This is a genomic window from Malikia granosa, from assembly GCF_002980595.1.
GTDB classification, from domain to species: Bacteria; Pseudomonadota; Gammaproteobacteria; order Burkholderiales; family Burkholderiaceae_C; genus Malikia; species Malikia granosa.
The window spans coordinates 112,386-168,911 of the sequence record NZ_PVLQ01000027.1 but is presented as its reverse complement, the minus strand read 5'-3'; the positions used below and the strand labels follow the sequence as shown (position 1 = coordinate 168,911).

The window sequence follows — 56,526 nt, the reverse complement described above, 5'->3', positions numbered from 1 at the left end:
AGCAGTGCGGCGTCCAGGATGTCGGGACGGTTGGTCGCGGCGATCACGATCACGCCGAGGTTGGTCTCGAAGCCGTCCATCTCGACCAGCATCTGGTTCAAGGTCTGCTCGCGCTCGTCGTTGCCGCCGCCGACACCGGCACCACGCTGGCGACCGACCGCGTCGATCTCGTCGATGAAGATGATGCAGGGCGCGTTCTTCTTGGCGTTCTCGAACATGTCGCGCACGCGGGCCGCGCCGACGCCGACGAACATCTCGACGAAGTCGGAGCCCGAGATGCTGAAGAACGGCACCTTGGCCTCGCCGGCGATCGACTTGGCCAGCAGGGTCTTGCCGGTGCCGGGCGGGCCGACCAGCAGCAGGCCGCGCGGGATGCGACCGCCGAGCTTCTGGAACTTGGACGGATCCTTCAGGAAGTCGACCACTTCCTTGACCTCTTCCTTGGCCTCGTCGCAGCCGGCGACATCGGCGAAGGTCACGGTGTTGGTGTTCTCGTCGAGCATGCGCGCCTTGCTCTTGCCGAAGCTGAAGGCGCCGCCCTTGCCGCCACCCTGCATCTGGCGCATGAAGTAGACCCAGACCCCGATCAGCAGCAGCATCGGACCCCAGCTCACCAGCAGCGTCATCAGCAGCGAACCCTCTTCGCGCGGGCGCACGTCGAAGTCGATGTTGTTGGCGCGCAGGTCGCCGACCAGGCCGCGGTCGAGGTAGGTCGCCGTGGTGCGCACGCGCTTGCCGTCACTCGTCTCGGCGACGATCTCGGTGCCATTGGGCCCCTCCTGGATGGTCGCCTTCTTGATGCGCTGGGCCTGGACCTCGTCGAGGAACTCGGAGTAGCCCATGTAGCCGGCGCCGGCGCTGGTCCTGCCATCGAACTGCTTGAAGACGGTAAACAGCACCATGGCCACGACCAGCCAGACACCAACTTTGGAAAACCAGGGGTTGTTCAAAACGGACTCCCGAACGAAAACGCAATGTACTGATAGATTGGCGCCATTCTAGGTCTTTCAAGCGCCGGACTGACCGCCAGGGTCTGCAAGCCTGCAGATGCCCGGGATAGAAAAAATCGATCGGCCTTCACTTGAGACCGATTCCGACCAAAAAGGTTTCAGAAGATTTGTCGCGCGAGGACTTGGGCTTGATCGGCTTGACCAGCTTGAAGCTGTCCTTGAACAGCTTGACCAGGTCCTGGTAGGCGCCGCCATGGAACAGCTTGACCACCAGCGCGCCTTCGGGCTTGAGGTGGGCCTTGGAGAAATCGACCGCCAGCTCGGCCAGGTGCGCGATGCGCGCGGCATCGACCGAATCCACCCCCGACAGGTTGGGCGCCATGTCCGACACCACCACATCGACCGGGCGATGGCTGCCATCGGGCAGCAGCAGCTTGTCCTCGAGCTGGGCCAGCACCGCTTCCTCGCGGAAGTCGCCCTGGATGTACTGCACGCCCTCGATCGGCTCCATCGGCAGCAGGTCGAGGCCGACGATCATGCCGTTGAGCTCGCCCACCGCGGCACCGGTCGGCGACAGGCGCCGGCGCAGGTACTGGCTCCAGGCCCCCGGCGCGCAGCCCAGGTCGACCACGCAATGGCCGGGACGGATCAGGTGGAAGGTCTCGTCGATCTCCTTGAGCTTGTAGGCCGCGCGCGCGCGATAGCCCTCGCGCTGGGCCAGCTTGACCCAGGGATCGTTGACATGTTGATTCAGCCAGGCCTTGTTGACCTTCTTGCTCTGCGTTTTTACTTTCATGCAAGCTCGATTGTCACATGTTGGCCATCCCCTTGCCGGCAAATGGCGCCAGCGGCAAGATGGCACCGCCCCGCGACAGCGGACGATCCGGGATAATCGCACCATGCCTCAAATCATTCTGACCCCTGCCCAGCGCAAACCCTTCCGCTCGGACGCCCATCACCTCGACCCGGTCGTGCTGATCGGTGGCGATGGCCTGACCGAAGCCGTCAAGAAGGAAGTCGACGCCGCGCTCAAGGCCCATGGCCTGATCAAGGTGCGCGTGTTCTCCGACGACCGCGACCAGCGCGCGGCCTACCTCGAGCAGCTCGCCGAGGAACTCGACGCCGCCGCCATCCAGCATATCGGCAAGCTGCTGGTGCTGTGGCGCCCGATCCCCGAGAAGGAACGCACCATCGACGAGGACCGCATGCCGGGCCCGCGCGATGTCAAGATCCTCAAGTACAGCTCCAAGGGCGGCCAGCGCCCCGAGGTCAAGCAGGTGCGCGTGCTCGGCAACGAGCGCCTGACCTTCGGCGGGCTGGTCAAGCGCGCCAAGAAGCCGACCCAGAAGAGCAGCAAGAAGTCGCACCAGAAATGATGCAGGCGTCCCTGGCGGACGCGACTGGCCGCCGGCAAGCAAGCGGCCCCCTTCAGGCCAACCGCAAGGTTGGCTTTTTTGTTTCCGCGCCGGGCAGCGGCAGCGCCTCATAATCTGCTGTCCAGCCACCTTGCAATCCCCGGCCACCGGCCTCAACTGCCCGAAATGAACGCTACCGCCGCCCCCGAATCCGCCGCCCTGAACCAAGCCGCCAACCCGCTGCTCGACTTCACCGACCTGCCGCTGTTCGACGCCATCCGGCCCGAGCAGGTCGAGCCGGCCGTCGACAGCCTGCTGCAGGCCGCCGCTACGGCGCTCGAGCAGGTGACGGCGGACGACTTCGCGCCCGACTGGCAGGCGATGGCGCAGGTGCTCGATGTCGCGACCGAGCGCCTGGGTCGCGCCTGGGGCGCGGTCAGCCACCTCAACAGCGTGGCCGACACGCCCGAGCTGCGTGCGACCTACAACGCCGCGCTGCCCAAGGTCACCGAGTTCTGGACCCGGCTCGGCGCCGACGAGCGACTCTATGCCAAGTACAAGGCGATGGACCCGGCCCGGCTCGATGCCGAGCAGACCCAGGCGCGCCGCAATGCGCTGCGCGGCTTCGTGCTCGGCGGCGCCGAGCTGCAGGGCGAGGCCAAGGAGCGCTTTGCCGCAATCCAGGAGCGCCAGGCCGAGCTGGGCCAGAAGTTCAGCGAAAACGCGCTCGACGCGACCGATGCCTGGACCTACTACGCCAGCGCCGAGGAGCTCGACGGCGTGCCGGCCGACACGCTGGCGGCCACCCGCGCCGCCGCCGAGGCCGAGGGCAAGGCAGGCCACAAGCTCACGCTCAAGCTGCCCTGCTACCTGCCGCTGATGCAGTTCGGCCGCAACCGGAGCTTGCGCGAGAAGCTCTACCGCGCCTACGGCACGCGCGCCAGCGAACAGGCCGAGGGCGATGCGGTCAAGTTCGACAACAGCGCCATCATCGATGAGCTGCTCGCGCTGCGCCAGGAAGAGGCCGAGCTGCTGGGCTATCCGCATTTCGCCGCCGTCTCGCTGGTGCCCAAGATGGCCGAGTCGGCCGAGCAGGTGGTGACCTTCCTGCGCGAGCTGGCACAGAAGGCGCGCCCCTACGCCGAGCGCGACCTGGCCGACATGCGCGCCTTCGCGGCCGAGTCGCTCGGGCTGGCCGACCCGCAGGCCTGGGACTGGCCCTACATCGGCGAACAGCTGCGCCAGGCGCGCTATGCCTACAGCGAGCAGGACGTCAAGCCCTACTTCACCGCGCCCAAGGTGCTCGAAGGCCTGTTCAAGATCGTCGAGACCCTGTTCGAGGTGCAGATCCGCCCCGACCAGGCGCCGGTCTGGCATCCCAGCGTCAAGTGCTTCCGCCTCGAGCGCGCCGGCCAGCTGATCGGCCAGTTCTACCTCGACCCGGGCGCGCGCGCGGGCAAGCGCGGCGGTGCCTGGATGGACGACGTGCGCGCGCGCTGGCTGCGCCCCGACGACGCCCGCCTTCAGACCCCGGTCGCGCAGCTGGTCTGCAACTTCTCGGAACCCGTTGGCGACAAGCCGGCGCTGCTGACGCACGACGATGTCATCACCCTGTTCCACGAATTCGGCCATGGCCTGCATCACCTGCTGACCCAGGTCCAGGAGCATGACGTGTCGGGCATCAGCGGCGTCGAATGGGATGCGGTCGAGCTGCCGAGCCAGTTCATGGAGAACTTCTGCTGGGAATGGGACGTGCTGTCTGGCATGACCGCCCATGTCGAGACCGGCGAGCCGCTGCCGCGCGAACTGTTCGACAAGATGCTGGCGGCGAAGAACTTCCAGAGCGGGCTGCAGACACTGCGCCAGATCGAGTTCTCGCTGTTCGACATGCTGCTGCACAGCGGCGGCGCGGCTGATGGCGACTTCATGGCGCTGCTGCAACGGGTGCGCGACGAAGTCGCGCTGATCCAGCCGCCGGCCTACAGCCGCACCGCACACACCTTCAGCCACATCTTCGCCGGCGGCTACGCGGCGGGCTACTACAGCTACAAGTGGGCCGAGGTGCTGAGCGCCGATGTCTATGCCGCCTTCGAGGAGGCCGCCCAGGCCAATGGCGGCAGCACGCTCGATGTCGAGACCGGCCGGCGCTTCCGGCGCGAGCTGCTCGAGGTCGGCGGCAGCCGGCCGGCGATGGACTCGTTCAAGGCCTTCCGCGGCCGCGAGCCCGAGCTCGACGCCCTGTTGCGCCACCAGGGCATGGCGGACTAAGATTCCAGGCGGGGCTGGCGTGGCCCCGGCAACTAGGGGCACCGATGCAAGCCATTGCCAACACCGGGCGGATCGCCTCTTGCCTGCTGGCGCTGGCGCTCCAGGCGGGCGCGCTGATGCCGGCCGGCCTGCAGGCCGCCGAAGCGGCCAGCCAGGGCGCGAGCGGCTCCCTGCCGCAGGCGCCCGCCACCGCTGTCTACCGGCGGCTGCTGGTCAAGCTCAAGCCGACCGCGACCGACGCTCCGCTGGCGACACGGACGGCGCAACTCGCCATCAGCGACCTGTCGCAGCGGCTGCAATCCGGCGTGCCTGGGCAGGCACCGGTGCAGCTGCTGCTGCACAAGTCGATCAGCGCGCAGCTGCATGTGGTGCTGACCGATCGCGGACTCAGCCGCAGCGAGATGCTGCAACTGATCGGGCAACTGCAGCGCGACCCCAGGGTCGAATACGCCGAGATCGACCAGCGCCTCCAGCCCCAGTTCCTGCCCGACGACCCGCTCTACGGCTCGCGCCAGTGGAACCTGCAGCCGCCCAGCCGGGGCAACGAGGGCGGCGCCAACCTGCCTGGCGCCTGGGATGTCGCGCGCGGCGAGGTCGCGCCCGGCCAAGGCGTGGTGGTGGCGGTGATCGATACCGGGCTGCGGCCCCATGCCGACCTGGCGGCCCGGCTGCTGCCGGGCTATGACTTCGTCAGCGATGCCGACATCGCCAACGACCTCGATGGCCAATGGGACAGCGACCCGAGCGATCCGGGCGACTGGATCAGCATACGCGACAGCGAAAGCGCCACCTTCTCTGGCTGCGCGCTCAGCACCAGCAGCTGGCATGGCACGATGATGGCCGGCACCATCGCTGCCGTGATGGGCAACAACCTGGGCCTGGCGGGGATAGCACCGGGCGCGCGGCTGCTGCCGGTGCGCGTGTTCGGCAAGTGCGGCGGCTATCTGTCCGACGTCATCACCGGGGTCTACTGGGCGGTCGGGCTGGAGCTGCCCAGCCTGCCAGACCTGATGCGCGCGCCGCCGGTCAACCCCTACCCTGCGCGCGTGATCAACCTGAGCATGGCGGCCGAGGGCAGTTGCAGCTCGGCCTTCCAGGAGGCGGTCGACCGGGCCCGCGGCAAGGGTGCGGTCGTGATCGCGGCCACCGGCAACCACAACGGCCAGGCCACGGACCAGGGCCTGAGCCAGCCCGCCAATTGCCAGGGCGTGATCGCGGTCACGGCCCATACCCGGCGCGGCGACCTGGCCTCCTACGCCAATGCCAGCCCCAGCACCACGCTCAGCGCACCGGGAGGCGGGCCGGGCCTGCAGCTGCTGGCCAACGACGGCGACTCGATCACCAGCCTGGGCAACAGCGGGCTGACCTCGCCGCTGGCCGACAGCTATGAGCAAGTGCGCGGCACCAGCATCGCGACCGCCCATGTCTCGGGCGTGGCGGCGCTGCTGCTCGGCCTGCAGCCTACCCTGAGCCCGGACCAGGTCCGCACCGTGCTGACCCGCTCGGCGCGCGCCTATCCGGCCAACAGCTATTGCACCATGCAGGCGATCTGCGGCGCCGGCATGCTCGATGCCGAGGCGGCCGTGCGCTGGCTGCAAGCCAACCCGGCACCGGTCGCCGCGCCCGACAGCGGCAAGGGCGGCAACAGCGAATCCGGCGGTGGTGGCGGCGCGGCCGGCTGGCCGGAATGGCTGCTGCTGCTCTCAGCCGCCCTGCTGTCGGGTGCCGGGCGCTGGCGGGGTCAGCCGGGCACCGGCCCGCATCAGGCCGGCCGCCAGCAGCCCGCCCGCCAGTCCAGCCGCATGTGACGGCCAGTAGACCGTGAAGCTCCAGGCCGACGGCAGCCAGCCGGCCGACTCGAGCCCGACCTTGAGCCCGAACAGGGCCAGCAGCATCCAGGGCCAGGCGGGTGGCGGGGCGGTTGGAACGGCCTGGTCCGACATGGCAACAAGCGGCCGCCGGGCGGCCGGACCAGGACTGGAAGGCCGGCCGGCGAGCAGCGCTGCCGCCCCGCCCAGCCAGCCATGCAGCACGCCCGAGAAGCCGGCGTAATAGCCGCAGCCAGGGTCGAGCGCGATCACGGCAGCCACTGCGACGGCCGCACCGGCCAGCAGCGCCGACTGGGCCGCCGTCGACAGCCAGGGACGCAGCAACACGGCGATCAGCAGCAGCGCGGCGGCATTGAGCAGCGCGTGGGAGAGGCTCAGGTGGACCACCTGGGCCGACAGCAGCTCCCACCAGGCGCCCTGCTCGAAGCGGATGCGCTCGAAGCGCCAGGCGGCTGGCAGGCCCGGCCAGAGCTGCAGCGCAAGCAGCAGTGGCGCCAGCAGCGCCAGCGGCGGCAGGCCGAAGCGGCGGCCGGGCTCTGGACCGGTCCGGGACAGGCTCAGTACTCCAGCGTCTTGACGCCGTCGCGGGTGCCGAGCAGGCAGACGCCGGCCTTCTGGAAGGCAAACACCCCGACCGTCACGACGCCGGGCCAGTTGTTGACTTGGGCCTCGAAGGCCAGCGGATCGGCGATGCGCAATCCGGTCACGTCGAGGATATGCTGGCCGTTGTCGGTCACCAGCGGCGCGCCATCCTTCAGGCGCAGCGTCGCGCTGCCGCCCATTGCGGCGAACTGGCGCGCGATGCGCTGCGCTGCCATCGGGATCACCTCGACCGGCAGCGGGAAGCGGCCGAGCTGCTCGACCAGCTTGGACTCGTCGGCGATGCAGACGAACAGCCTGGACTGGGCCGCGACGATCTTCTCGCGCGTCAGTGCCGCGCCGCCGCCCTTGACCATGTGGCCCTGGCCGTCGATCTCGTCGGCGCCGTCGATGTAGACCGCCAGCTGCTCGACCTCGTTGCTGTCGAAGACCGGGATGCCGAGCGCCTGCAGGCGCGCGGTCGAGGCCTCGGAGCTGGAGACCGCGCCCTTGATCTGGTCCTTGATCGTCGCCAGCGCATCGATGAACTTGTTGACCGTCGAGCCGGTGCCGACGCCGACGATCTCGCCGGGCACGACATAGCGCAGTGCGGCCTGGCCAACCAGGGTCTTGAGTTCGTCTTGGGTCAGGGAAGGATGGGTCATGGGGTGCAATCTGGGAGAATCGGAGGATTGGGCCGAGTCAGGCCCGCCTAGATCCGAGATTATCCAATGTCCCTGCTGCCCTACTCGCTTGCCCGCCCCTTGCTGTTCAAGATGGACCCGGAGGCCGCGCACGAGCTCACGCTCGACAAGCTCGAAAAGCTCCAGCATTCGCCGCTGATGTGCCTGACCTCGCAGCCCAAGGTCAGCGATCCGGTCCGCCTGGCCGGACTGGATTTCCCGAACCGGGTCGGCCTGGCGGCCGGGCTGGACAAGAACGCGCGCTGCATCGATGCCTGGGGCGCACTCGGCTTCGGCTTCGTCGAGGTCGGCACCGTGACGCCCAAGGGCCAGCCCGGCAACCCCAAGCCGCGCATGTTCCGCCTTCCCGAGAAGAACGCGCTGATCAACCGGCTGGGCTTCAACAACGACGGCCTCGACGCCTTCATCGCCAACGTCAAGCGCTCGCAGCTGCGCCAGCAGCCGAAGAAGGGCGGCATGCTGCTGGGCCTGAACATCGGCAAGAACGCCGCCACGCCGATCGAGCGCGCCACCGATGACTATCTGGTCTGCCTGGAAGGCGTGTACCCGCACGCCGACTACGTGACAGTCAACATCTCGAGCCCCAACACCAAGAACCTGCGCGAGCTGCAGAGCGACGAGGCACTGGACCAGCTGCTCGGCGCGCTGGCGGCCAAGCGGGCCGAGCTGGCGGCCAAGCTGGGCGCCTACAAGCCGGTGTTCGTCAAGATCGCGCCCGACCTCGACCAGGCCCAGATCGCGGTGATCGCCGACACGCTCAAGCGCCACGGCATGGACGGCGTGGTGGCAACCAACACCACGCTGAGCCGCGAGGCGGTCAAGGGCCTGCCGCATGCCGAGGAGGCCGGCGGCCTGTCGGGCGCGCCGGTGCTGGAAGCCAGCAATGCCGTGATCCGCCAGCTGCGCGCGCGACTCGGCAAGGACTATCCGATCATCGGCGTCGGCGGCATCCTGAGCGGCGCCGACGCGCTGAGCAAGATCGAGGCCGGCGCCGACGTGGTGCAGATCTACAGCGGCCTGATCTACCAGGGTCCGGGCCTGGTGACCGAGGTCGCGCGCGCGCTCCAGAACGGCCGGGCCTGAAGCCATGACGGCCGAGGCACAACTGGGCTTTTTCGGGATCGCGCTGCTGCTGGGCCTGAGCCCGGGGCCGGACAACCTGTTCGTGCTGATGCAGTCGGCGACCCAGGGCCGGCGCGCCGGGCTGCTGGTGACACTGGGACTGTGCACCGGCCTGCTCGGCCACACGGCGGCGGTCGCGCTCGGGCTCGCGGCGCTGCTGGCGGCCTCGCCCACCGCCTTCGGCGCGCTCAAGCTCGCCGGGGCTGCCTACCTGCTGTACCTGGCCTGGGGCACCTGGCGGGCACCGGCCGCGCTGTCGGCGCAGCAGGGCCAACCGGCGCTGCAGCCCTGGCGCCTGTACGGCCGCGGCGTGCTGATGAACCTGAGCAATCCCAAGGTGGCGATCTTCTTCCTGGCGCTGCTGCCGCAGTTCGTGCAGGCAGGCGCCGGGCCGGTGCCCTGGCAGATCGCCCGCCTGGGCGCGCTGTTCATGCTGGCGACGCTGATCGTGTTCGGCAGCTTCGCCTGGCTCGCGGGCGGACTGGGCCAATGGCTGCAGCGCTCGACGCGCGCGCAGCGGACGCTCAACCGCTGCGCTGCGCTGGTCTTCGTCGGGCTCGGCATCCGACTGATCAGCTCGGAAATGTGACAACAGGATGAAGAGGTGACACAATTTGTCGGATCACCTTTGATACCTGTTACATGAGCCAGACCCTGAACCCCAACGCCCCCGAAGACATCGACAGCAAGCCGGTTCCGAGCCCTGAGAAAACCGTTCGTGCCGGCAAGACCGGCGACAAGGCCAGCGGCAAGTCGCGCGCCGCCAAGCGCGGCGACATCGCGCCCAGGCTAGACGGCGCGGCGCTGGCGCGCCATATCCCCCAGGAGGCGACCGCGGCTGCGCAAGGCAAGCAGCTCGCGGCGGTGCTGGACCTGCTGGGCAATCAGGAACTGGCAGCCGCACAGCGCGCCGCCGCGCTGCGCGCCACGCTGGAGGGCGCCTCGGCCGACGACCTGGCCGTGCTGCGCCAGGCCCTGCTCGACGAGCCGGTGCCGGTCAAGGGCCATCCCGACGACGAGCTCGCCCCCGACTGGCGCGACGGCGGCTATCCCTACAAGCACCTGATGCGCCGCTCGAGCTACGAGGCGCAGAAATACCAGCTGCAGGTCGAGCTGCTCAAGCTGCAGGCCTGGGTCAAGGAGACCGGCCAGCGCGTCGTGATCCTGTTCGAGGGCCGCGACGCCGCCGGCAAGGGCGGCACCATCAAGCGCTTCATGGAGCACCTGAACCCGCGCGGCGCCCATGTGGTCGCGCTCGAGAAACCGAGCGAGGTCGAGCGCGGCCAGTGGTATTTCCAGCGCTATGTCCAGCATCTGCCGACCGCGGGCGAGATCGTGCTGTTCGACCGCAGCTGGTACAACCGCGCCGGCGTCGAGCGCGTGATGGGCTTCTGCTCGGACGCCGAATACCAGGAATTCATGCGCCAGGCGCCCGACTTCGAGCGCCACCTGGTGCGCAGCGGGGTGCAGCTGATCAAGTTCTGGTTCTCGGTCAGCCAGGCCGAGCAGCGCCGCCGCTTCAAGGAGCGCGAGGTCCATCCGCTCAAGCAGTGGAAGCTCAGCCCGGTCGACCTCGCGAGCCTGGACAAGTGGGACGACTACACCCGGGCCAAGGAAGCGATGTTCTTCGAGACCGACACCGCGGACGCCCCCTGGACCGTAATCAAGAGCGACTGCAAGAAGCGCGCGCGCCTGAACGCGATGCGCTACGTGCTGCACAAGCTCAACTACGGCAACAAGGACCTGAACGCCATCGGCAAGCTCGACCCGCTGATCGTGGGCCGCGCGCATGTGGTCTACGAGCGCGGCGAGAAGAGCGGCGCGCTGCTCTGAAGGCGCTTCAGCGCCGACGCAGCAGCAATGCGGCGCCGAGCGCTGCCACCAGCAGGAAGTTCAGGAAGGACCAGTTGGCGATCGTCAGCCCGAGGAAGGTCCAGTCGACCGCGCTGCAGTCGCCGCTGCCGCGGAACAGCATCGGGATCACGCGCTTGAGCGGGAAGGCCTCGATCATGCCGAACAGGTCGCGGCCGCAGGTCGAGACCTCGGGCGGAAACCATTGCAGCCAGCTCTGGCGCGCGGCGACGCCAGCGCCCGTGAGCGAGAGCAGCGCCATCAGGCCGCCGCTCCAGCGCGCGGCAGCTGCCGGCAGCGCCGCACCGATGCCCGCGACCAGCGCGACCAGGATGAACAGGTAGCGCTGCACGATGCACATCGGGCAGGGCTCGAGCCCGACCACATGCTGCAGATAGAGGCCGAAGCCCAGCAAGGCGATGCAGGCGACGGCGATCAGCGCCAGCAGGCGGCGCGGTTGGGCGAAGAGTGAAGATAAGGCTGGCAAGACTGGACCCATCGGTTGCACCTAGGCGAAAACCCTAGTATCCAACAAAAAAGGACGACCATCAGGCCGTCCTTTTTTTCATGCTTGCGCCGGCAGGCTCACTGCTCGACGAAGGCGCGCTCGACGACGAAGTCGCCCGGCGTGCTGGTGTTGCCTTCCTTGAAGCCGCGCTTCTCGCACAGTTCCTTCAGGCTCTTGAGCATCTCGGGGCTGCCGCAGATCATGACGCGGTCGGTCTCGGGATTGAGGTCGGGCAGGCCGAGTTCGCGCGCGACCTGGCCGCTCTCGATCAGGTCGCCGATGCGGCCCTGGCGCTCGAAGGGCTCGCGCGTGACCATCGGGTAGTAGACCAGCTTGCCGGCGACGATCTCGCCGAGGAACTCGTGTGCGGGAAGCTCCTGGGTGATGTAGTCGCGGTAGGCCAGTTCCTTGACCTCGCGCACGCCGTGCATGACGATGACCTTCTCGAAGCGCTCGTAGGTCTCGGGGTCGCGGATGATGCTCATCCAGGGCGCCAGGCCGGTGCCGGTGCCCATCAGGTACAGGTTCTTGCCCGGCAGCAGGTAGTCGATCAGCAGGGTGCCGGTCGGCTTGCGGCCGACGATGATCTTGTCGCCCACCTTGATGTGCTGCAGGCGACTGGTCAGCGGGCCGTCGGGCACCTTGATGCTCAGGAACTCGAGGTGCTCCTCGTAGTTGGCGCTGGCGATGCTGTAGGCGCGCAGCAGCGGCTTGCCGTCTTCCTTGCGCAGGCCGATCATCGTGAAATGGCCGTTCGAGAACCGCAGCGCCTGGTCGCGGGTGGTGGTGAAGCTGAACAGACGGTCGGTCCAGTGGTGAACGGTCAGAACGGTCTCTTCGAGGAATGCGCTCATGGTCTTAGCTCTATGCCAGGCAGGGCCGGGTCGGCGCTGCCTGTGCCCGGACAGTCGGTGACCGTCTGCAGGGCCGGATGGAAATGGGTCAGTCGCTGCCAGGCAGCAAAGGCCCGTAGTGTAGCGCCTGGGGATGATCCCACCCCTGCTTGCGCCAGATCAAGCCCGCGCCGGATCGGACATGCAAAGCTTGCTACAGTCTCACGCTTGGTCAGCGGGGCGGATTGTGCCCGCGCTTGCCAGACAGAAGAAACAATAAAATTTCATACTTTCATAACCTGAATTTCTAAAGAAGGATAGCAAGATGGCGCGCACCGTTCAATGCATCAAGCTCGGCGTCGAGGCCGAAGGCCTGGATTTCCCGCCCTACCCCGGCGAAATGGGCAAGCGCATCTGGCAAAGCGTGAGCAAGCAGGCCTGGGCCGACTGGCTCAAGCACCAGACCATGCTGGTCAACGAGAACCGCCTGAACCTGGCCGACGCCCGCGCCCGCCAGTACCTGGCCCGCCAGATGGAGAAGCATTTCTTCGGCGAAGGCGCCGACCAGGCCGCCGGCTACGTGCCGCCGACCGAATCCTGATCGCGGCATGGTCAGCCCGGTCAGCTGGCTGGAGGATGGCACGCCGCACAGCCTGCGCTTCGACGATGTCTACCGCAGCACCGGCGTCGACGGTCGCGGCGGACTGGAGCAGGCACGTCATGTCTTCCTGGCCGGGTGCGGCCTGCTGCGCGGCGACGACGGCAGCCCCGCGCAATGGTCAGGCCGCGAGAGCTGGCAGCTGCTCGAGACCGGCTTCGGGCTCGGGCTGAACTTCCTGGCGACCTGGCAGGCCTGGCGCGACGACCCGCAGCGGCCGCAGCGACTGTTCTTCACTTCGGTCGAATCGACGCCGGTCAGTGCCGACGACATCCGGCGCAGCGCCCGCCCCTTCCCGGAACGGCAGGCCCTGGCGGAACAGCTCGCCGGGCAGTGGCAGGCCATGCTGCCGGGCATCCATCGCCTGGTGTTCGAGGGCGGCCAGGTCCAGCTGACGCTGGCGATAGGACTGGCGCAGGACCTGCTGCCGACCCTGGATTCGGCCGTCGACAGCATCTTCCTCGATGGCTTCAGCCCAGAGGTCAACCCCGAGCTGTGGGAGCTGCCGCTGCTCAGGGCGGTGGCGCGGCTGAGCCGGCCCGGCACGCGGCTGGCCACCTGGACCATTGCGCGCGCCTTGCGCGACGGGCTGGTCACGGCGGGCTTCGCGGTCGAGAAAGCCGCCGGCCTGCCGCCCAAGCGTGACTGCCTGCGCGCCTGCTTCGCGCCGCGCTGGCAACCCAAGGCCATGTTGCGCCTGGGCCAGGCACCGGCCAAGCGGCGCGCGGTCATCGTCGGCGCCGGGCTGTCGGGCTCGGCCTGCGCCTGGAGCCTGGCCCAGCGCGGCTGGCAGGTGCTGCTGCTCGACGCTGCCGACGCTCCCGCGGCCGGCGCCTCGGGGCTGCCGGCCGGACTGGTCGCGCCGCATGTGTCGCCCGACGACGCGGCGCTGTCACGCCTGACGCGCGCTGGCGTGCGCCTGACGCTGCAGCGTGCCGCCGACCTGCTGCGCGAGGGCGAGGACTGGGCGCCCAGCGGGGTGCTCGAGCACCAGATCGAGGGCAAGCACAGCCTGCCGCGTACTGAAATCTGGCAGCAGGCCGGCTTGCCGTCGAGCCGCACGGCCAGCCCGGACGAACTGGCAGCCGCCGGACTGGCCCCCGACAGCCAGGCGCTCTGGCACGGACTGGCCGGCTGGCTGCGTCCGGCCCGCCTGGTCGGCGCACAGCTGCGGCATCCGCGGATCGAATGGCGCGGCGGCTGCCGGGTCGCGGCGCTGGAGCCGCTGGCCGAGGGCGGCTGGCGCCTGCTCGACGGCGCTGGCAGCGAACTGGCCCGCGCCGAGCAGGTCGTGCTCGCCAGCGCCTATGCCACGCGCGATTTGCTGGAGCGCGCCGGCCTGGCCTCGCCGCCGCTCAATCCGCTGCGCGGCCAGATCAGCTGGGGCGCGCTGGAGGAGTTGCCGCCCGAAGTCCGGGCCCTGCTGCCCGCCATGCCGGTCAACGGCCATGGCTGCTTCGTCAGCGGCACGCCCGGTCCGGACGGCCGCCCGGCCTGGATCGCGGGCTCGACCTTCGAGCGCGCGGTCACCGAGGCCTTGCTCAAGCCCGAGGACCAGGTCGCCAACCGCGACAAGCTGATGCGCCTGCTGCCGGCGCTGGGGCAGGCGCTGGCACCGGCCTTCGAGCAGGCCGGCGCCTGGGCCGGCCTGCGCTGCACCCTGCCGGACCGGGTGCCGGCGGTCGGCCCGCTGGATGCACAGGCCTGGCCGGGCCTGCAGGTCTGCGCCGGCATGGGCGCGCGCGGCCTGACGCTGTCGGTGCTGTGCGGCGAACTGCTGGCGGCGCTGATGCACGGCGAGCCCTGGCCGGTCGAGCGCAAGCTGGCGCAGTCGCTGCTGGCGTCGCGCTTTGGCCAGAAGGCAGCGAACCGATCCGCCTGAGCCCAGCCTGCTGGACAGCTTATTACTTTTTCTGCATGTAGAAACAAGAAAAAAATCGTTTGGGATTATTAGGCTCCACTCTACAGTGGCGACCCATGCACGATATTGGCTTTGTCATCGCGGGTTTTGCAGTGGGTCTGATCGTCGGCTTGACCGGCGTCGGCGGTGGCTCGCTGATGACCCCGATCCTGATCTTCTTCTTCGGCGTCAAGCCCTACATGGCGGTCGGCACCGACCTGCTGTTCGCGGCCTTCACCAAGGCCGGCGGCACCATCAGCCTGATGCGGCAGCGGCTGGTGCCCTGGCGCGTGGTCGGCCAGCTCTGCGCCGGCAGCCTGCCGGCCTCGTTCGCGACCCTCTATGCGCTGCACGAACTCGGCGCGGCCAGCGCCGCGGTGCAAAAGCTTATGACCACCACCCTGGGCTGCGCGCTGCTGCTGACCGCCGGCGCCACCCTGTTCAAGGCGATCCGCATGCGCAAGCCGCCGCAGCGCGTGATGGACAGCCAGGGCCAGCGGGTCGCGACGGGCGGCGGCGGCGAGCCGACCGATGCGATGCGCGCGCGCCACTGGAGCCTGCCGGTGCTGTTCGGCGCCCTGATCGGCTGCCTGGTCACGCTGACCTCGGTCGGTGCCGGCGCCATCGGCGTGACGGTGTTGCTGGTGCTGTTTCCGCTGCTGCCGCTGCCGCGTATCATTGCGGCCGATATCGCCTATGCCGTGCCGCTGACCCTGGTCGCCGGGCTGGGGCACGCCTCGCTGGGCTCGGTCGACTGGGAGCTGCTGCTCAAGCTGCTGGCGGGCTCGCTGCCCGGCATCTGGATCGGCGCCCAGCTGATCCACAAGACCCCGGAGCGCCTGGTGCGCTCGCTGCTGGCGCTGCTGCTGGCCTATGCCGGCACCAAGCTGATCGCCGTCTGAACCGTTTATTGAACCTGAACCCGTATGTACCAATACACCGAATTTGACCGCCAGTTCGTGCGCCAGCGCGCCGAGCAGTTCCGCGACCAGCTCGATCGCTTCCATGCCGGCACACTGGGCGGCGACGAGTTCAAGCCGCTGCGGCTGCAGAATGGCTGGTACATCCAGCGCCACGCGCCCATGCTGCGCGTTGCCGTGCCCTACGGCGAACTGAGCACCAAGCAGCTGCGCGTGCTGGGCCGGATCGCGCGCGAGTACGACCAGCCCAGCCACGAGGTGTTCCAGGGCGCGGTGGCGGCACAGAACAAGCTCGGCGACATCCAGCTGCGCGACGGCAAGGCCATCGGCAGCCGCCTGCTGACCGGCTACGCCCATTTCACGACGCGCCAGAACGTCCAGTTCAACTGGATTCCGCTGACCCAGGCTGCCGACGTGATGGACCTGCTGGCCACGGTCGGCCTGCATGGCATCCAGACCAGCGGCAACTGCATCCGCAACACCACCAGCGACGCGCTGGCCGGGGTGGCGGTCGACGAGATCGCCGATCCGCGCCCCTTCGGCGAGATCCTGCGCCAGTGGAGCACGCTGCACCCCGAGTTCGGCTTCCTGCCGCGCAAGTTCAAGTGCGCCATCGTCGGCGCGACCGAGGACCGCGCCGCGACCGCCTGGCATGACATCGGCCTCAAGCTCAAGAGGAACGAGGCCGGCGAGCTCGGCTTCGAGGTGCTGGTGGGCGGCGGCATGGGCCGCACCCCGGTGATCGCGACCACCATCCGCGACTTCCTGCCCTGGAACCAGCTGCTCAACTACCTGGAAGCCGTGATCCGGGTCTACAACCTCTGGGGCCGGCGCGACAACCTGTACAAGGCGCGCATCAAGATCCTGGTCAAGGCCGAGGGCCAGCGCTACTTCGACGAGGTCGAGACCGAGTTCCGCCGCATCCTCGAGCAGGACGGCGGCCCGCACACCATCACCGAAGCCGAGCTGGCGCGCGTGCAGGCCTGCTTCGTAGAGCCGACAATCGATTTCAGCGCCCCGGCAGCCGAGCCGGTCAGCGCCGAGGAAGCCGCCGAATTCCAGCGCTGGCTGGCGCGCAATGTGCAGCCGCACCGCAACCCGGCGCTGCGCGCGGTCACGCTGTCGTTCAAGCGCGTGGGCCAGTCGCCGGGCGACGCGACCGCCGACCAGCTCGACGCGGTGGCCGAGCTGGCCGATGCCTTCAGCGCCGGCGAGCTGCGCGTGACCCATGACCAGAACCTGGTGCTGCCCTGGGTGCGTGCCGACTTGCTGCCCGCGGTCTGGCGCGAAGCCAAGCGCCTGGGCCTGGCCAAGGCCAATGTGCGCCTGCTGACCGACATGATCGCCTGCCCGGGCGGTGACTTCTGCGACCTGGCCAATGCGCGCTCGCTGCCGCTGGCCGACGCCATCACCGAGCGCTACCAGGACCTCGACGAGCTGGAGGACCTGGGCGAGATCGACCTGCACATCAGCGGCTGCATCAATAGCTGCGGTCACCACCACAGCGGCCATATCGGCATCCTGGGCGTCGACAAGGACGGCAAGGAGTGGTACCAGGTCACGCTGGGCGGCTCGGACGGCTCGGACCTGAGCGGCAAGCCGACTCCCGGCAAGGTGATCGGCCCGTCGTTTGCCCACGGCGAGGTACCCGACGTGATCGAGGCCCTGCTCGAGACCCATGTCGCGCAGCGCCAGCCCGGCGAAACCTTCCTGGCCACCTACCAGCGCGTCGGCGCCGAGCCCTACAAGGCCGCCGCCAATGCCGTGCGCGTGGCCACCGCGCGCACCGAGGCCTGAACGACTGCCGAACCGACGAGAACCAGACCATGAAACTGCTGAACGCCCAAGACCTCGCCACCGAAGCCGCACCGGCCGCTGGCGCCTTGCTGACCGTGGCCAATGACGTCGATGTGCAGACGCTGGACCTGACCGGGGTGCAGCGCATCGACCTGGCCTTCCCCAAGTTCGCCGATGGCCGCGCCTTCAGCCAGGCCTTCGAGCTGCGCCGTCGGCTCGGCTTTGCCGGCGTGATCCGCGCCACCGGCGACGTGCTGGTCGACCAGCTGCTGCAGATGCGGCGCTGCGGCTTCTCGGAAGCCGTGCTGCGCGCCGACCAGGACCCGGCCGTGGGCGAGAAGCTGCTGCAGCATTACAGCGGCTTCTACCAGGGCGATGCGACCGACCTGCAACCGCGCTTCGCCAAGACGGCCTGAAGGGACACCCGATGAGCGAAACCTCCAGCCTGGACGGCTCGTACGCCTCTTCCGCCTTCAAGCCGCAGCGCCTGTCGGCGACCGAGCTGCACGCCAAGCCCTCGGCCGACTATGCCACCAAGCTCGCGACCACGCAGGCGCTGCTGCAGCGTGCCGCCGCCGAGTTCCAGCCGCTCAAGCAGGCCTCGAGCCTGGGCGCCGAGGACGTGGTGATCACGCACCTGATCAACGCGCTGGCACTCGACATCCCGGTGTTCGTGCTCGAGACCGGCCGGCTGCATGCCGAGACGCTGGAGCTGCTCGAGCGCACCGAGGCGCATTCGCGCGCGCCGATCCAGGTCTACCGCCCGCAGCATGAGGCCGTGATCGCCTTCGTGCGCGACAAGGGCCAGAACTCGATCTACGACAGCATCGCGCTGCGCAAGGAATGCTGCGGCATCCGCAAGATGGAACCGCTGGCGCGTGCGCTCGCGGGCCAGAAGGCCTGGATCACCGGCCTGCGCCGCGAGCAGTCGAACGCCCGCGCCGAGGTGCCGCTGATCGACGAGTCCGAGGTCGCGACCAAGGGCCTGACCAAGTTCAACCCGCTGGCCGACTGGACCTGGGGCGATGTCTGGCATTACATCGCACAAAACCAGGTCGACTACAACCCGCTGCACGACCAGTTCTTCCCGAGCATCGGCTGCGTGCCCTGCACCCGCGCGATCAGCCTGGGCGAGGAATTCCGCGCCGGCCGCTGGTGGTGGGAAGACGAAGCCGCCAAGGAATGCGGCCTGCACGTCAAGGCAGGCGGCTAATGACCTTGGGGACAGATCTTCAGCTCTGTCCCCAACCGATCAGAGGGAGCGGGCCTTCAGCTCTGTCCCCAACCGACTAGACCGACCCAATGAACTCGGGGACAGGCCTTCAGCGCTGTCCCCGGCTGACCAAGAAACCGATATGAGCCACCAACTCAACAACTCGCACCTCGACGCGCTGGAAGAAGAAACCATCTTCATCCTGCGCGAGGTCGCCGCCACCTTCGAGCGTCCCGCCATGCTGTTCTCGGGCGGCAAGGACTCGCTCGTGATGCTCAAGTGCGCCGAGAAGGCGTTCGGCATCGGTCGCATCCCGTATCCGCTGCTGATGATCGACACCGGCCACAACTTCAAGGAAGTGACCGATTTCCGCGATTTCCGCGCCCAGGAGCTCGGCGCCGAGCTGATCGTGCGCAGCGTCGAGGACTCGATGGCGCGCGGCACGGTGCGCCTGTCGCATCCGGGCGAGAGCCGCAACGCGCACCAGTCGGTCACGCTGCTGGAAGCGATCGAGGAATTCCGCTTCGACGCGCTGATGGGCGGCGCCCGCCGCGACGAGGAGAAGGCGCGCGCCAAGGAACGCATCTTCAGCCACCGCGACGCCTTCGGCCAGTGGCAGCCCAAGGCCCAACGGCCCGAACTCTGGACGCTGTTCAACACCCGCCTGCAACCGGGCGAGCATTTCCGCGTCTTCCCGATCAGCAACTGGACCGAGATGGATGTCTGGCAGTACATCGAGCGCGAGAACATCGGCCTGCCCAGCCTCTACTACACCCACCAGCGCGAGATCGTCGAGCGCAAGGGCCTGCTGGTGCCGGTCACGCCGCTGACCCCGCCCAAGGAGGGCGAGCAGGTCGTGCTGCGCGACGTGCGTTTCCGCACCGTGGGCGACATCACCTGCACCTGCCCGGTCGCGAGCACCGCCGCCACCCCGGCCGAGATCGTGATCGAGACCCTGGCCGCCGACCTGAGCGAGCGCGGCGCGACCCGCATGGACGACAAGACCAGCGACGCCTCGATGGAAAAGCGCAAGCGCGAAGGCTATTTCTAAGCCCCCGTCAGACCCGCAAAGAGACTAGACACATGGACGCACTCAAATTCATCACCTGCGGCTCGGTCGACGACGGCAAGAGCACGCTGATCGGTCGCCTGCTGGTCGACAGCAAGGCCGTGCTGCAGGATCACCTGGCCGGCGTGCAACGCGGCGGCGAGACCGACCTGGCGCTGCTGACCGACGGCCTCTCCGCCGAGCGCGAGCAGGGCATCACGATCGACGTCGCCTACCGCTACTTCAGCACCGAGGAGCGCAAGTTCATCATCGGCGACGCGCCGGGCCACGAGCAGTACACGCGCAACATGGTGACGGCCGCCTCGAGCGCCGACGCCGCCGTGGTGCTGGTCGATGCGATCAAGCTCGACTGGGCCGATGCCGGCCTCAAGCTGCTGCCGCAGACCCGTCGCCACTCGCTGCTGTGCAAACTGCTGCGCGTGCCGAGCATCGTGTTCGCGGTCAACAAGCTCGACGCGGTCGCCGACGCCGCGCTGGCCTTCAAGAACATCAGCGGCGCACTGAACGCCTTCGCGGCCGAGGCCGGCATTCCGGTGACCGCCATCGTGCCGGTGTCGGCGCTCAAGGGCTGGAACGTGGTTGACTTCACGAACCCCGGCTGGTGCGGCTACGAGGGCCCGACCCTGCTGCAGATCCTCGAGCAACTGCCCAACACCCCGACCGAGGTGCAGGCGCCGGTCGCGCTGCCGGTGCAATGGGTCGAGAAGCAGCACGACAGCCATGTGACCAGCCAGGGCCGGCGCGTGTTCTGGGGCCGGGTCGCTGCCGGCAGCTTCGCGCCCGGCACCGAGGTGCAGGTGTTCCCGAGCGGCCAAAAGGCGGTCGTGGCCCAGGTGCTCGACCATGCGCGCCGCCCCGGCGCCGTGGCGGCCGGCCGCAGCGCCGGTGTCACGCTCGACCGCGAGGTCGATGTCTCGCGCGGCGACTGGATCCTGGCGGCTCCGGTGGCGGCAGCGGTCGCCGACGACGACTTCGACAGCCCGGCGGCGGTCAGCCCCTATCCGGGCCAGAAGGAACTGTCGGCCACCGTCGCCTGGATGGACGACGAGCCGCTGGTCGCCGGCCGCGTCTACTGGGCGCTGCACGGCCACCGCTGGGTCAAGGCCAAGGTCAAGCGCGTGGTGCACAAGCTCGAGATCAACACCCTGGCCGAGGAAGCCGCGAGCCAGCTCGATCCGAACGCGATCGGCCATGTCGAGTTGCTGCTGCAGGAAGCCGTGCCGGCGCTGTCGTTTGCCGACTCGCGCGTGCTCGGCGCGCTGATCCTGGTCGACACCGCCAGCCACAAGACCTCGGGTGCCGTGCTGGTCAACTGACCGGCTTCTTGCCCTGGATCAAGCGACGGGGCCCGCGAGGATTTAAAATCGCGGGTCCGAGCAGCGCCGGCCTGCCCTTTGCGGGGCTGCGCCGGCTTTCTCCATAGATTCACCCTCAGCGCTGCCGCGGCAGCCCACCCCAAATGACTCACGTTGTTACCGAAGCCTGCATCGCCTGCAAATACACCGATTGCGTGGACGTCTGCCCCGTCGACTGCTTCCGCGAAGGCCCGAACTTCCTGACCATCGATCCGGACGAGTGCATCGACTGCGCGGTCTGCATCCCCGAGTGCCCGGTCGGGGCCATCTACGCCGAGGAAGACGTGCCGAAGGACCAGCAGCACATGATCAAGATCAATGCCGAGCTGGCCGTGCTGCCGAACTGGAAGAGCATCACCAAGCGCAAGGCGCCGCTGCCCGACCACGAGCAGTTCAAGGACAAGACCGGCAAGCTCGACCTGCTGCAGCGCTGATCGGCGCCTGGCCTGGAGTCGACCGGATCGAGCATGAGCGCTGCCCCTGACCGCCAGACCACGCTGCAGATCGACTGCGTCATCATCGGCGCCGGTCCGGTGGGGCTGTTCCAGGCCTTCCAGCTCGGCCTGCAGGAAATCCCCTGCCAAATCGTCGATGCGCTGCCCCATGCCGGCGGCCAATGCGTCGAGCTCTACGCCGACAAGCCGATCTACGACGTGCCGGGCATCCCGGTCTGCTCGGGCCGCGAACTGGCCGAGCGGCTGCAGCAGCAGCTCGCGCCGTTCAAGACCCCGCTGCACCTAGGGCAACAGGTCGAAGGCCTGGTCCGGCAGGACGACGGCCGCTGGCGGCTGCAGACCAGTGCCGGCTTGGTCCTGCTGGCGCGCGCGGTCGTCATCGCGGCTGGCGTCGGCGCCTTCGTGCCGCGCCGGGTCGCCATCGACGGGCTGTCAAGCTTCGAGGGCCGCCAGGTCCACTATCACGCGGTAGAGCCGGACCGGCTCAAGGACCAGCGCGTGGTGGTGCAAGGCGGCGACGAGGCCGCGCTCGAGACCGCGCTGCAGCTCGCAGCCAGCGGGCAATGCGCCAGCGTCACGCTGCTGCACCGCAACAGCAAGTTCAAGGCCGATCCGGCGCTCGAGGCGGCGCTGCAACAGGCACTGGCCGATGGCCGGATCGCGCTGGCGCTCGGCCAGCCGGTCGGCCTGCAGCCAAGCGCCGACGGCCAGCGTCTGGCAGCGCTGGAGATCGCCATCGACGACGAGCACACCGAAACGCTGGCCGCCGACGCGCTGCTGCCGCGGCTGGGGCTTTCTCCCAAGCTGGGCCCGATCGCCGACTGGGGCCTGGCGATGGAGCGCAAGCTGCTGAGCGTGGACCCCGCCACCCTGGCCACCAGCCTGGACGGTATCCATGCGGTGGGCGACATCTGCCACTATCCCGGCAAGCGCAAGCTGCTGCTGTGCGGCTTCCACGAGGCGACCCTGGCGGCCTTCGCGATTGCCGCCTGGCTGCGCCCCGAGCAGCGCCAGCTGCTGCAGTACACGACCACCAGCCCGCGCCTGCACGAACTGCTCGGCGTGGCAGGGAAATCGGACCGGGCGTAGAATATTTGGCGTCCTGATCTTTCAGGACCCAAAGCTGGGGGTGTTGGCATCCGACTCGACTGGGCGCCGACTGAGAAAGTCCCTTTGAACCTGATTGAGGTAATCCTCGCGCAGGGAAGCTGGTCCCGGATCTGCTGTTGCCCCCATGGCGCTGCAGCAGGGCCTGGCAGCCCTGCCCTCGAAAGCTGCCATGGCCTCTTCAACTCCGGACCTGGTCCAGGACCTGCTGGACTTCATCGCCCTGCCCGACGCGGACGACGCGGCCTTCAACGCGCTGGCGCTGCGCCTGTTCGCGCACCAGGTGCGCCACAATCCGGCCTATGCCCGCTTCTGCCAGTCGCGCGGCCGCACCCCGGCGACGGTGCGCCGCTGGCAGGACATCCCGGCGGTGCCGGTCAACGGCTTCAAGCAGCTCACGCTGAGCTGCACCCCGGTCGAGGCCTGCGCGCGCGTCTTCACCACCAGCGGCACGACCGGCGGCGAGGACCAGAAAGGCCGCCATTACCACCCCGAGCTGCGGGTCTATGACGCGTCGATGCGGCGCCATTTCGCCGACTGCGCCAACTGTGCCGGCCCGCTGCCGATCCGCATGGCCATCCTGTTCCCGGACGAGGCGGCGCTGCCGAACTCGTCGCTCGCGCATTACCTCCAGCTGTGCCGGGACGATTTCGGCTTGAGCGGCAGCCGCCATTGCTGGGACCTGGAGGGCATGGATGAGGCCGGCCTGCTGGAATTCCTGCGCGGCGCACGAGCCGAGCAGCAGCCGGTCGCGCTGCTCGGCGCGAGCTACAGCTTCGTGCACCTGATGGACGCGCTGGCCGGTCTGGGCGAGGACTTCCGCCTGCCGGCGGGCAGCTGGCTGCTCGATACCGGCGGCTTCAAGGGCCGCTCGCGCGAGATCCCGATGGAGCAGTTCTACGCCCAGCTGTCCGAGGTGTTCGGCGTGGCGCGCGAGCATTGCATCAACATGTACGGCATGACCGAGCTCAGCACCCAGTTCTACGACCGCGGCAACGCGGTCGTGCCCTCGGTCAAGCGCGGCCCGCACTGGATGCGCACCCGTGCCATCGACCCGCTGACCGGCCAGTCGGTGCCAGACGGCGAGCGCGGCATCCTGGTGCACACCGACCTGGCCAACTACAACTCGGTGCTTAGCATTCTGACCGAGGATGTCGGCATCGTCGGCGCCGACGGCTTCCAGCTGCTCGGACGCGCCGAGGGCGCCCAGGCCAAGGGCTGCTCGCTGGCGGTCGAGTCCTTCGTGTCGGCCGCGCGGACATGAAGCCTGAGGTATTCCGGGTTGGCCATCTGCCGGGGCTGGACGCCGGGCAGCTGGCCTGGCGCGAGCTGCCGGCGCCGCAGCTGCCCGCCGGCCATGGCTTCGAGGTAGCGGCGCTGACGCCGGACCAGCTGCGGACGCTGTGCGAGCAGATCCGCGGCCCGGGCCGCCAGGGCCTGCGCGCGCTGCCGGTGCGCGACATCGTGCAGGCGATCGACCGCGTGATCCAGCAGCTGCTCGACCCCGCAGCTCCTGAGCACCAGCTGCTGCTGCGCTGGCTGCCGCTGAGCACCGGCTTTTCGGCCGAAATGATCCGGGTCAACCTGGGCCCCACGCTGCGGACCTTCCGCGCGCTGCAGCTGCAGCGCTTCCTGGTCGAGGATCTGGGCAACCCGGCGCTGCTCGACGGCTTCGAGCCGCGCGTGACCGGCGGCTGGACCCATGCCGAGGGGCCGGATCTGCTGGCCCATGTCTGGGCCGGCAACGTGCCGGGACTGCCGCTGTGGAGCCTGGTCTGCGGCCTGCTGGCCAAGGCCGGCAATATCGGCAAGGTCTCGGCCGGCGAACCGGTGTTCGCCACCGTGTTCGCCCAGACCCTGGCCAGGCTGGAAACGCGCCTGGGTGCTGCCGTCGCGGTGCTGTGGTGGGAGCGGCAGGACCTCGACACGGCCAGCGCCATCTGGAGCGAGGCCGACACCTTGCTGGCCTATGGCGGCGACGCCGCGCTGCGCGAGCTGCAGGCGCAACTGCCGCCCGGGGTGCGCTTCCTGCCGCATGGCCACAAGCTGAGCTTCGGCGTGGTCGGCCGTGCCGCCTTGAGCGCTGGCCGCGCGCCGGCCATCGCGCGGCTGGCGGCGGACGACCTGGTGCGGCACGAGCAGCAGGGCTGCTACTCGCCGCAGGCCTTCTATGTCGAGCGCGGCGGCCAGGTGTCGCCACTGGAATTCGCCCAGCGACTGGCCGCCGGCCTGCAGCAGCTCTCCGCAAAATTCCCGCGGCCGCAGCCCGGACTGGCGGAGGCGGCCCAGATCGCGCAATGGCGCAGCAGCCTGGAATGGGCCGGATTCGACGATGCCAGCGTGCAGGTCCTGGGCCACCCGGATCACGGCTGGAGCCTGGTCTACCGCGACCGGCCGACGGTAATTGCGCCCGGCCCGCTGCACCGCTGCGTGCAGGTGGTGGCGCTCGACAGCCTAGACGAGTTGCCAGCCTGGCTGGCGCCGCAGCGGCGCCATCTGCAAAGCGCGGGCCTGGCGGTGGCGCCGGAACAGCTGCAGGCGCTGGCCAGCCAGCTGGCGGCAGTGGGCGTGACCCGCCTGAGCGCCATCGGCCACATGACCCTGCCGGCGCCGGGCTGGCACACCGACGGCCGCCCGAGCCTGCTCGACCTGGTGACCCTGGTCGACCTGGAAGCCTCAGCCGAGGCGCTGGCCGAAGGCCTGACCGACTATGAAGTCTGAAATGACGCCGCTGTTGACCCTCGAGCAGATCGGCTTTGCCTATGCCGATGGCCGTCCGGTGCTGCAAGGCATAGCCCTGCAGATCAAGGCCGGCGAATTCCATTGCCTGCTGGGGCGCAGCGGCTGCGGCAAGACCAGCCTGCTCAAGCTCGCCGCCGGCCTGCTGCTGCCCGGCAGCGGCCGGGTGCTGTGGCGCGGCGAAGCGGTGCGCGGCCCGCTGCGCGAGGTCGCCTTCGTGTTCCAGCGCCCGACCCTGCTCGACTGGCTGAGCGTGCTCGACAACGTGCTGCTGCCGATTTCACTCGAGCGGCGCGTGACCGCCGCTGACCGGGAACAGGCCAGGCATTGGCTGCAGCGGCTCGGCATCGCGGAGCAGGCGCAGCGCCGGCCCGCGCAGCTCTCGGGCGGCCAGCAGAGCCGGGTCGCCGTGGCCAGGGCCTGGATGCAGCAGCCGGCGCTGCTGTGCATGGACGAGCCCTTTGCCGCGCTCGACGCCTTGACGCGCGAGGAGCTGCAGCAGGACCTGCTGGCGGTCTGCGCCGAACAGGGCAGCGCCGTGCTATTCGTGACCCATGACCTGGCCGAGGCCGCCTTCCTGGGCGATCAGGTCAGCCTGCTCGACCGCGGCCGGCTGCAGGCGCGCTTGTCGATCAGTGCCGAGCGCCCGCGCAGCGCCCGCTGGCGCGACCAGGCCGGCTTCCACGCTCAGTGCGCCACATTGCGCCAGCAACTGGAGGCCACGCGATGAAGCGCCTGTTCGATGCCGGCATCTCGCTGCTACTTGGCCTGGGCCTGCTGCTGGCCTGGGAACTCTCGACCCGCTGGTGGCAGCTGTCGGCGCTGGTGCTGCCGGCGCCGTCCCAGGTCGGGCGCGCGCTCTGGCAGGGCTTTGCGACCGGCTACTGGTGGCCGCACCTGGGGCAGACCCTGGCATCGGTCGGCCTCGGGCTGGTCCTGGGCGCCGCGCTGGGCTTTGGCTCCGGCCTGCTGCTTGGGCAGAGCCGGCGCCTGCGCCGCTGGCTGACCCCTTACCTGGTGCTGAGCCAGGTGACGCCCAAGCTGGCGCTGGCGCCCTTGTTCATCGTCTGGTTCGGCTTTGGCCTGCTGCCCACGGTGGTGATGACGGCGCTGATCTGCTTCTTCCCGCTGCTCGAGAACACCCTGGGCGCGCTCGACCAGACCGACGCGCGCCAGCTCGAGCTGTTCCGCGCCCTGGGCGCCAGCCGCTGGCAGACCCTGTGGCGGCTGCAGATCCCGGCCGGGCGGCACACCCTGGCGGCGGGCCTGCGCGTGGCGCTGGTGCTGGCCTGGGTCGGCGCCGTGGTGAGCGAGTTCATCAGCGCCAGCCAGGGCCTGGGCGCGGTGATCATCGGCGCCCAGGGCTCGATGGACACCGCGCTGATGTTCGCCGCGCTGGCGCTGATCGCGGCGCTCGGCATCTCGTCCTATGCCCTGCTCGGCGCGCTGCAGCGGCGCTGGCAGTGACTGAAACCGTCGTTTTTGATCCAAGGAATATCTGATGCACAAGCTTTCACGACGCGACCTGGCCCGCTATCTGGCCGTGGGCGGACTGGCCGGCGGCCTCGCACCGCTGGGCGGACTGGTCAACCTGGCGCAGGCCCAGCCACTCGACAAGGTGGTGCTGGCCGGCTGGAGCAAGCCGATCTCGGAAATCACGAACCTGCTGGTCGAGGCCGACAAGGGCTTCTTCCGCGCCCAGGGCATCGAGTTTTCCTACCTGCCGGGCGCTGGCGGCGGCGACGCGCTGCGCAACCTGCTCAGCGGCCAGGCCGACATCGCCTTCACCGACCCGGGCTCGCTGTTCGCCGCGCTCGACAAGGGCGAGAAGCTGCGCGCCATCTACGACGTCTACCCGCAGAACGTCTTCAACGTCGTGTCGCTCAAATCGCGCGGCATCAGCAAGCCGGCCGACCTGAAGGGCAAGCGGGTCGGCGTCTACAGCCTGTCCAGCGGCACGCGGCAGAATCTGCAGGTGCTGCTGCACTCGGCCGGCCTGAGCGAAGCCGACATCACCCTGGTGCCGACCGGGCTGCTCAACTTCGCGCCGCTGATGCAGGGCCAGGTCGATGCCACCGCCGCCACCGACACCGGCTTGCTGGTCGGGCGCCAGCGCGGCCTGGGCGAAGTCAACGTGATGGAAGTGCGCCAGCAGCTCAACCTCAGCAGCGACCTGCTGGTGGTGCGCGAGGAGACCTACCAACGACAAAAAGCGCTGCTGCGCCGCTTCCTGACAGGTTTTCGCGACAGCGCGCAGTGGATGATGCAGGCTCCCGAGGAAGCGGCCCGCCTGGCGACCCGGGTCGCCATCGACGGCCAGAACGAGGCCATCAACCTGGAAGTCATCAAGCTGCGCAATGCCTCGAGCATCTCGAGCCTGACGCAGAAGAAGGGCCTGGGCAGCCTGGATACCGCCACGCTGCAGCGCGGGCTGCAGGTCTACCGCGACATCGGCGTGCTGTCGCGCGAGATCGCGGTCAACAGCATCGTCGGCACCGACCTGCTGCCGGCCAAGCCATGAGGCGTCGCTTCGACCAGCAGCTGGTGCTGGTGACCGGCGCCAGCCGGGGCATCGGTGCCGCGATCGCCGAGGCCTTCGCGCGCGAGGGCGCGATGGTGGTGGTCAACTACCGCGAGCGCGCCGATGCCGCGCGCGAGGTGGTGGCGCGCTGCGAGGCGCACGGCGTGCCGGCCTGGGCGATTGCCGCCGACGTGCGCGACCCGGCGGCCGTGCGCGCCATGGTCGACGAGGTGCTGGCGCTGACCGGGCGCATCGACGTGCTGGTCAACAACGCCTTCGCGCCGTACCGCTTCGACCCCGAGAACCGCGCGCGCTTCTGGGAAACGCCCTGGGACGCCTACCAGAGCCAGTTCGACGGCGCGGTGCAGGCCAGCTACCAGCTGTGCCAGGCCGTGCTGCCCGCGATGCGCCAGCGGCTGCAGGGCAGCATCGTCAACCTGGTGACCGACCTGGTGCAGCAGCCCAGCCTGCCCTACCACGACTACGCGACGGCCAAGGCGGCGCTGATCGGCTTCAGCCGCCAGCTGGCGAGCGAGCTCGGCAGCCTGGGGATCAGGGTCAACTGCGTCGCGCCCGGGCTGGTCAGCCCGACCGAGTCCAGCCGCGCCACCCGCGAGGCGGTCAAGGACCAGATCATCGCGCGCACCCCGCTGGGCCGCATCGCCACGCCCGAAGACGTGACCGGCCCGGTGCTGTTCCTGGCCTCGGACTGGAGCCGCTTCATGACCGGCCAGACCCTGGTCGTCGATGGCGGCCTGGTGATGACATGAAGCGACAGCGCGACTCAGCCCTGCAGCCGCCGCATGGCCTGCGGGGCGTAACCGTGGTTCAGCGGTCCGTGGCCCTGGCCGGTCTGCACATCGGCGCCGGCCGCGATCGCGCCGCGGATATAGGCATGCGCTGCCTGGACCGCCTCGGCCAGCTCCAGGCCCAGCGCCAGGTGGGCGGCAATCGCCGACGACAGGGTGCAACCGGTGCCATGCGAGTTGCGCGTCGCGATACGCGGCCCGCTCAGGCGCAGCCATCGGTCGGCGGGTTGAGCAGGCAGCGCCAGCAGGTCGGTCAGCTGCTCGCCACCCAGATGGCCGCCCTTGAGCAGCACGGCCTTGGCACCCAGTCCCAGCAGGTCGGCGCAGGCAGCGTCGAGGTCGGCCACCTCGCGCACCGGACGGCCCAGCAGCAGCGCGGCCTCGTCCAGGTTCGGCGTGATCAGGCTGGCACGCGGGAACAATTCGGACACCAGCGAGGCGATCGTTTCCTGCCGGATCAACGCGTCGCCGCTGGTCGCGACCATCACCGGGTCCAGCACCACCTGCTGCAGCTGGTAATGGTCGATCGCCCAGGCCACCACCTCGACGATCTCGGGCGCGTGCAGCATGCCGATCTTGACCGCGTCGACGCCGATGTCCTCGATCACGGCAGCAATCTGCTCCTGCAGGAAGTCCGCCGGCACGCCGTGGATGGCGCGCACGCCGACCGTGTTCTGCGCCGTCAGCGCGGTGATCGCGCTCATGCCGTAGCAGCCCAGCGCGGCGAAGGTCTTGAGGTCGGCCTGGATGCCCGCGCCGCCGCAGGAATCGCTGCCGGCGATGGTCAGGACGCGTGGGTAATGAAAGGTGGAATCTTGGCTCATCGCAAAATTATCCCGCAGCGCCCGCGCGCTGCCCGCTCCTTGCCTCAAGAGGATCGTCACCATGTCTGAATCCCTGCAGCCACAAGAACCAGTGCTGGTGCTCGGCGCCGGCCTGATGGGCCGCCTGCTCGCGCTGTCGCTGGCACAAGCCGGCCACCCGGTCCGCCTCGTCGATGCCGGCCCGCCCGACGGCAGCGGTGCGGCGGCCCGAGTCGCCGCCGCGATGTTGGCACCGCTGGCCGAATCCGCCATCACCGAGCCCAGCGTGGTCGCGCTGGGCCAGTATGCGCTCGCGCGCTGGCCGCAGCTGATCAAGGGCCTGACGCGCCCGGTCTACTTCCAGCAAAACGGCACGCTGATCGTCTGGCACCGCCAGGACGCGCCGGAGGCGCAGCGCTTCTCGGGCCTGCTGGCCCAGACCGGCCGTGCCCTACCCGATCTGCCCAGGCCACGCGGACTCGACAGCCAGGGCCTGGCCGAGCTCGAGCCGGCGCTGGCGCAGCGCTTCCACCAGGGCCTGTACCTGCCCGAGGAAGGCCAGCTCGACAACCGCCAGCTGCTGGCGGCGCTGACCGACTCGCTGGCCGCGCGCGGCATCACCATCGAATGGAATACCCGCCTGACGCTGGAACAGGCGCAGGACATCCAGGCCGACCGGGGCGGCTGGCTGCTGGATTGCCGGGGCTTGGGCGCGCGCGCCGACTGGCAGGCCCCGGGCCAGAGCCTGCGCGGCGTGCGCGGCGAGGTCGCGCGCATCCATGCGCCCGACGTCACGCTGCAGCGCCCGACCCGGCTGCTGCACCCGCGCTACCCGATCTACATCGCGCCGAAGGAAGACCACATCTTCGTGATCGGCGCCACCGAGATCGAGAGCGACGACATGAGCCCGGCCAGCGTGCGCTCGACGCTCGAACTGCTGAGCGCCGCCTACGCGGTCCACCCCGGCTTCGGCGAGGGACGCATCCTCGAGCTGTGCAGCCACTGCCGCCCGACCCTGCCCGACAACCTGCCGGCCATCCACGAGGTCGCGCCGCGCGTGCTGCAGGTCAACGGCCTGTACCGGCACGGCTTCATGATCTCGCCGGCCTTGCTCGACGCCGTGCTCGAATGGATGCAGCAAGGCCGCAAGACGCTGGCCGACCAGCTGCAACTGCGCTTTTCCACCCTGGCCGCCCGCGCGGCCTGATCCCACCATGCAAGTCCTCATCAACAACCAGGCCCACCAGCTGCCCGACCACGCCACCCTGGCCGATGCGGTGCAGGCGCTAGGCGCCAGCGGCCCGTTCGCCGCCGCGCTCAACCTGCGCTTCGTGCCGCGCGGCCAGTACGCCCAGACGCCGCTGGCCGAAGGCGACAAGGTCGAGATCATCGCCCCCGTGACCGGCGGCTGAGCCTCCTTGCCGCCGCTCCCTGCCCACCACCTTCCGATTCACACCATGACCACAGCCGCCCCCAACCAAGACCCGCTGGTCCTCTATGGCGAGATCTTCGCCAGCCGACTGCTACTGGGCACCTCGCGCTACCCCTCGCCCGCCGTGCTCGAGGCCGCGGTCGCGCGCAGCCAGCCCTGCATGCTGACCGCCTCGCTGCGGCGCCAGGGCGCCAGCGGCCTCGACGCCAGCCAGGGCTTCTGGCCGCTGCTGCAGAAGATGGGCGTGCCGGTGCTGCCCAATACCGCCGGCTGCCACAGCCTGCAGGAAGCCATCACCACCGCCGAGATGGCGCGCGAGGTGTTCGAGACCGACTGGATCAAGCTCGAGCTGATCGGCGACGACTACACGCTGCAGCCCGACACGCTGAACCTGGTCGAGGCCGCCGAGCGCCTGATCAAGTCCGGCTTCAAGGTGCTGCCCTACAGCACCGACGACCTGGTGCTGTGCCAGCGCCTGGTCGACGTCGGCTGCCAGGCCGTCATGCCCTGGGCGGCACCGATCGGCACCGGCCGCGGCCCGATCAACCCCTGGGCGCTGCGCACGCTGCGCGAGCGCCTCGACGTGCCGCTGATCGTCGATGCCGGCCTGGGCCTGCCCTCGCACGCCTGCCAGGTGATGGAATGGGGCTATGACGCGGTGCTGCTCAACACCGCGGTCGCGCTGGCGCAGGAACCCGTCACCATGGCCGGCGCCTTCGCCGACGCGGTGAAGGCCGGCCGCAGCGCCTTCCTGGCCGGTGCCATGACCGCGCAGGACACCGCACAGCCCAGCACCCCGGTGCTCGGCACCCCGTTCTGGCACCAGGACTGATCCATGCCGACTGCCACCGAACTGATGCAGAGCATCGTCGAGCGCCATGCCGCGCTCGGCCTGGACAGCAATACCGATCCGGCCGCGCTGCCGGCCGACGCCAGCCCCCATGCGATCGGCTACGCCGCCGCGCGCCGACTCGGCTTCATCCCGGCCGACGCCGAGGTCGTGGCCAGCGCCTGGCAGCGCCAGAGCGATCGCAGCGGCCGCTTCGACCCCGATGCCTGGCCTTGCGAGCCGGCCGATTTCGGCATCCCCGCCGGTCCGCGCATTGACGCCTTCGCACCCTGCCCGCCAGCGCTCGGCCTCTACGCCGTGCTGCCGAGCGCCGAATGGGTCGGTCGCATGGCGCGCGCCGGCCTGCCGACCGTGCAGCTGCGCTTCAAGTCGCAGGATGCGGCCGCCGTGCGCGCCGAGATCCGCGCCGCCGTCGAAGCCGTGCAGGGAACAGCCAGCCTGCTGTTCATCAACGACCACTGGCGCGAGGCGATTGCCGCCGGCGCCTACGGCGTGCACCTGGGCCAGGAAGACCTCGACACGCTGACCGCGTCCGAGCTGGCCGAGATCCGCGACGCCGGGCTGCGGCTGGGCCTGAGCACCCACGGCTATGCCGAGATGCTGCGCGCCGACACCGTGGGCCCGAGCTACCTGGCGCTCGGCGCGGTGTTCCCGACCACGCTCAAAGCCATGGCGACGCCGCCGCAGGGCACGGGACGGCTGCAGGCCTACGCGCGGCTGATGCGCTCGCGCAGCCTGGTCGCGATCGGCGGCATCGGCGCCGAGCAGCTGCCCGAGGTCGCCGCCAGCGGTGTCGGGTCGTTTGCGGTGGTGCGCGCCATCACCGGCGCCGAACAGCCCGAAGCCGCCGCTGCCGCGCTGCAGCAGCGCTGGGACTCACTGCGCGCCGCCCAGGCCGGCCAGGGTCGCTGAACGCCTGAACCTGCGGCCTGAGCCAGAAAATTTTCACCCTGCTGCAACAGAGTCGAAAACCTGGCTATAATTCAAGGCTGTTCCTCGATAGCTCAGTCGGTAGAGCGCCGGACTGTTAATCCGTAGGTCCCTGGTTCGAGCCCAGGTCGAGGAGCCAACAATTTGATACTGATGCCCGTGATGACACCATCGCCACGGGTAGATTCCTCGATAGCTCAGTCGGTAGAGCGCCGGACTGTTAATCCGTAGGTCCCTGGTTCGAGCCCAGGTCGAGGAGCCAAATTCAGATGCGGGATTAGCTCAGTTGGTAGAGCGATACCTTGCCAAGGTATAGGTCGAGAGTTCGAGTCTCTTATCCCGCTCCAATATAAAAAGCCCGTCGCTACTGCAGCGACGGGCTTTTTGCTTATGTGGCGCCTCAGACCGGCGCCGGCACCAGGAAGTCGCGGCTGATGCGCCCGCCGAGCTCGTTGACGCGGTCGAGGAACTGGGTCAGGTAGGCGTGCAGGCCGGTCTCCATGATCTCCTCGAGGCTGCCGTACTGCAGGTCGGACAGCATCTTGCCGGCACGGCGCTCGGTCTCGCCCGAGATCGAGTTGCTGACCCGGCCCAGGTTGGCCACCACGCCCTGCAGGCTGGCGTGCAGGCTGCGCGGCATGTCGGCGCGCAGGATCAGCAGCTCGGCCACCCGCTCGGGCGTGATGACATCGCGGTAGACCTTGCGGTAGACCTCGAACGCGCTGACGCTGCGCAGGATCGCGCTCCAGTGGTAGAAGTCGTATTCCTGGTCCTGCTCGGAGGCGGCGCCGTAGAAGTCGCTCTCGACCGCGTGGAACTTGACGTCGAGCAGCCGCGCCGTGTTGTCGGCCCGCTCGAGGAAGGTGCCCATGCGGTAGAAATAGAAGGCCTCGTCGCGCAGCATGGTGCCGATCGCGACGCCGCGCGACAGGTGCGAGCGGTGCTTGACCCAGTCGAAGAACTTGGCCGGGTCGCGCTCGAACTCCTTGTCCTTGAGCATCTGGCTCAGCTTGAGCCAGGTGTGGTTGATGGTTTCCCAGACCTCGGTCGGCAGCGCGCCGCGCACCGCGCGGGCGTTCTCGCGCGCGGCGCGCAGGCAGGACACGATGCTCGAGGGATTGGAGGCGTCGCGCACCATGAAGTCCAGCACGTCCTTGCTGTTGACCTCGCCATGCAGGAACTCGTAGGCGGGCATCAGTTCGCTGATGCGCAGCAGGCCCTCCCAGCCCAGCTTGGCCACCGCGGCCGACTGCGGCAGCAGCGCGGTCTGGTAGTTCACGTCCAGCATGCGGGCGGTGTTTTCGGCGCGCTCGGTGTAGCGCGACATCCAGAACAGGTGATCGGCGGTTCTCGACAGCATATTTCAGTTCTTCCTCAGTCTTCCAGTACCCAGGTGTCCTTGGTGCCGCCGCCCTGGGACGAGTTCACCACCAGCGAGCCTTCCTTGAGCGCGACGCGCGTGAGTCCGCCCGGCACGATCTGCACCCCCTTGCGGCCCGACAGCACGAAGGGGCGCAGGTCGATGTGGCGCGGCGCGATGCCGCGCTCGACATAGGTCGGGCAGCTCGAGAGGCTCAGCGTGGGCTGGGCGATGTAACCCTCGGGATTGGCGAGCACGGCCTGGCGGAATTCCTCGATCTCGGCCGCGGTCGCAGCCGGTCCCACCAGCATGCCGTAGCCGCCGGCACCATGCACTTCCTTGACCACCAGGTCCTTCAGGTTGGCCAGGATGTACTTGAGGTCGTCGGGCTTGCGGCCCATGTAGGTGGGCACGTTCTTCAGGATCGGTTTCTCGCCCAGGTAGAACTCGATCATCTGCGGCACATAGGGGTAGATCGACTTGTCGTCGGCCACGCCGGTGCCGATCGCGTTGGACAGCGTCACATTGCCCTTGCGGTAGACATCGAGCAGGCCGGCGCAGCCCAGGGTCGAGTCGGGGCGGAAGGCCAGCGGGTCGAGGAAGTCGTCATCGACGCGGCGGTAGATCACGTCGACCCGCTTCGGGCCGCGCGTGGTGCGCATGTAGACGAAATCGTCCTTGACGAACAGGTCCTGGCCCTCGACCAGCTCGACGCCCATCTGCTGGGCCAGGAAGGCATGCTCGAAATAGGCGCTGTTGTACATGCCGGGCGTGAGCACGACCACGGTCGGATCGACCGGATGGTCGGGACAGACCGAGCGCAGCGTCTCGAGCAGCAGGTCGGGGTAATGCGCGACCGGCGCGACCCGGTTCTGCGCGAACAGCTCGGGAAACAGCCGCATCATCATCTTGCGGTCTTCCAGCATGTAGCTCACGCCGCTGGGCACGCGCAGGTTGTCCTCGAGCACGTAGTATTCGGCCTCGCCCTGCCCGCCCGGCACCGGGGCGCGCACGATGTCGATGCCCGAGATGTGCGAGTAGATGCCGCCCGGCAGGTCGACGCCGACCATCTCGGGCCGGAACTGGGCATTGCCCTCGATCTGCTCGCGCGGCACGATGCCGGCCTTGACGATCTCCTGGTCGTGGTAGATGTCGTGCAGGAAGCGGTTCAGCGCCGTGACGCGCTGCTCCAGGCCCTTCTCCATCGAGCGCCATTCCTCTGCCGGGATCACGCGCGGGATCAGGTCGAAGGGAATCAGCCGCTCGGTGCCGGCGCCGTCCTCGTCCTTGGCGCCGTAGACCGCGAAGGTGATGCCAACGCGGCGGAAGATCATCTCGGCTTCCTCGCGGCGCGCCCGCATCACGTCGTCGGGCTGCTCGGCGAGCCAGCGCGCGTATTGGAGGTAGTGCTCACGCACCTGGCCGGGTGCGGCATACATTTCGTCGAATTGGTGTCGGCTCATGGGGGGCTCGCGTTTATCTGGGCAATTCCATGTTAGCAAGTAACGGGCCAATGTCGGACCGGTCACTGGCCGGGTCGCCAGGGATCATTGACCCAGATCAATGGCGGCATCGGCATCCGCCTGCCAGTAGCGCGGCCGGACTTGGCGCTGGCAGAGCAAGGCCGCAGGCCTGTCGCTGCGCCAGCTGGCGGCGCCACAGCTCGGGCTGTTGCTCCAGGCAATGGCACGCGCGCGCAAGCGCTGCAGCACCTCGGGGGCCGGATGACCGAAGCGGTTCTGGTGGCCGGACTGGATCACGACCCAGCGCGGGCGCAGCGCATCGAGCCAGGCCTCGCCAGACGAGGTCGAGCTGCCGTGGTGGGCGGCCAGCAGCAGGTCGGCGCGCAAGCCGGGCAGGTCTTGCAGCAGACGCGACTCCTCGGCCGCCGTGATGTCGCCGGTCAGCAAGGCCACCCGTCCGCTCGCGCTGCTCACGCGCAGCACGCAGGAGCGCGCGTTGTCGCTCAGGCGCAGGCCATCGTCCTCGGCGCGCGGGTGCAGCCACTCGAAGCCCACCCCATCCCAGGACCAGCGCTGCCCGGCCTCGCAGCGGCGCGCCGCACGGCCGGTCGCGCGCCGGGTGTCATAGGAGGCCCAGAGCTCGGCGCGCGGGTGCTGGCGCAACAGCTCGGACAGGCCGCCGGCATGGTCGAGGTCGTCGTGGCTTGCGACCAGCAGGTCGAGCCGGTCGCCGCCGGCGCGCAGCAGCGGCAGCAGCACCCGCTGTGCCGCACTGCCGCTGCCCTGGCCAGGCCCGGTGTCATGCACCAAACTGTGGCGTGCCGTGCGCACCAAGACAGCCGATCCCTGCCCGATATCGGGCGCCAGCAGCTCGAATTCCCCCACCATGGGGCGTGGCGGGGTCCAGGTCAGCAGCGGCCAGCACAGCAGCAGGCCCCAGGCGCGCTGGGCCCAGGGCAGGCGCAGCACCAGCAGGACGGCGCCGGCCAGCGTCAGCAGCGCCAGCGCGGGCGGCAGCTCGGGGCGCTCGAAGGCGGCCCAGGGCAGCCGGGCCAGCCCTTGCAGGCCAGCCGTCATGAGATCGGCCGCCCAGGCCGCGAGCCGCCACAGCGGCGCCCAGAGCAGGCCGAGCATGGCCAGCGGCGTGACCAGGCCGGTGACCCAGGGCACGGCCGCCAGGTTGGCCAGCAGGCCGACGATGGACATCAGGCCGAAGCACAGCAGGGTCAGCGGCGCCAGCGCCACGCTGACGATGGCCTGGGTGCGCAGCAGGTCGATGAACCAGGCGCGCAGGCCGCTGCTCTCGGCCTGCCCGAGCCAGGACGAGGCCAGCAGCACGCCGACCGCGACGAAGCTGAGCCAGAAGCCCGGCTGCAGCAGCGCCCAGGGATCGAGCAGCAGCACCACGACCATCACCGCCAGCAGCAGCACCGGCCAGGGCCAGCGCGCGCCGTTCAGGCGCAGCCAGGTCAGGCAGGCCAGCATCAGCACGGTGCGCTGGGCCGGCACGCCCCAGCCGGCAAACAGCGCATAGGAAAAAGCCAGCGCCAGGCCGCCGAGCGCCGCCGCCGTCGGGGCTGGGCAGCGCCACAGCAGGCCGGGCCAGAACCGGGCCAGCGCGCGCCAGCCGCGCCCGACGCAGGCCGAGGCCAGCAGCGCGAACATCGTCACATGCAGGCCCGAGATGCTGACCAGATGGGCCACCCCGGTCAGGCGAAAGACCTCCCAGTCGTCTGAGTCGATCGCGGCCTGGTCGCCGACCACCAGCGCCGCCAGCAGGCCGGCAGCGCGCGCATCGGGCACCGCGGCCTGGATCGCGGCGCGCACCGCCTGGCGAGCCTGCGCGACCGGCAGCCAGACCTGGCCCGGCAGCTGCCGCGGCGCCAGCCGGCCGCGCCCCTCGCGCACCGAGCCGGTGGCCTGCAGGCCCTGCTCCCACAGCCAGAGCTCGAGGTCGAAGCCCTGCGGATTGGCCAGGCCATGCGGGCGCTGCAGGCGCGCGACCAGTTCCCAGCGCTGGCCGGGCAGCAGGGTCGGAGGGGCGATCGGCGCGGGCTTGATTGACTTTGCCGGCTGCACCTGCGCCGTGGCATCGGACTCGGCGCTGCGCTTCCACCAACCCAGCTGGACCCGCCCGGGCGACTCGACCAGCAGGCCGTTCCAGCGCGCCGACTCGACGACGAACTCGAACTGCACGCCGCGCTCGCCGGGGCGCGGCAAGCCCGCCACATGGCCGACCAGCAGCAGTTCCTGGCCATCGAGCGCCGCCGGCAGCAACTGGCCGGCACGCTCGAGCGCGCGCAGGCCGGTGGCGCCAGCCATCAGCGCCAGCACCGCCAGCGCCAGCAGGGCCGAACGGGCCAGGCGCAGCCAGGCCCTGGCTGGCGCCGCGCTGGACCGCCCGGCCCCTTGCAGCCGGCCCGCTGCACCAGGCCCGCCATCCCGGCGGCGCAGCATCCAGGCCAGGCCGGCAAGCCCGACTCCCAGCAACATCAGGCCCAGATAGGCGTGCGCGCTCCAGAGCACGGGCTGCTGCAACTGCAGCGCGACACCCATCACCGCGCCGAGCAGCGTGGCGATCATGACGCGGTCAATCCTTGATCCGAATCAAGCCAACCGTCATCAGGACTGGCGCGCAACTTGCTAGGATGTGATGAGCCAGATCCCTCCGATCGAGACGGTCCATATTCCCAGCCTCCCAGCCCTGAAAGTTACAGATGGCGATCCATGTTGCTCTGAATCACGTCACGCACTACCGCTATGACCGCCTGGTCAACCTCGGTCCCCAGGTCGTGCGCCTGCGTCCGGCGCCGCACAGCCGCACCCGGGTGCTGTCGTACTCGCAGAAGATAGAACCGGCCGAGCATTTCATCAACTGGCAGCAGGACCCGTTCTCGAACTACCAGGCACGGCTGGTGTTCCCGACCCCGACGCGCGAGCTCAAGGTCACGGTCGACCTGGTGGTCGAGATGGCGGTGCACAACCCCTTCGACTTCTTCCTCGAGCCCAGCGCCGAGAACTTTCCCTTCGGCTACAGCCCTGAGCTCGAGGCCGAGCTCGCGCCCTACCGCATCAAGTCCGAGCTGACGCCGCTGCTCGCGGCCTACCTCGAGCAGGTGGACAGCAAGGAGCAGCGCACGATCGACTTCCTGGTCGGCATCAACCAGAAGCTGCAGCAGGACATCTCGTACACGATCCGGCTGGAGCCCGGCGTGCAGACGCCCGAGCAGACACTCGAGAAACGCAGCGGCTCCTGCCGCGACACCGGCTGGCTGCTGGTGCAGCTGCTGCGCCAGCTCGGCCTGGCGGCGCGCTTCGTCTCGGGCTACCTGATCCAGCTGACCCCCGATGTCAAGGCCATCGACGGCCCGAGCGGCACCGAGGTCGACTTCACCGACCTGCACGCCTGGTGCGAGGTCTTCCTGCCCGGCGCGGGCTGGATCGGACTCGACCCGACCTCGGGTCTGCTGGCCGGTGAAGGCCATATCCCGCTGGCCTGCACGCCGCAACCCTCGAGCGCGGCACCGATCGACGGCGCGCTCGACGAGTGCGAGGTCGAGTTCGAGCACCACATGCAGGTCACGCGCATCTACGAGTCGCCGCGCGTGACCCGGCCCTACAGCGACGAGCAGTGGCAGGCCATCCTGGCGCTGGGCGAACAGGTCGACCAGGATCTGGTCGCGGGCGATGTGCGCCTGACCATGGGCGGCGAGCCGACCTATGTCGCCACCCGCGACCGCGACGCAGCCGAGTGGAACACCGATGCGCTCGGCCCGACCAAGCGCGACTACGCGACCGAGCTGCTCGGTCGCCTGCGCGAGCAGTACGGCTCGGGCGGCTTCGTGCACCTGGGCCAGGGCAAGTGGTACCCGGGCGAGCAGCTGCCGCGCTGGGCGCTGTCGCTCTACTGGCGCGCCGACGGCGAGCCGGTCTGGCACGACCCGTCCCGGCTGGCCGACGAGCGCAACCCGGCCCGCTACACGGCCGAGGACGCGCAGCGCTTCACCGAGGCGCTGGCGCGCAAGCTCGGCCTGGCGACCGACTTCATCACCCCGGGCTTCGAGGACAGCTGGTACTACCTGTGGCGCGAGCGCAAGCTGCCGGTCAACGTCGACCCCTTCGACTCCCGGCTCGACGACGAGCTCGAGCGGGTGCGCCTGCGCCGCGTCTTCAGCCAGGGACTCGAGGCGGCGGTCGGCTATGTGCTGCCGCTGCAGGCGCGGCACGAGGTCGAGGCCAGCGGGCCGCGCTGGGGCAGCGGGCCCTGGTTCTTCCGCGACGAGCGCATGTACCTGATCCCGGGCGACTCGCCGATGGGCTACCGGCTGCCGCTGGACTCGCTGCCCTGGGTCGCCGCGCGCGACTACCCCTACCACATCGAGCAGGACCCGAGCGTGGCGCGCGACGCCCTGCCCGCCGGCGCGACCTTCCTGCACCAGTACGCGCCGCACCAGTTCGGCGGCGGCTTCGCCGAGGGCGGCGTGGTCGCGATGCAGAACCGCGAGTACGGCTGGCATGAGGCGGAGCGGGCAGGCAAGGCGGGCGAATTGGCAGGCCGGACCGCTGCCGGGCTGGAAGCAGGCCGCGGCATTGGCAGCGGCGCCGCTCCGGCCAGCGCCCTGGCAGCCGCCGACACGACCCGCCAGCCCGCCCGCCACGAATCGGCGCACTGGCTGACCCGCACCGCGCTGTGCGTCGAGGCACGCGATCCGCAGCGCGCCAACGGCCCCAAGGCCGAGGTGCGCCATGGCGGCGCCAGCAGCCACCTCTATGTCTTCATGCCGCCGCTGCAGCGCCTCGAGGACTACCTCGACCTGCTGGCCGCCATCGAGGCAACGGCGATCGAGCAGGATGTGCAGCTCGTGCTCGAGGGCTACCCGCCGCCGCGCGACCCGCGCCTGAAATTGCTGCAGGTCACCCCCGACCCGGGCGTGATCGAGGTCAACATCCACCCCTCGAGCAGCTGGGCCGAGCTGGTCGAGCGCACCGAGTTCCTCTACGAGGCCGCGCACCAGACCCATCTCTGTGCCGAGAAGTTCATGACCGACGGCCGCCACACCGGCACCGGCGGCGGCAACCATTTCGTGCTCGGTGGCGCCACGCCCTCGGACTCGCCCTTCCTGCGCAAGCCCGAAGTGCTCGCCAGCCTGCTGGCCTACTGGCACAACCACCCGAGCTTGAGCTACCTGTTCAGCGGCCTGTTCATCGGGCCCACCAGCCAGGCGCCGCGCGTCGACGAGGCGCGCAACGACCAGCTCTACGAGCTCGAGATCGCGCTGGATCAGATCGCGCGCAACCGCGAGCTGCACGGCGAGGCCATGCCGCCCTGGCTGGTCGACCGCACGCTGCGCAACCTGCTGATCGACGTCACCGGCAACACCCACCGCAGCGAGTTCAGCATCGACAAGCTCTACTCGCCCGATTCGGCCACCGGCCGCCTGGGACTGCTCGAGCTGCGCGCCTTCGAGATGCCGCCACATGCGCGCATGAGCATCGCGCAGCAGCTGCTGCTGCGCGCGCTGGTGGCGCGCTTCTGGCAGCAGCCGCAGGTCGGCAAGCTGACGCGCTGGGGCACCGAGCTGCACGACCGCTTCCTGCTGCCGACCTTCGTGCAGATGGACTTCGAGGATGTGCTCGATGACCTGGCCGCCTTCGGCTACCCGTTCGACAAGGCCTGGTTCGCGCCGCATTTCGAGTTCCGCTTCCCGCTGGTGGGCCAGCTCGCCACGCGCGGCATCGAGCTGAGCCTGCGCAACGCGCTCGAGCCCTGGCATGTGATGGGCGAGGAAAGCACTGCGGGCGGCACGGCGCGCTATGTCGACTCCTCGCTTGAGCGGCTCGAGGTCCGCGTCAGCGGCTGGAACGACAGCCGCTACCTGCTGACCGTCAACGGCCGCGCGCTGCCGCTGCAGAACACCGGCACCGTGGGCGACTATGTGGCCGGGGTGCGCTACAAGGCCTGGAACCCGCCGTCCAGCCTGCACCCGACCATCGGCGTGCATGCGCCGCTGGTGTTCGACATCGTCGACAGCTGGATGCAGCGCTCGCTGGGCGGCTGCCAGTACCATGTCACGCATCCGGGCGGGCGCAACTACGACAGTTTCCCGATCAACTCCTACGAGGCCGAGAGCCGCCGGCTGGCGCGCTTCTTCCGCATGGGCCACACACCGGGCCGGCTGCAGGCCGAGCCGGCCCAACCGAGCCGCGAGTTCCCGTTCACGCTCGACCTGCGGCGCTGAGACTTGTCAAAAGGGTGGGACCGGGCGACGAAGCAGGCATACTTCGCCTGTCCTCGTCGCTTGCCTACCCGTCTGACCTTGAACGATCACCCGCTGCCCCGTCCATCCGCCAGCCTGGCCTGCCCGCAGGCCTGGGCGCTCTCGCTCGCCCAGCCGGTCGCGGCGGGGCATCGCGACGAGCTGCGCGGCGGCCTGGCCGGTGCGGCCGCGCCAGCTGGCCTGGCGCCCGAGTGGGGCGAGTTCTTCGATCACCTGGGCGTCGAGGGCCTGTCCGACCTGAACCGGCGCGAGCAGAGCGTGGCGCGTCAGCTGCGCGACAACGGCGTGACCTATAACGTCTACGCCGACCAGGACAGCCAGCAGCGGCCCTGGTCGATCGACCTGTTTCCTCTCATCATCCCGGCCGCGCAATGGACCGGGATCGAGGCCGGCGTGCTGCAGCGGGCCCGGCTGCTCAACACCATCATGACCGACCTCTATGGCCCGCAGCAGCTGCTGCAGCAGGGCTTCCTGCCGCCGGCGCTGGTGCAGGGACACCCGGGCTATCTGCGCGCCATGCGCGGCCTGCGGCCAGCCGGGGAAACCTGGCTGCATGTGGTCGCGGTCGACCTGGCCCATGGCCCCGACGGCCGCTGGCGGGTGGTCTCGCACCGCACCCAGTCGCCGTCCGGGCTGGGCTATCTGCTGGAAAACCGCATGACGATCGGGCGCCAGTTCCCGAACGCCTTCAACGCGATGAAGGTGCAGCGCCTGGGCGCGAGCTACAAGGCGCTGATGCAGGGGCTGCGTGCGCTCAGTCCGCGCGGGGCCGACGCGCGCATCGCGCTGCTGACGCCTGGCCCCTACAACGAGACCTACTTCGAGCACGCCTACCTGGCGCGCTACCTGGGCCTGCCGCTGGTCGAGGGCAACGACCTGACGGTGCGCGACCAGCGGGTCTACCTCAAGACCCTGCACGGGCTCGAGCCGGTCGACGTGCTGATCAAGCGCCTGGGCGACGACTGGCTGGACCCGCTCGAGCTGCGCTCGGACTCGGCGCTCGGCGTGCCGGGCCTGATGCAGGCGGTGCGCGCCGGCCATGTGCTGCTGGCCAATGCGCCGGGCTCGGCGCCGCTGGAGTCGAGCGCGCTGCTGGGCTTCCTGCCCGCGATCAGCCGGCAGCTGCTGGGCGAGGAGCTGCTGCTGCCCTCGCTGCCGACCTGGTGGTGCGGCGAAGCCGCCAGCCTGGCCGACGGCCTGCACCGGCTCGAGCGCAGCGTGGTCAAGCGCACCTACCCGCGCACCAGCAGCGAGACCGAGATCGGCCCGATGCTGAGCCCGCCGGCCATCACCGCACTGCGCGAGCGCATCCGCGAGCAGCCCGAGCAGTACACCCTGCAGTCCTACCTGCCGCTGTCGCAGCAGCCGACCTGGCGTGCCGGCGAGATCGTGCCGCGCGCGGTCATGCTGCGCGTGTTCGCGCTCTGCGACGGACCGCAATCCTGGCGCGTGCTGCCCGGCGGACTGGTGCGCATGGCGCCGCCCGGCCAGGCCATCGCGTCGATGCAGAGCGGCGGCAGCAGCGCCGACTGCTGGGTCCAGACCGAGGGCGAGATCGACCGCACCAGCCTGCTGTCGGATGCGCACAATGCGCGCGCCCATGCCCAGCAAAAGCGCATCGTCTCGAGCCGCTCGGCCGAGAACCTGTTCTGGCTCGGTCGCTACACCGAGCGCGCCGACAACAGCCTGCGACTGGCCAGGCTGACGCTGCGCCTGCTGCAAGGCGAACAGCTCAACAACGCCGAGCTGCTGGGCTGGCTCGGCAAGGCCGCGCGCCACCAGGGCCTGGTCCCGTTCGATGCCACCGATCCGCTCCGTTCGGTGCGCGGCTTCGAGCGCCTGCTGATCGAGCGGCTCGGCGCCGGCTCGGGCAGCGCCAGCGTCGGCCACAACCTGCGCGCGCTGCGCCAGTCGGCCGACCAGGTGCGCGAGCGGCTCTCGCTCGACCTGCGCGCGCTGATCGAGCGCGTCGACGAACAGTTCACGGCGCGCCATGCCTCGCTCAGCGCCGACGCCGACTACGCGCCACAGGAAGCGCTCGACGCGCTCAACGAGGCCAGCGGCCTGCTGACCGCGATCACCGGCGAGCAGACCGACCGCATGGTGCGCGACGACGGCTGGCGCATGCTCAGCATCGGTCGCCACATCGAGCGGCTGCACACGCTGGCGGGCGCGCTGGCGCTGGCGATGGAGAGCGGCTGCCTGCGCCATGACGACGGCTTCGAGGCCTTGCTGGCGCTGTTCGACAGCACGATCACCTTCCACTACCAGTACCAGCAGCGGCGCGACCGCACCGCGCTGCTCGACGTGTTGATCGTCAACCGCGACAACCCGCGCTCGCTGGGCTGGGTGCTGTCGACGCTGCGCTCGCGCCTGTCCAAGCTGCCGCGCGCCAAGGAGGACGGGATCAAGCTCAAGAGCCTGCTGCCCGACCCCGACGACTGGACGCTGGACCAGCTCATGGAGCCGCCGCTGCTGCCGCTGATGCGCCAGCTCGAGAGCTCGGTGCTGACGCTGTCGACCCAGCTCGCGCAGCGCTACTTCAGCCACGCCGACCGCGTCAACACCAGCCTGATGGCCTGATCCCCATGCTGCTGCGCATCGTCCACCACACCCGCTACCGCTACCAGGCCCCGGTGCTGCTGGCCCAGCACCTGGCCCACCTGCGCCCGCTGGAATGGCAAGGCCAGCAGGTGCTCGAGCATCGCTTGAGCGTCAGCCCCGAACCGGCCCAGCTGCAGCAGGGCCTGGACGCCTTCGGCAACTGGCGCTGCTTCTTCGCGCTGCAAAGCGCGCACGAGACGCTCGAGGTCGGCGCCGACAGCCTGGTGCAGACCCGCCCCCCCGCGCCGCTGCCCGACTCGCCCGCCTGGGAAGAAGTCCGCGAGGGCTTCCGCTACCACGCCGGCGCCCGCTACCTGCCCGCGAGCGAATTCCTGTTCGCCTCGCCCTATGTGCCGCGCGATGAAGCCTTCGCCGCCTTCGCGCGTCCGGTCTTCACGCCCGGGCGGCCGCTGCTCGAGGCCTGCGCGGCGCTGTGCCGCAAGATCCACACCGATCTCAAGTACGAGAGCGCCAGCACCCAGGTCAACACCCCAGCGCTCGAAGCGCTCGCGCAGGGCAAGGGCGTGTGCCAGGACTTCGCCCACATCATGATCGGCTGCCTGCGCAGCCTGGGCCTGGCCGCACGCTATGTCAGCGGCTACCTGCTGACCCAGCCGCCACCGGGACAGCCGCGCCTGATCGGCGCCGACGCCTCGCACGCCTGGGTCTCGGTCTGGTGCGACGGCGCCTGGCATGACTTCGATCCGACCAACGACCGCTGCGGCAGCCCTTGTCCGGGCGAGGACTATGTCACGCTGACGCTGGGACGCGACTTCGGCGACGTCTCGCCGCTGCGCGGCGTGATCCAGGGCGGCGGCGCCCACCTGCTGCAAGTCGAGGTCACGGTGGCGCCACCTGGGGAATACCCGGACCAGGCCCCCGTGCCACACGCCTGAAGCGATCTGACGCTAAGCTGTCACACCAGACCAGTCCGCTGGCTCGGTCGCGATCGACCAGCGCATCAGTCGAGCACCTGGCAGCCGATGCTGCCCAGCGAGCGCTTCGTAGCAAGATAAAATTTCCGATTTCAATAATAAAATCAGTTTTCCGCTGAACTTCCGGCCCCGCCATGTCCTTGCCGATCATCCAGTTCAAGCTCAAGTTCAAGCTGACGGTCCTGGTGATCGGGCTAGTGGTTTTCCTGACCACGATCCTGGGCTTCTACTTCGACGGCGTGCTCAAGGCCCATTTCAGCGAGCAGGCGCAGCAGCAGCTCCAGCATGGCTTCAACCGCCTCTCGCACCACCTGGTGCAGACCGAGACCCAGCTCAGCGAGGGCGTGGCGCTGCTGGAAAAGGACCCCCGCTTCATTGCCTCGATGCAGCGGATGGAGGAGGCGCAGCAGCAGGACTCGCCCGAAGCGCTGCTGCTGATCGACGAGGAAAAGAAGAACCTCGCCAGCTACCTGCTCACCCATGCCAAGCTCGCCTTCCACCAGAGCGCGGTGCTCTATGGCCGCCGCGGCGAGCTGATTGCCTATGCCGGCAAGGAACAGGGCCGCTACCGGGAGGCCTATATCTCGTTCGCCAACGGCCGCGCCAGCGCGCTGCAGCGCAGCGAGGGCAGCAGCTTCTATGCCTCCGTCCCGCTGCCGGCCCCGAACAGCCCGCTGCGCTACCAGCATCCGAGCTACCAGACCAGGCCCCGGGCAGGCAATGCCATCGTCATCAGCTACCACCGCACGGGCGACGAGCTGCTGATCCGCGCCAACCTCAACATCCTGCGCGACGATCCCGGAACACCGATCGGCCACCTCGAGATGAGCCGGACGCTGGACCGCAGCTTCTTCGATGACTTCTCGCACGATCTCGGCTATGGGCTGGACACGAGCTTCGACAGCCCCTATGCCGATCGCGCGCAGCGCCTGGGCCCCGGGCTCGCGGTCCCGCCGATCCGGCCGATCGAGAGCCGCGACACCTTCATCGGCGTGATCGGCCTGCCGATCGCGAACGGGATGGCCTATCTGACCGCCCGGCTGCCCCATGCCCAGGGCGAGGAGCTGCTGCATCGCAGCCGGCAGCAACTGCTGCTGTTGCTGCTGCTGGCGATCGGCTGCACCCTGCTGCTCGCGCATGTCGTGCTGCGCCAGCTGCTGGAGCGGCCGCTGGCCGCGCTGCGCCTGCAGATCGAGCGGATCCAGCAGCAGGATGGCAGCGGCCCCCGGCAGGACCAGGACGGCGACGAGATCGAGGCGGTCTCGCAGACCCTGGACCAGCTCGCGGCCACCGTCCATGCGCGCGAACAGGAGCTCGAGCAGCAGCGGCAGGACCTGGAAGACCTGCTGATCCAGCGCACCGCCGACCTCGCGGCGCTGCACGAGGTCGGCATCCGCCTGCGTGACGCCAAGGAGGCCGCCGAAGGCGCCAACCAGGCCAAGTCCGAGTTCCTCGCGATGATGAGCCACGAGCTGCGCACCCCGATGAACGGCATCCTCGGCATGGCGCAGCTGCTGCACAGCCAGGAATTCAGCGCGGCCGACCGTCACAAGCACCTGCAGGTCCTGCTCGACTCCGGCCAGCAGCTGCACGCGCTGCTCAACGACATCCTCAACTTCTGCCAGCCCGAGGCCGGCGAGATCCCGCTGCAGCTGGCTGACTGCGCCATGCCGGGGCTGCTGCACGACTGCGTCGCGGCCTTCGAGGCCGCGGCGCGCCACAAGCACCTGCAGCTCGATAGCCGCTGCGAGCTCGGGACGCAGACCCATTACCGGATCGATCCGCTGTGCCTGCGCCAGCTGCTGTCCAAGCTGATCGACAACGCGATCAAGTTCAGCCACGCAGGCCGGGTCCGGGTCGAACTCGACCTGATCGAGAGCGACGAGGACGGCGCGCTGCTCGAGTTCTCGGTCAGCGACACCGGCATCGGCATCGCGGCCGAACAGCTCGATGCGGTCTTCGAGCGCTTCCGGCAGCTCGACGGCTCGGGGACGCGCCGCTACGGCGGCAGCGGCCTCGGGCTCGCGATCGCGCGCCAGCTCGCCGAGCGCATGGGCGGCGAGCTCGGCGTCCACTCCGAACCCGGCCGTGGCTCGCGCTTCTGGTTCCGCCTGCGCGCGCCACACGCTGCGGCCAGCCCGCTGGCGCCGATCGCGGCACCGAGCACAGCGCCAGTGCTCGACCTCGAGCAGGCCGGCAAGGCGCTCGGCGGCGACCCGGACCTGCTCAGGACGGTGCTCGCCAGCTTCCACCAGGATTTCTCGGACGCCTCCGAGCGGCTCGGCCTGCTGCTCGCGCGCGATGAGTTCGAGCCGGCGCTGCGGCTGCTGCACACGATCAAGGGACTCGCGCCCCTGTGCGGCGCCGGTGCACTGCACCAGCTGGCGCAGCAGTTCGAGCAAGGCCTCAAGCAAGGCGACCAGCGCCTGCTGCAGGCGTTCACTGCCAGCCTGCAGCAGGCGCTCGCGGCGATCGCCGCGCTGTGCGCGCCCAGCGATGCCGCCCCGGCCAAGGCGAGCGCCGCGCCAGCCCATCCGGGACCAGATGTGCCAGGCATGCCAGACGCACCAGGCGCGACCGCCGTCAGGCTGGCCGAGCTGCTGCCCCGGCTCGAAGCGCTCGCGCGCCTGCTCGAAGGCAGCCAGGTCCGGTCGCAGCCCTGCAGCGAGGCGATCGAGGCGCTGCTGGCCGGCACCCGCTGGCAAGCCGACTACGCCCCGATCAGCGAATCGATCGCGAACTTCGACTTCGAGGCCGCGCTGCAGCAGCTGCAGGACTTCGCCAGCCAGCACCTGCGCCACTGGTCATGGCCAGGCCCGTCCCCGGTCCCGTCACTGGCCTAGAAAACAAGAAACTAGAGAATTAAAACAAGGAATAGCATGAGTCTGTCACACCCCCTGCCGCGTGTCCTGATCGTCGACGACACGCCCTCCAACATCAAGGTCCTGATCGCCATGCTGCAGGCCGACCACGAGCTCAGCGCGGCGACTTCAGGCCAGCAGACGCTCAGGCTGCTGGCCAAGGGCCAGAAGCCGGACCTGATCCTGCTCGACGTCATGATGCCTGGCATGGACGGCTACGAGGTCTGCGCCGCGCTCAGGAGCGATCCGGCCACGCGCGACATCCCGGTGATCTTCGTCACCGCCAAGACCGATGCCGACAGCGAGGCACTCGCGCTGGCCAGCGGTGGCGTGGACTTCATCCACAAGCCGCTCAACCCGGTGGTCGTGCGCGCGCGCATCCGGCTCCATCTCGAGCGGGCGCGCCAGCAGCGCGAGCTCGAGGCGCTCAACCTGCAGCTGCAGCGCAGCCTGGCGGCCCGCATCGAGGTCGAGCAGGAACTCGCCCAATGGCGCGCGCGGGAAATGGAGTTCTGCTCGACGATCCAGCAGCAACTGCTGTTCGGCACGCCGCCGGCTGACCTGAATGGCTACTCGATCGCCTACCACTCGGAGCCGTCGCAGGGGGTGGACGGCGACTTCTACAGCTTCACCCAGCTCAGCCCGACCTGCTTCGAGGTGCTGACCGGCGATGCGATGGGCAAGGGCCTGCAGGCCGCGATGACGGCCGCCGGCGTCAAGAGCGCCTACGACAAGGCCCTGGCCCGGCTCGACACCAAGCGCCAGGCCGGCCTGCCATCGCCGGCCGAACTGGTCAACGCGATCCATGCCGACATCACGCCGCGGCTGATCCAGCTCGAGACCTTCGTCACGATGACCCTGCTGCGCTTCGACAGCGCCGCGCAGACCGTGACCTGGGTCAATGCCGGCCACATGCCGACCCTGATCGCGCCCAGGGACGGACACGCCATCATCTCCCTCATCGGCGGGAACATGCCGCTGGGCATCCACGAGTCCGAAGTCTACGAGGAGCATGTCCACGCCTTCCATGCCGGCGACACGCTGCTGCTCTACTCGGACGGCATCTCCGAGGCGCTGGACCCGGACCATGTGCCCTATGGCGACGAGCGCGTCAAGCATATCCTCGAGCTGGGCCAGCGCAGCCAGGCCAAGCCCCAGATGATCATGAATTCGCTGCGCAGCGACCTCGCCGACTACACCCAGCTCACGGCCGTCACCGACGACAAGACCGTGATCGTGATCCAGGCCACGCCGCTGCCGGCAGCGCCGCCGTCGGACCGCCCCGCGGGCGACCTGGGCCGGTCCCTGTGCATGAGCCCGCTCGACGACTGAGGCCTGGCAATCCGTAGAATTGACGGATTTACCCACCGGAGTCCCGAATGAGCGTCTACGCCCGCCTGCAAGCCCTGAACCTCACCCTGCCCCCGGTCGCCGTGCCGGCCGCGGCCTACCTGCCCTATGTGCAAAGCGGCAAGCAGCTGTTCCTGAGCGGCCATATCGCCAAGCAGGACGGCAAGCCCTGGGTCGGCCAGCTCGGCCTGACCATGACGACCGAGCAGGGCCGCGCGGCCGCGCGCGCGGTCGCCGTCGACCTGATGGGCACGCTCGAACATGCCTGCCGCGCCGCCGGCACCGACCTCGACGGCATCAAGCGCATCGTCAAGGTCATGAGCCTGGTCAACTCGACCTCGACCTTCACCGAACAGCACCTGGTCACCAACGGCTGCTCCGAGCTGCTCGGCGAGGTCTTCGGTGCGGCCGGCACCCATGCGCGCAGCGCCTTCGGCGTGGCGCAGATCCCGCTCGGCGCCTGCGTCGAGATCGAGCTGATCGCCGAGCTGGCCTGAGTCCCGGACCCGGCAACGGCCGGGCGCCACCGTCCCGCTGCTGAATCCGCGCCAGGCCTGTGCATGCTGCACCAGCCTGGCTTGTTTTTTGCTTGCTTTTGGTGCCAGACTGGACAGCAGCCACTGTCCGCATCGAGAATTCACTTTTTTCACCAAAAACAAGCATGGACGCACTAAAACAGGGCGCAGATGTCCTCTTCATCCTGCTCGGGGGCATCATGGTGCTGGCGATGCACGCCGGCTTCGCCTTCCTCGAGCTCGGCACGGTCCGACAGAAGAACCAGGTCAACGCACTGGTCAAGATCCTGGTCGACTTCTCGGTCTCGACCCTGGTCTATTTCCTGCTCGGCTACAGCGTGGCCTATGGCAGCAGCTTCCTGGTCGGCGCCGAACAGCTCATGCAGCAGAACGGCTACGAGCTGGTCAAGTTCTTCTTCCTGCTGACCTTCGCGGCGGCGATTCCGGCCATCATCTCGGGCGGCATCGCCGAGCGCGCGCGCTTCTGGCCGCAGCTGCTGGCGACCGCCGTCATCGTCGGCTTCGTCTATCCCTTCTTCGAGGGCATAGTCTGGAACCAGCATTTCGGCGTCCAGGCCTGGATCAAGGCGCTGACCGGCGCCGAATTCCATGACTTCGCCGGCTCGGTGGTCGTGCATGCCGTCGGCGGCTGGATCGCGCTTGGCGCGGTGCTGTTGCTGGGCCCGCGCGCCAACCGCTACCGCAAGGACGGCGCCATGAGCGCGCACCCGCCGTCGAACATCCCCTTCCTCGCGCTGGGCTCCTGGATCCTGATCGTCGGCTGGTTCGGCTTCAACGTGATGAGCGCGCAGACGCTCGACAAGATCTCGGGCCTGGTCGCGGTCAACTCGCTGATGGCCATGGTCGGCGGCACGCTGGCCGCCCTGGTCGCCGGCAAGAACGACCCCGGCTTCGTGCACAACGGCCCGCTGGCCGGCCTGGTCGCGGTCTGCGCCGGCTCCGACCTTATGCACCCGATTGGTGCATTGGCGGTCGGCGTGGTGGCCGGCCTGCTGTTCGTCGGCATGTTCACGCTGACGCAGAACCGCTGGAAGATCGACGACGTGCTGGGCGTCTGGCCGCTGCACGGCCTGTGCGGCGCCTGGGGCGGGATCGCGGCCGGCATCTTCGGCCTCAAGGCCATGGGCGGACTCGGCGGCGTGAGCTTGGCCAGCCAGCTGATCGGCACCGCCATGGGCGTGGGCTGGGCGCTGCTGGGCGGACTGGCCGTCTACGGCGCGCTCAAGGCCACCTTCGGCCTGCGCCTGAGCCAGGAGGATGAATACGAGGGCGCCGACCTCAGCATCCACCGCATCCGCGCCACGCCAGAACGCGAAAGCAGCTGGTAAGCAAGGCCCGGCTCCTGTCCCGCCATGCCGCCCCCAGGGGCGGCATTTTCATATCCGGCCAGGCAACAAGGACAAGGCCGGCGAGCCTGGCATGGCGGCAGGGCCTGCCTACAATGGCGCCATGTCCAGTACCCGCCTGCTCAACTTCCTGCGGCCGCTTGCGTTGCTGGCCTGCGCCCTGCCGCTGCTCGCCCTGCTCTGGGCCGGCCAGCATGACCGGCTCGGCAGCAACCCGGTCGAGACCCTGATCAGCGACACCGGCGAATGGTCGCTGCGCCTGCTGCTGGCCACGCTGGCCGTCACCCCGCTGCGCAAGCTGCTGGGCCTGCCGGCGCTGGCGCGCTGGCGCCGCTTCCTGGGCGTCTGGTCGCTGGTCTACGCGCTGCTGCACTTCGCGGCCTATGCCTGGCTCGAGATGGCGCTCGACGTCGGCGAGATCCTGCGCGACGTCATGACCCGGCCCGTCATCACGGTCGGCCTGCTGGCACTGGCCTTCATGCTGCCGCTGGGCGCGACCTCGTTCAACCAGGCCATCCGCCATCTGGGCGCCGCCAAATGGCAGCGCCTGCACCGGCTGGTCTACCTGGTCGCCATCCTGTCGGTGCTGCATTTCTTCCTGAAGAAGGCCGGCAAGAACGACTTCGCCGAGGTCTCGGTCCATGCCGCCCTGCTGCTGGCCCTGCTGGGCTGGCGCGTGCACGACAAGTGGCGCCGGGGCGACTTCAAGGGCTTCTTCTCGGCCAGCCCGCACAGCTGCAGCCACCAGCCCCGGCATCCGATGGGCGCCGACATCCAGCCCATCGTCTTCCACCGCAAGAAGCCCTGAAGCGACTGGCCAGCGCCGGCGAACCCGGCCCAGGCGGGGCCTGGGCTGCCACTCGGTTCCGGCATCGGCTTGCCGGCAAGGCAAGAGGCGAACTCACTGCCCCTTCCTGCTTTTCTGGCTGGCCTCAGCAGCGGCCGGATTGACGCTGACGACAGATGAGTTCGTCGCTTCCTCGATCCGGGTGCGAATGAAGCGCTCGCTGAAACCGGCCAGGAAAGCCAGCACCAGGCAAGCGGTCATCGGGTCGGCATTCGCAGGCAGCAGCGAGACAAAGCCGGCTTGCTGCAGCAGGACAATGAATGTCGCGGAGGCCGCCCCCACGATGGGCTTGAGCGCCAGCAAGGTGCGCTGCAGGTAGAACTGGGCGGAAGACGCGTGGATCGACTCGTTGGTCCACAGCGCGCTGACCAGGCCGCCGATGGCACCGAACAGCATGATGCCAGCCAGCTGCGGGCGGGTGATGACCATTCCACGCAAGAGATCGGGCAACAGCCAGAACGCCGTGCACAGCAGGACCAGCAGCACCGACCCCGTCACCGTCAAGCGCTTGCGCAGCAGGTTGACCTTTCTCCAGTGCGCCTCGCGCGCGCCGGCCACCAGGCGCGACAGGCGTTCGAGTTCCAGGCGGATGCGCGGCAGCGGCTCGCTGGTGGCGGCAGGGATGGCAGCCCCGGGGACAGGGCCGCCGATCAACTCGGCTTCGAGCCGGGCCAGCTCACGCTCGCCAAGCAAGCGCTGCTGCTGCTGCGGCAGATAGCAGCAGGAAGCGCGCACATCGGCCAGCACGGCGAGCAAGTCGGGCGCTGGCAGCACGCTGCACAAGAGGTGGCGCAACTGGTTGATCAAGGCCCATACCGCGTCGTAGCGGTCGTAGGGCAGGATACCGAAGTGGCGCTGGTCCAGGATATCCTGTGCATCCACCAGCCAGGAGCTGGCCTGCTCCTTCACCCCCGCAGCGACATCCGGGCGGGCTTCGAGCTTGGCGACCGACAGGCTGACCTCGCGAAAGCGGATCACCAGATCGGGGTTGCGCCAGCTGCGCATATGCTTCCTGAACGCCATCATGCCTCCCTTCGAAGCGAGGCCCGAGCTGAAGATCCGGGCCGGATCGGGAGACTTTGACGCGCCAGACAACGCCAAGTCAAGCGGGCCGCCCTCCCGGGATCAATCCAGCGACCCCAGGAGCGTTCAGACGGCGCCCAGGCGTCGCAGCTGGCGGTCGTGCAGGCGCGAACAGCTCAGCAGCGAACAGACCGCCCCGACCAGGGCCATCGACATGTCGGACTGCGTGTCCCAGGGATCGCCCTGGGTGCCGAGGAATTCATCCGCCCCCTGACCCAGCGCCAGCGCGGCCCCCCATTCGATCAGCTCGTAGCAGGCGCTGATGGCCAGCACGACGCAGACCACCAGGAAAGCCAGCATGCGCCGACCGCGCACATGGTCACCGCGCAGCAGGATCTCGCGCGCGGCCAGCGCCGGAACGAAGCCCTGGAAGAAATGGCCGATCCGGTCATAGGGATTGCGCTGCAGGTCCAGCCATTCGGCGAGCTGGAAGCCGAGCGGCACCCGCGCGTAGGTATAGGCGCCTCCCACCATGAGCACGACCGCGTGCGCGAAGATGCAGGCATACAGCAGGCTGGTGAGCGGAAAGCGGCGGTAGCTCAAGACCAGCAGCGGCAGCACGATCATCACCGGCAACACCTCCATCAGCCAGGTGGCGCGGTCGTAGGGAGCCCAACCCGAAAGGAGCAGCAGCGCCAGCAGCGCGAAAGTCGCCGCCAGCAGATAGGGCTGCCTGTGCCAGGACATCTTGGCGGCAGCCATCAGACCCAGCGCAGCACCCGGTTCGGCTTGAAGCCGAAAGTCGCGTCCTTGCCCTTGCGACCGCGGGCGCCCAGCGCATTGTTCAGGCTGCGGATCTCGAGCGTCTCGTCGCGCAGCTTGCCGCCGCGGCCCACGCCCTCGATGCGCACGCTGCGGACATAGGCGGCCGCGCCCGCCAGGCTGTCGCTGTCCTCCAGCGCCAGCAGCTGCAGGCCGCGTCCGCCCTTGGGCTGGTGCTTGAGCTCGGTCAGCTCGAAGGTCAGGATGCGGCCGGCCTGCGAGACGCAGCAGACACGGCTGGCCGCCGGCGCGCCGCCAGCCGCCGCTGGAGCGCCCTCGCCCGGCAGGAGCGCCAGCACGCTGCCATCCTGGCCCGCCAGCCGCAGCGCGCCGCCGCCCTGCACCAGCGAGGGCGCGCACAGGCTCTCGCCCTCGGCCAGCGTGACGAAGGCCTTGCCGCCCTTGTGGCGCGCGACCAGATCCTCGACCCGGGCCAGCAGGCCATAGCCGCCCGAGCCGCTCAGCAGCAGGGTCGTGCTGGCCGGACCGGCGAAATAATGCACCGGCTGGGTGCCGGCCTCGAGCTCGATCAGGGTCGTGATCGGCTGGCCATCGCCGCGCGCCCCCGGCAGCGCGGCCACCGGCACCGAATAGACGCGCCCGTTGCTGCCGAACACGATCAGCTGGTCGACCGTGCGGCACTCGAAGGTGCCGTGCAGGCCGTCGCCAGCCTTGAAGGCGAAGCCGCCAGCCTCATGGCCATGGCCGGTGCGCGCGCGCACCCAGCCCTTGCTCGAGACCACCACCGTCACCGGCTCGTCGACCACCTTGATCTCGGCCACGGCCCGCTTCTCGGCCTGGATCAGCGTGCGGCGCTCGTCGCCGAAGGTCTTGGCATCGGCCTCGATCTCCTTGATCATCAGGCGCTTGAGGCTGTTCGGGTTGGCCAGGATGTCTTCCAGCTTGCCCTGCTCGGCGCGCAGCTCGGCCAGTTCCTGCTCGATCTTGATCGCCTCGAGCCGCGCGAGCTGGCGCAGGCGGATCTCGAGGATGTCCTCGGCCTGGCGCTCGGACAGGCGGAAGCGCTCGATCAGCGCGGCTTTCGGCTCGTCGCTGTGGCGGATGATCGCGATCACCTCGTCGATGTTGAGCAGCACCAGCTGCCGCCCTTCGAGGATGTGGATGCGCTCGAGCACCTTGTGCAGCTTGTGCTGGCTGCGCCGGGTGATGGTGGCCTGGCGGAACTCGACCCATTCGGCCAGCATCTGGCGCAGCGATTTCTGCACCGGCTTGCCGTCGAGCCCGACCAGGGTCAGGTTGATCGGCGCCGAGGTCTCGAGGCTGGTGTGCGCCAGCAACGCGGTGATCAGCTCCTGCTGCTCGACCGTGCGGCTCTTGGGCTCGAACACCAGCCGCACCGGCGCGTCCTTGCTCGACTCGTCGCGCACGCCGTCGAGCACTGCCAGCAGCGAGGCCTTGAGCTGGCTCTGCTCCTGGCTCAGCGCCTTCTTGCCGGCCTTGACCTTGGGGTTGGTGAGCTCCTCGATCTCCTCGAGCACTTTCTGGCTGCTCACGCCGGGCGGCAGCTCGGTCACGACCAGCTGCCACTGGCCGCGCGCCAGGTCCTCGATCTTCCAGCGCGCGCGCACCTTCAAGCTGCCGCGCCCGCCGCGGTAGGCGTCGGCGATGTCGGCAGCGCTGCTGATGATCTGGCCGCCGCCGGGGTAGTCGGGGCCCGGGATCAGCTCGAACAGCTCGGCCTCAGTCAGCTGCGGATTCTTCACCAGCGCGACGCAGGCGTTCGCGATCTCGCGCAGGTTGTGGCTCGGGATCTCGGTCGCCATGCCGACTGCGATGCCGCTGGCGCCGTTGAGCAGCGAGAACGGCAGTCGCGCCGGCAGCTGTTTCGGCTCCTGGGTGCTGCCGTCGTAGTTGGGAATGAAGTCGACCGTGCCGAGGTCGATCTCGTCGAGCAGCAGGCTGGTGATGCGCGACAGGCGGGCCTCGGTGTAGCGCATCGCGGCGGCGCCGTCGCCGTCGCGGGAGCCGAAGTTGCCCTGGCCGTCGATCAGCGGATAGCGCAGCGCGAAGTCCTGCGCCATGCGCACCAGCGCGTCGTAGGCGGCGGTGTCGCCATGCGGGTGGTAGCGGCCCAGCACGTCGCCGACCACGCGGGCGCTCTTGACCGGCTTGGCCGGGGTGTTGTGGTTGGCGCCACCGTAGCCCAGGCCCATGCGCTGCATCGCGTACAGGATGCGGCGCTGGACCGGTTTCTGGCCGTCGCAGACATCGGGCAGCGCGCGGCCCTTGACCACGCTGAGCGCGTACTCGAGATAGGCGCGCTGGGCGTAGGCGGCCAGGCTGTCGGGGTCGCCCGTGGCGGGCTTGAGGTCGAGGATTTCTTCGGTCATGGGGTCGCTATCGTAGCGTCTCGGACCCGGGCCGCGCACCACGGCGGCGGTCAGGCGGCCGCCACAGGGGATCAAGCCGAATCGGAATGCCCAACATCGGCCCATCAGCGCCCGTTTTCGTGCATTGATGCACCGCTATTGTGCGCAATTGAAATAGACCTCGAGAATTCCAGCACGAAAATCCGAAAAAATT

General features: G+C 69.2%; 47 protein-coding genes, 3 tRNA genes and 1 riboswitch (1 of these 51 cut by a window edge). Of the genes, 37 read left to right on the top strand and 13 right to left on the bottom strand.

Annotated elements, in window-relative coordinates:
• Both ftsH and C6P64_RS08525 read right to left on the bottom strand, forming a co-directional pair.
• A protein-coding gene (gene ftsH / locus C6P64_RS08530; RefSeq protein ID WP_105748132.1) for an ATP-dependent zinc metalloprotease FtsH crosses the window boundary here: on the bottom strand, positions 1-950 show its start. 964 nt of this gene lie to the left of the window's left edge; the window shows 950 of its 1,914 coding nt (coding positions 1-950); it begins with the start codon at positions 948-950; the stop codon falls past the left edge of the window.
• 127 nt (positions 951-1,077) lie between these two features.
• On the bottom strand, positions 1,078-1,746 hold the full coding sequence (locus tag C6P64_RS08525; protein WP_105748131.1) for an RlmE family RNA methyltransferase: 669 nt from the start codon (positions 1,744-1,746) through the stop codon (positions 1,078-1,080).
• 103 nt (positions 1,747-1,849) lie between these two features.
• Here C6P64_RS08525 and yhbY point away from each other — a divergent pair, with 103 nt between their 5' ends.
• The 3 genes from yhbY to C6P64_RS08510 all read left to right on the top strand — a co-directional run bounded on the left by yhbY (position 1,850) and on the right by C6P64_RS08510 (position 6,381).
• Entirely contained in the window at positions 1,850-2,326 is a 477-nt protein-coding gene (gene yhbY, locus C6P64_RS08520; RefSeq protein ID WP_105748130.1) for a ribosome assembly RNA-binding protein YhbY, read from the top strand.
• 165 nt (positions 2,327-2,491) lie between these two features.
• Complete coding sequence (locus C6P64_RS08515) at positions 2,492-4,573, top strand: M3 family metallopeptidase (protein ID WP_105748129.1); 2,082 nt, start codon at positions 2,492-2,494, stop codon at positions 4,571-4,573.
• Between the two features lie 44 nt (positions 4,574-4,617).
• Entirely contained in the window at positions 4,618-6,381 is a 1,764-nt protein-coding gene (locus C6P64_RS08510; protein ID WP_105748128.1) for a S8 family peptidase, read from the top strand.
• Here the strand turns inward: C6P64_RS08510 and C6P64_RS08505 are convergent.
• Together C6P64_RS08505 and rpiA are read right to left on the bottom strand one after the other, a co-directional pair.
• The gene (locus C6P64_RS08505; RefSeq protein ID WP_170073067.1) at positions 6,277-6,789 is read right to left on the bottom strand and encodes a hypothetical protein; all 513 of its coding nucleotides are present in this window, start codon (positions 6,787-6,789) and stop codon (positions 6,277-6,279) included. The genes C6P64_RS08510 and C6P64_RS08505 overlap by 105 nt on opposite strands.
• 170 nt (positions 6,790-6,959) lie before the next feature.
• Entirely contained in the window at positions 6,960-7,646 is a 687-nt protein-coding gene (gene rpiA / locus C6P64_RS08500) for a ribose-5-phosphate isomerase RpiA (protein ID WP_105748126.1), read from the bottom strand.
• 66 nt (positions 7,647-7,712) lie between these two features.
• Between rpiA and C6P64_RS08495 the strand changes: the two genes are divergently transcribed.
• Genes C6P64_RS08495 through ppk2 form a run of 3 tightly spaced genes read left to right on the top strand, consistent with a single transcriptional unit; the run spans position 7,713 to position 10,640 of the window.
• A complete protein-coding gene (locus C6P64_RS08495) occupies positions 7,713-8,768 on the top strand; it encodes a quinone-dependent dihydroorotate dehydrogenase (RefSeq protein ID WP_105748125.1) in 1,056 nt (351 codons plus the stop codon).
• 4 nt (positions 8,769-8,772) lie between these two features.
• Positions 8,773-9,396: a LysE family translocator gene (locus C6P64_RS08490; RefSeq protein WP_105748124.1), complete on the top strand. Its 624-nt coding sequence runs from the start codon at positions 8,773-8,775 to the stop codon at positions 9,394-9,396.
• A gap of 53 nt (positions 9,397-9,449) precedes the next feature.
• Positions 9,450-10,640, top strand: coding sequence for a polyphosphate kinase 2 (gene ppk2 / locus C6P64_RS08485; RefSeq protein WP_105748123.1), 1,191 nt, complete (start codon positions 9,450-9,452; stop codon positions 10,638-10,640).
• Between the two features lie 7 nt (positions 10,641-10,647).
• Here ppk2 and C6P64_RS08480 read toward each other — a convergent pair whose 3' ends face one another.
• Both C6P64_RS08480 and C6P64_RS08475 read right to left on the bottom strand, forming a co-directional pair.
• Complete coding sequence (locus tag C6P64_RS08480) at positions 10,648-11,145, bottom strand: disulfide bond formation protein B (protein ID WP_245911674.1); 498 nt, start codon at positions 11,143-11,145, stop codon at positions 10,648-10,650.
• Positions 11,146-11,243: 98 nt separating this feature from the next.
• Positions 11,244-12,020, bottom strand: coding sequence for a ferredoxin--NADP reductase (locus C6P64_RS08475; protein ID WP_105748121.1), 777 nt, complete (start codon positions 12,018-12,020; stop codon positions 11,244-11,246).
• A 304-nt stretch (positions 12,021-12,324) separates the two neighbouring features.
• Here C6P64_RS08475 and C6P64_RS08470 point away from each other — a divergent pair, with 304 nt between their 5' ends.
• From C6P64_RS08470 to C6P64_RS08395, 16 genes are all read left to right on the top strand, one after another.
• Positions 12,325-12,600 carry an oxidative damage protection protein gene (locus C6P64_RS08470; protein WP_105748120.1) on the top strand — a complete coding sequence of 92 codons (276 nt, stop codon included), beginning with the start codon at positions 12,325-12,327 and terminating at the stop codon, positions 12,598-12,600.
• Between the two features lie 7 nt (positions 12,601-12,607).
• Complete coding sequence (gene mnmC, locus C6P64_RS08465; protein WP_105748119.1) at positions 12,608-14,539, top strand: bifunctional tRNA (5-methylaminomethyl-2-thiouridine)(34)-methyltransferase MnmC2/FAD-dependent 5-carboxymethylaminomethyl-2-thiouridine(34) oxidoreductase MnmC1; 1,932 nt, start codon at positions 12,608-12,610, stop codon at positions 14,537-14,539.
• A 95-nt stretch (positions 14,540-14,634) separates the two neighbouring features.
• Positions 14,635-15,459: a sulfite exporter TauE/SafE family protein gene (locus tag C6P64_RS08460; RefSeq protein WP_105748118.1), complete on the top strand. Its 825-nt coding sequence runs from the start codon at positions 14,635-14,637 to the stop codon at positions 15,457-15,459.
• Between the two features lie 24 nt (positions 15,460-15,483).
• Positions 15,484-17,274 (top strand): nitrite/sulfite reductase, encoded by a 1,791-nt coding sequence (locus tag C6P64_RS08455; RefSeq protein ID WP_105748117.1) that lies wholly within the window; start codon positions 15,484-15,486, stop codon positions 17,272-17,274.
• 29 nt (positions 17,275-17,303) lie between these two features.
• The gene (locus C6P64_RS08450; protein WP_105748116.1) at positions 17,304-17,690 is read left to right on the top strand and encodes a DUF934 domain-containing protein; all 387 of its coding nucleotides are present in this window, start codon (positions 17,304-17,306) and stop codon (positions 17,688-17,690) included.
• A gap of 11 nt (positions 17,691-17,701) precedes the next feature.
• Positions 17,702-18,487 (top strand): phosphoadenylyl-sulfate reductase, encoded by a 786-nt coding sequence (locus tag C6P64_RS08445; protein ID WP_105748115.1) that lies wholly within the window; start codon positions 17,702-17,704, stop codon positions 18,485-18,487.
• A 142-nt stretch (positions 18,488-18,629) separates the two neighbouring features.
• Positions 18,630-19,538, top strand: coding sequence for a sulfate adenylyltransferase subunit CysD (cysD, locus tag C6P64_RS08440; RefSeq protein ID WP_105748114.1), 909 nt, complete (start codon positions 18,630-18,632; stop codon positions 19,536-19,538).
• A 32-nt stretch (positions 19,539-19,570) separates the two neighbouring features.
• Positions 19,571-20,872: a sulfate adenylyltransferase subunit 1 gene (locus tag C6P64_RS08435; protein WP_105748113.1), complete on the top strand. Its 1,302-nt coding sequence runs from the start codon at positions 19,571-19,573 to the stop codon at positions 20,870-20,872.
• A gap of 143 nt (positions 20,873-21,015) precedes the next feature.
• Positions 21,016-21,345 (top strand): ferredoxin FdxA, encoded by a 330-nt coding sequence (gene fdxA, locus C6P64_RS08430; protein WP_105748112.1) that lies wholly within the window; start codon positions 21,016-21,018, stop codon positions 21,343-21,345.
• Between the two features lie 33 nt (positions 21,346-21,378).
• On the top strand, positions 21,379-22,455 hold the full coding sequence (locus C6P64_RS08425; RefSeq protein ID WP_105748111.1) for an NAD(P)/FAD-dependent oxidoreductase: 1,077 nt from the start codon (positions 21,379-21,381) through the stop codon (positions 22,453-22,455).
• Positions 22,456-22,481: 26 nt separating this feature from the next.
• Positions 22,482-22,589, top strand: a riboswitch (TPP riboswitch).
• Positions 22,590-22,645: 56 nt separating this feature from the next.
• The gene (locus C6P64_RS08420) at positions 22,646-23,737 is read left to right on the top strand and encodes a LuxE/PaaK family acyltransferase (RefSeq protein ID WP_105748249.1); all 1,092 of its coding nucleotides are present in this window, start codon (positions 22,646-22,648) and stop codon (positions 23,735-23,737) included.
• The gene (locus C6P64_RS08415; protein WP_105748110.1) at positions 23,734-25,194 is read left to right on the top strand and encodes an acyl-CoA reductase; all 1,461 of its coding nucleotides are present in this window, start codon (positions 23,734-23,736) and stop codon (positions 25,192-25,194) included. Before C6P64_RS08420 ends, C6P64_RS08415 begins: the two co-directional genes overlap by 4 nt.
• A 1-nt stretch (position 25,195) precedes the next feature.
• A complete protein-coding gene (locus tag C6P64_RS08410; protein ID WP_105748109.1) occupies positions 25,196-25,942 on the top strand; it encodes an ABC transporter ATP-binding protein in 747 nt (248 codons plus the stop codon).
• Positions 25,939-26,679 carry an ABC transporter permease gene (locus tag C6P64_RS08405; RefSeq protein WP_105748108.1) on the top strand — a complete coding sequence of 247 codons (741 nt, stop codon included), beginning with the start codon at positions 25,939-25,941 and terminating at the stop codon, positions 26,677-26,679. Before C6P64_RS08410 ends, C6P64_RS08405 begins: the two co-directional genes overlap by 4 nt.
• Positions 26,680-26,713: 34 nt before the next feature.
• Positions 26,714-27,733: an ABC transporter substrate-binding protein gene (locus tag C6P64_RS08400; RefSeq protein ID WP_105748107.1), complete on the top strand. Its 1,020-nt coding sequence runs from the start codon at positions 26,714-26,716 to the stop codon at positions 27,731-27,733.
• Complete coding sequence (locus C6P64_RS08395) at positions 27,730-28,503, top strand: 3-oxoacyl-ACP reductase (protein ID WP_105748106.1); 774 nt, start codon at positions 27,730-27,732, stop codon at positions 28,501-28,503. Before C6P64_RS08400 ends, C6P64_RS08395 begins: the two co-directional genes overlap by 4 nt.
• Positions 28,504-28,517: 14 nt before the next feature.
• On the opposite strand, the gene thiD is transcribed toward C6P64_RS08395, so the two are convergent.
• Entirely contained in the window at positions 28,518-29,366 is an 849-nt protein-coding gene (gene thiD / locus C6P64_RS08390; protein ID WP_105748105.1) for a bifunctional hydroxymethylpyrimidine kinase/phosphomethylpyrimidine kinase, read from the bottom strand.
• 61 nt (positions 29,367-29,427) lie between these two features.
• Between thiD and C6P64_RS08385 the strand changes: the two genes are divergently transcribed.
• The 7 genes from C6P64_RS08385 to C6P64_RS08355 all read left to right on the top strand — a co-directional run bounded on the left by C6P64_RS08385 (position 29,428) and on the right by C6P64_RS08355 (position 32,904).
• The gene (locus tag C6P64_RS08385) at positions 29,428-30,552 is read left to right on the top strand and encodes an FAD-dependent oxidoreductase (protein WP_105748104.1); all 1,125 of its coding nucleotides are present in this window, start codon (positions 29,428-29,430) and stop codon (positions 30,550-30,552) included.
• Between the two features lie 7 nt (positions 30,553-30,559).
• Entirely contained in the window at positions 30,560-30,757 is a 198-nt protein-coding gene (gene thiS / locus C6P64_RS08380) for a sulfur carrier protein ThiS (protein WP_105748103.1), read from the top strand.
• Between the two features lie 45 nt (positions 30,758-30,802).
• The gene (locus tag C6P64_RS08375; protein ID WP_105748102.1) at positions 30,803-31,609 is read left to right on the top strand and encodes a thiazole synthase; all 807 of its coding nucleotides are present in this window, start codon (positions 30,803-30,805) and stop codon (positions 31,607-31,609) included.
• A 3-nt stretch (positions 31,610-31,612) separates the two neighbouring features.
• On the top strand, positions 31,613-32,539 hold the full coding sequence (locus C6P64_RS08370; RefSeq protein ID WP_105748101.1) for a thiamine phosphate synthase: 927 nt from the start codon (positions 31,613-31,615) through the stop codon (positions 32,537-32,539).
• Positions 32,540-32,620: 81 nt separating this feature from the next.
• Positions 32,621-32,696, top strand: a tRNA-Asn gene (locus C6P64_RS08365).
• Between the two features lie 47 nt (positions 32,697-32,743).
• Positions 32,744-32,819 (top strand) — tRNA-Asn (locus C6P64_RS08360).
• Positions 32,820-32,828: 9 nt separating this feature from the next.
• Positions 32,829-32,904 (top strand) — tRNA-Gly (locus tag C6P64_RS08355).
• A 53-nt stretch (positions 32,905-32,957) separates the two neighbouring features.
• Here C6P64_RS08355 and C6P64_RS08350 read toward each other — a convergent pair.
• The 3 genes from C6P64_RS08350 to C6P64_RS08340 form a co-directional block, all read right to left on the bottom strand.
• Entirely contained in the window at positions 32,958-33,917 is a 960-nt protein-coding gene (locus C6P64_RS08350) for an alpha-E domain-containing protein (protein WP_105748100.1), read from the bottom strand.
• A 14-nt stretch (positions 33,918-33,931) separates the two neighbouring features.
• Complete coding sequence (locus tag C6P64_RS08345; RefSeq protein WP_105748099.1) at positions 33,932-35,380, bottom strand: circularly permuted type 2 ATP-grasp protein; 1,449 nt, start codon at positions 35,378-35,380, stop codon at positions 33,932-33,934.
• A gap of 84 nt (positions 35,381-35,464) precedes the next feature.
• On the bottom strand, positions 35,465-37,963 hold the full coding sequence (locus tag C6P64_RS08340) for a DNA internalization-related competence protein ComEC/Rec2 (RefSeq protein WP_105748098.1): 2,499 nt from the start codon (positions 37,961-37,963) through the stop codon (positions 35,465-35,467).
• A 134-nt stretch (positions 37,964-38,097) separates the two neighbouring features.
• Here C6P64_RS08340 and C6P64_RS08335 point away from each other — a divergent pair, with 134 nt between their 5' ends.
• The 8 genes from C6P64_RS08335 (at position 38,098) to C6P64_RS08300 (ending at position 52,098) form a co-directional block, all read left to right on the top strand.
• Complete coding sequence (locus C6P64_RS08335; RefSeq protein ID WP_105748097.1) at positions 38,098-41,619, top strand: transglutaminase family protein; 3,522 nt, start codon at positions 38,098-38,100, stop codon at positions 41,617-41,619.
• Between the two features lie 78 nt (positions 41,620-41,697).
• Complete coding sequence (locus C6P64_RS08330) at positions 41,698-44,241, top strand: circularly permuted type 2 ATP-grasp protein (protein ID WP_245911673.1); 2,544 nt, start codon at positions 41,698-41,700, stop codon at positions 44,239-44,241.
• Positions 44,242-44,246: 5 nt separating this feature from the next.
• The gene (locus tag C6P64_RS08325) at positions 44,247-45,158 is read left to right on the top strand and encodes a transglutaminase family protein (RefSeq protein ID WP_105748095.1); all 912 of its coding nucleotides are present in this window, start codon (positions 44,247-44,249) and stop codon (positions 45,156-45,158) included.
• 173 nt (positions 45,159-45,331) lie between these two features.
• A complete protein-coding gene (locus C6P64_RS08320; RefSeq protein WP_105748094.1) occupies positions 45,332-48,040 on the top strand; it encodes an ATP-binding protein in 2,709 nt (902 codons plus the stop codon).
• A gap of 36 nt (positions 48,041-48,076) precedes the next feature.
• Positions 48,077-49,390 (top strand): PP2C family protein-serine/threonine phosphatase, encoded by a 1,314-nt coding sequence (locus C6P64_RS08315; RefSeq protein WP_105748093.1) that lies wholly within the window; start codon positions 48,077-48,079, stop codon positions 49,388-49,390.
• Between the two features lie 47 nt (positions 49,391-49,437).
• Entirely contained in the window at positions 49,438-49,905 is a 468-nt protein-coding gene (locus C6P64_RS08310) for a RidA family protein (RefSeq protein WP_105748092.1), read from the top strand.
• A 164-nt stretch (positions 49,906-50,069) separates the two neighbouring features.
• On the top strand, positions 50,070-51,272 hold the full coding sequence (locus tag C6P64_RS08305; RefSeq protein ID WP_105748091.1) for an ammonium transporter: 1,203 nt from the start codon (positions 50,070-50,072) through the stop codon (positions 51,270-51,272).
• A gap of 121 nt (positions 51,273-51,393) precedes the next feature.
• The gene (locus tag C6P64_RS08300; RefSeq protein WP_245911672.1) at positions 51,394-52,098 is read left to right on the top strand and encodes a protein-methionine-sulfoxide reductase heme-binding subunit MsrQ; all 705 of its coding nucleotides are present in this window, start codon (positions 51,394-51,396) and stop codon (positions 52,096-52,098) included.
• Between the two features lie 93 nt (positions 52,099-52,191).
• Here the strand turns inward: C6P64_RS08300 and C6P64_RS08295 are convergent, their stop codons facing one another.
• The 3 genes from C6P64_RS08295 to parC all read right to left on the bottom strand — a co-directional run bounded on the left by C6P64_RS08295 (position 52,192) and on the right by parC (position 56,333).
• Positions 52,192-53,160, bottom strand: a complete 969-nt coding sequence (locus tag C6P64_RS08295) for a hypothetical protein (protein WP_146115887.1) — start codon at positions 53,158-53,160, stop codon at positions 52,192-52,194.
• A gap of 126 nt (positions 53,161-53,286) precedes the next feature.
• Positions 53,287-53,907: a DUF2238 domain-containing protein gene (locus tag C6P64_RS08290; protein ID WP_105748248.1), complete on the bottom strand. Its 621-nt coding sequence runs from the start codon at positions 53,905-53,907 to the stop codon at positions 53,287-53,289.
• 14 nt (positions 53,908-53,921) lie between these two features.
• Complete coding sequence (gene parC, locus C6P64_RS08285; protein WP_105748247.1) at positions 53,922-56,333, bottom strand: DNA topoisomerase IV subunit A; 2,412 nt, start codon at positions 56,331-56,333, stop codon at positions 53,922-53,924.
• Positions 56,334-56,526 lie beyond the last annotated feature (193 nt).

What these genes read in the sequence shown, in the direction of transcription:
- C6P64_RS08525 (WP_105748131.1), bottom strand. Translation starts at nt 1,746, where the DNA reads ATGAAAGTAAAAACGCAGAGCAAGAAGGTCAACAAGGCCTGGCTGAAT.
- yhbY (WP_105748130.1), top strand. Translation starts at nt 1,850, where the DNA reads ATGCCTCAAATCATTCTGACCCCTGCCCAGCGCAAACCCTTCCGCTCG.
- C6P64_RS08515 (WP_105748129.1), top strand. Translation starts at nt 2,492, where the DNA reads ATGAACGCTACCGCCGCCCCCGAATCCGCCGCCCTGAACCAAGCCGCC.
- C6P64_RS08510 (WP_105748128.1), top strand. Translation starts at nt 4,618, where the DNA reads ATGCAAGCCATTGCCAACACCGGGCGGATCGCCTCTTGCCTGCTGGCG.
- rpiA (WP_105748126.1), bottom strand. Translation starts at nt 7,646, where the DNA reads ATGACCCATCCTTCCCTGACCCAAGACGAACTCAAGACCCTGGTTGGC.
- C6P64_RS08495 (WP_105748125.1), top strand. Translation starts at nt 7,713, where the DNA reads ATGTCCCTGCTGCCCTACTCGCTTGCCCGCCCCTTGCTGTTCAAGATG.
- C6P64_RS08490 (WP_105748124.1), top strand. Translation starts at nt 8,773, where the DNA reads ATGACGGCCGAGGCACAACTGGGCTTTTTCGGGATCGCGCTGCTGCTG.
- ppk2 (WP_105748123.1), top strand. Translation starts at nt 9,450, where the DNA reads ATGAGCCAGACCCTGAACCCCAACGCCCCCGAAGACATCGACAGCAAG.
- C6P64_RS08475 (WP_105748121.1), bottom strand. Translation starts at nt 12,020, where the DNA reads ATGAGCGCATTCCTCGAAGAGACCGTTCTGACCGTTCACCACTGGACC.
- C6P64_RS08470 (WP_105748120.1), top strand. Translation starts at nt 12,325, where the DNA reads ATGGCGCGCACCGTTCAATGCATCAAGCTCGGCGTCGAGGCCGAAGGC.
- mnmC (WP_105748119.1), top strand. Translation starts at nt 12,608, where the DNA reads ATGGTCAGCCCGGTCAGCTGGCTGGAGGATGGCACGCCGCACAGCCTG.
- C6P64_RS08460 (WP_105748118.1), top strand. Translation starts at nt 14,635, where the DNA reads ATGCACGATATTGGCTTTGTCATCGCGGGTTTTGCAGTGGGTCTGATC.
- C6P64_RS08455 (WP_105748117.1), top strand. Translation starts at nt 15,484, where the DNA reads ATGTACCAATACACCGAATTTGACCGCCAGTTCGTGCGCCAGCGCGCC.
- C6P64_RS08450 (WP_105748116.1), top strand. Translation starts at nt 17,304, where the DNA reads ATGAAACTGCTGAACGCCCAAGACCTCGCCACCGAAGCCGCACCGGCC.
- C6P64_RS08445 (WP_105748115.1), top strand. Translation starts at nt 17,702, where the DNA reads ATGAGCGAAACCTCCAGCCTGGACGGCTCGTACGCCTCTTCCGCCTTC.
- cysD (WP_105748114.1), top strand. Translation starts at nt 18,630, where the DNA reads ATGAGCCACCAACTCAACAACTCGCACCTCGACGCGCTGGAAGAAGAA.
- C6P64_RS08435 (WP_105748113.1), top strand. Translation starts at nt 19,571, where the DNA reads ATGGACGCACTCAAATTCATCACCTGCGGCTCGGTCGACGACGGCAAG.
- fdxA (WP_105748112.1), top strand. Translation starts at nt 21,016, where the DNA reads ATGACTCACGTTGTTACCGAAGCCTGCATCGCCTGCAAATACACCGAT.
- C6P64_RS08425 (WP_105748111.1), top strand. Translation starts at nt 21,379, where the DNA reads ATGAGCGCTGCCCCTGACCGCCAGACCACGCTGCAGATCGACTGCGTC.
- C6P64_RS08420 (WP_105748249.1), top strand. Translation starts at nt 22,646, where the DNA reads ATGGCCTCTTCAACTCCGGACCTGGTCCAGGACCTGCTGGACTTCATC.
- C6P64_RS08415 (WP_105748110.1), top strand. Translation starts at nt 23,734, where the DNA reads ATGAAGCCTGAGGTATTCCGGGTTGGCCATCTGCCGGGGCTGGACGCC.
- C6P64_RS08410 (WP_105748109.1), top strand. Translation starts at nt 25,196, where the DNA reads ATGACGCCGCTGTTGACCCTCGAGCAGATCGGCTTTGCCTATGCCGAT.
- C6P64_RS08405 (WP_105748108.1), top strand. Translation starts at nt 25,939, where the DNA reads ATGAAGCGCCTGTTCGATGCCGGCATCTCGCTGCTACTTGGCCTGGGC.
- C6P64_RS08400 (WP_105748107.1), top strand. Translation starts at nt 26,714, where the DNA reads ATGCACAAGCTTTCACGACGCGACCTGGCCCGCTATCTGGCCGTGGGC.
- C6P64_RS08395 (WP_105748106.1), top strand. Translation starts at nt 27,730, where the DNA reads ATGAGGCGTCGCTTCGACCAGCAGCTGGTGCTGGTGACCGGCGCCAGC.
- thiD (WP_105748105.1), bottom strand. Translation starts at nt 29,366, where the DNA reads ATGAGCCAAGATTCCACCTTTCATTACCCACGCGTCCTGACCATCGCC.
- C6P64_RS08385 (WP_105748104.1), top strand. Translation starts at nt 29,428, where the DNA reads ATGTCTGAATCCCTGCAGCCACAAGAACCAGTGCTGGTGCTCGGCGCC.
- thiS (WP_105748103.1), top strand. Translation starts at nt 30,560, where the DNA reads ATGCAAGTCCTCATCAACAACCAGGCCCACCAGCTGCCCGACCACGCC.
- C6P64_RS08375 (WP_105748102.1), top strand. Translation starts at nt 30,803, where the DNA reads ATGACCACAGCCGCCCCCAACCAAGACCCGCTGGTCCTCTATGGCGAG.
- C6P64_RS08370 (WP_105748101.1), top strand. Translation starts at nt 31,613, where the DNA reads ATGCCGACTGCCACCGAACTGATGCAGAGCATCGTCGAGCGCCATGCC.
- C6P64_RS08350 (WP_105748100.1), bottom strand. Translation starts at nt 33,917, where the DNA reads ATGCTGTCGAGAACCGCCGATCACCTGTTCTGGATGTCGCGCTACACC.
- C6P64_RS08345 (WP_105748099.1), bottom strand. Translation starts at nt 35,380, where the DNA reads ATGAGCCGACACCAATTCGACGAAATGTATGCCGCACCCGGCCAGGTG.
- C6P64_RS08340 (WP_105748098.1), bottom strand. Translation starts at nt 37,963, where the DNA reads ATGATCGCCACGCTGCTCGGCGCGGTGATGGGTGTCGCGCTGCAGTTG.
- C6P64_RS08335 (WP_105748097.1), top strand. Translation starts at nt 38,098, where the DNA reads ATGGCGATCCATGTTGCTCTGAATCACGTCACGCACTACCGCTATGAC.
- C6P64_RS08325 (WP_105748095.1), top strand. Translation starts at nt 44,247, where the DNA reads ATGCTGCTGCGCATCGTCCACCACACCCGCTACCGCTACCAGGCCCCG.
- C6P64_RS08320 (WP_105748094.1), top strand. Translation starts at nt 45,332, where the DNA reads ATGTCCTTGCCGATCATCCAGTTCAAGCTCAAGTTCAAGCTGACGGTC.
- C6P64_RS08315 (WP_105748093.1), top strand. Translation starts at nt 48,077, where the DNA reads ATGAGTCTGTCACACCCCCTGCCGCGTGTCCTGATCGTCGACGACACG.
- C6P64_RS08310 (WP_105748092.1), top strand. Translation starts at nt 49,438, where the DNA reads ATGAGCGTCTACGCCCGCCTGCAAGCCCTGAACCTCACCCTGCCCCCG.
- C6P64_RS08305 (WP_105748091.1), top strand. Translation starts at nt 50,070, where the DNA reads ATGGACGCACTAAAACAGGGCGCAGATGTCCTCTTCATCCTGCTCGGG.
- C6P64_RS08300 (WP_245911672.1), top strand. Translation starts at nt 51,394, where the DNA reads ATGTCCAGTACCCGCCTGCTCAACTTCCTGCGGCCGCTTGCGTTGCTG.
- C6P64_RS08295 (WP_146115887.1), bottom strand. Translation starts at nt 53,160, where the DNA reads ATGGCGTTCAGGAAGCATATGCGCAGCTGGCGCAACCCCGATCTGGTG.
- C6P64_RS08290 (WP_105748248.1), bottom strand. Translation starts at nt 53,907, where the DNA reads ATGTCCTGGCACAGGCAGCCCTATCTGCTGGCGGCGACTTTCGCGCTG.
- parC (WP_105748247.1), bottom strand. Translation starts at nt 56,333, where the DNA reads ATGACCGAAGAAATCCTCGACCTCAAGCCCGCCACGGGCGACCCCGAC.